Here is a 57,489-nt window from a genome sequence, read left to right as displayed (position 1 = left end):
TCAAAGCCCGCCAGCATGCTCGACTCGCGGAGCAGGCCGTTCTCTTCGTTCGCGGTGCCGTCAAGCTCGGCACTTTTTGCATCGCCTTTGCTGATGCTGGAGCGAGTAGCGTCGATGCTGTCAGTGCTGCCGATGTTGCTCACCAGTGCAGCATTACGGTCGGCGCTGCTCTTTACGCTGTTGATGCCCTGAGCGGCACCACCGATCGTGTTGACTACACCGCGACCCGCACCCGCCAGAGAACTCATGATAGTCATAACGTCATACCCCTTCGTCTGTACCAGCGTAATTGCTTGGTACAGCTAGGTGGCATGTGTCCGCGAATCGGTTCCAGATCTTCTGCAAAAAATCAGATGCTCAATTCCTTGATGCGACGGTAGAGCGTACGACGTGGAATATCGAGCTCCAGGCTGGCCGCGTCGATGCAATTGCGGTGGCGCTTGAGCGCTTGCTGAATCAAGGCCTTTTCGATCGCCCGCAATTGGAACTTGAGCCCGCACGCCATGTGCTCTTCGGTCTGCGAGTCAGCCCCCAGCAAGGGGAAGCCCAACACATGACGCTTTGCAGCGGCCTTGAGCTCGCGGATATTGCCGGGCCAGCGATGCCCCGTCAGTACCTGCTGCAGCAACGGGCATACATCGGGAATCGCGACGTTCAGTTCTTTGGCCGACGCCGCCACAAACCGAGTGAACAGCGGCAGGATACGCTCGGGCTGATCGCGCAGCGGCGGCAGTTTGAGGGTCAGCACGTTCAGGCGAAAGTACAGGTCGCGCCGAAACTTCCCCTCTTCGACGGCATCGTCCAGAGAGGCCTGAGCCGACGCAATCACACAGATATCCAGGTGGATCGTGGAGGTCGAGCCCAGACGCTCCAGTGCTCGGGTTTCAAGCACCCTCAGCAGCTTGGCCTGGAGGGCGAGCGGCATGCTATCGATCTCATCCAGATACAAGGTTCCACCCTGCGCCGCTTCGATGTAGCCCATTCGAGAACGGTCCGCGCCGGTGTAGGCTCCACTCACCACCCCGAACAGCTCGCTCTCGGCGAGCGATTCCGGAATGGCCGCGCAGTTCATCGGGACGAAGCGCCCCTGGCGCCCGGACATGTTGTGAATGCGCCGGGCAGTGGTGTCTTTACCGGTGCCGGTTTCGCCCGACAGCAAGACATCGATGCCGAGCTGCGAAATACTTTCGGCAACGATCCCCAGATTGGGTACGCGCTCCGCATCCAGGTCGTCGTCAAACTCATCATCGAGATTCATTTCATGACTCCAATGGCATCGGCGTTGCGCGAGCGCAGCGGCGATTCAGGACTCGGCTGCCAGGTCGATATGCGAAGCAACCCCCAGCTCTTTCATGCGGTGGTAGAGGGTCCGCCGGGGCAGTTCGAGTTCCTCGAGCACAGCGTCGAAATTGTGGCGATGCCGCTTCAAGGCATCCTGGATGAGCATTTTCTCGATGACGCGCATCTGCATGCGCAGTCCTGTTACCGGGTCACGCGCTTCGACCGGCTCGGCGCCCAGCAACGGCAATCCGAGGACAAATCGCTTGGCAGCGGACTTCAGTTCGCGCACGTTGCCGGGCCAGTCATGACTCAACAGGATCTGTACACGCCCATTGTCGAGCGTTGGAGCGGAGCGGCCGCACTCTGCGGCGACGTCCTGGGTGAACTGGTCGAACAATGGCAAAATCTGCTCGCGACGCTTGCGCAAGGCTGGCAACTGCAGTGTCAGCACATTGAGCCTGAAAAACAGGTCACGACGAAAAAGTCCTTGTTCCACCAGTTCATCCAGCGGGCGCTGGGCCGAGGCGATCACTCGCAGATCCAGGGGTATGAAGTCGGTCGAGCCCAGCCGCTCGACCCCCCTGCTTTCCAGCACGCGCAGGAGCTTGGCCTGAAGGCTCAACGGCATGCTGTCGATTTCGTCCAGATAGAGGGTGCCGCCGTTGGAGGCTTCGATGTAGCCCTCGCGAGCGCGGCACACGCCGGTGAACGCACCATTGACCACGCCGAATAGCTGACTCTCTGCCAACGACTCGGGGATGGCCGCACAGTTCATGCCGACAAAGGGCCCTGTCCTGCTCGACAGCTCGTGAATCCGGCTGGCCAGGGTGTCTTTGCCGGTGCCGGTTTCCCCGCAAAGAAGCAAGTCCATATCCAGTAGCGCACTGTGCATTGCAATTTGATGACCAGCCGATAATGCAGTTACGTTCCAACGCGTTCGAACGTCGTTATCAATGTCTGTGCTCATCGATCACTCTCATAGCGGGAGGAAGGCGGGATATTAATACCACGTCTTACAAGGCACACCTATAGTAATTTAGTTCCCCAACGACGGTAAAAAATTTCACAAACTCGAGAATCACTATCAAGTAGCGCCAGCACCTTAAGATTCGCTCGGTATAGCGAACGCGCTTTTACATGACCTTATTAATATATACTTATTCCAAAATTATCATAGACTTACGCTGGCCAAGCATCGCCGCAGGCCCCACAGCTGCTGGGGATCCGGGCGCATGCCCGATCAGGAGCCATAATGAAATCGAAAAATTTGTAACTTGCCAATCGTAGAAAAAACAGTTAGCCACCCCATGAACTTCGATGCCTCTGCACGGTGTGCCGCAACGCGTGAGTTCTTTGCAACAGTAGAAATCGATCAAACCAAAAGAATAAAGCACATGCACTTAATAGATTAACTTTCAATAACATTACAACTAACAAACTCAGGCATAAACCTGTCAATGTCCAACCTGTTCCACACGTTCGAATATAAAGTGCCGGACTGCAAAACAATGCCCGATAACTGGGCGGATACAACCAAGTTATCAGTCGGATTTCCGAACAGTGCCACATCGCTGATTTGGTTGGATCCAGAATCCCCCCATTTCTTGGGCCCATCTCGCGATAGCTTTTTGCCACACCTGCATTCGGTAATCCGAACGCGTCGCCTTTTCAGAATTTAGATTGTCAGGTTCTGAAAATGGCTAATCAGCTGAAAGGATTCACTGTAGGACAATCTGGCAATCAAGGATTAGGGCGCTGTGAACTTTTCCCTCCATAAGCAGCGCTGATACCTCATCATCACTGATGATTGTTTCAAAATATGTGTAAGTATTTCCTTACAATTCTTTACAAAGTTTGCATGATCCATTGAGAAACATATCTGGTACAGGTCGGCCAGCCGCCCTTTTTACGCCCCTATAACGGCAAAAAAAGGAGCAAAATTCTGCCTCCGAGGATTTCGGATACACACTGAAAACGCGAAAAAGCACTAAAAAAGATCAATTTTCAGGTGCTTTAAGGGCTCAGGAGAAAAAAATCGAGAGGTTATTGGCGTGGATCGCTCGCGTACACCACGACACGAGGACCGTTCGGCAGCTCACGCGGCTCATCGCGGTACGCAATCTCGTCGCGCTTGCGTGGCGACGAACGGTCATCGATGTACAGCCTCTTTTGTATCCGGCGGTCCAGTAACGAACGCTCGTTTTGCGATTCAAGCTGTGTCGCCTGCGACGACGCCAGACGCTCAGGCTGGATGGGGTCGGATACAGGCACCCGCTCGGCAGCCTTAACGGGTTGCGCGGCGCCGGGCAAGGGTTCCTGCCTGGCAACCTGCACCACTTTCGGTTGAGGTTCACGTCTGACCGGTTGCACCGATTCCGGTGCCGGCTCGCGCCCAAGCACCTGCATCAGGCCTACGGTCTGCTCGCGCGCTGCTGCTTGCAACGGTCCAGGCGTCGGAGCGCGCTCGGCCACCTGCGACGATGGCTGGCGCTCGATCACGCGCTTTCCGGAGCTGGGCGGGATGACAGCGGTTGTCGGCGACTCTCCGGTGATCCGCTCGATACCTGCAGTCAAAACCTGCGTGTGGGTCTTGGGAATCAGCAAGCGCCCCGGCCCATCCGGGGTCTTTTTTCGCAGGAATGCCGGGTTGAGGCGCAACAACTGCGCCTCATCTACCCCGGTGGTGGCGGCGAGCTGAGTCAGGTCTACCGTGTGGTTGAGCTCAACCACATCGAAATACGGCATGTTGGCGACCGGCGTCAGTTGCACGCCATAGGCGCCTGGATTACGCACCACCAGCGAGAGTGCCAGCAGGCGCGGAACGTAGTCCTGGGTTTCGCGGGGTAAATTCAAATGCCAGTAGTCGACAGGCAAGCCACGCCGACGGTTGGCGTCGATCGCTCGTGCAACCGTACCCTCGCCTGCGTTATAGGCCGCCAGTGCCAAAAGCCAGTCGTTATTGAACTGATCATGCAGGCGAGTCAGATAATCCATCGCCGCCTTGCTTGACGCTACGACATCGCGGCGGGCGTCGTAGGTAGCGCTCTGGTTCAAGTTGAACTGGCGACCGGTGGACGGGATGAACTGCCAGAGGCCCGCCGCCGCCGCCGGGGAGTTGGCCAAGGGATTGTAGGAGCTCTCGATCATGGGCAAGAGTGCCAATTCCAATGGCATGTTGCGCTCATCCAGGCGCTCGACAATGAAATGCAGATAAGGCGTGGCGCGCTTGCTGGCCCCGGTCAGGAAGCCCCTATTGTTCAGCAGCCAGTCACGCTGACGAGCAATACGTTCATTGACGCCCTGCCCGTCCACCAGCCGGCATCGCTGCGCTACCCGTTGCCAAACGTCCTCGCCGTTGTAGACGGGCAAATCGGAAACAGTCGTTGCAGCCAGAGGGTTTGCCTGCGCGTCGTCAGAGCGATGCCCCAGCCCGGCGACCAGTCGCGGTAAGCGGTCCAGGCGCGGCAGTGAGTCATCGACTGACTGACAGCCCACACACAGCGACCCCAAGGCCAGGACGGCGATCTGTATCGAACGAGCCAGCAAACGAGGAGACGAAACGTGGAGGGCAACGGCGGCCATGTGCGGAATGTCCTGAACGTGTCCCCCTACGTGGCACGCCCGCCTTTCCAGTTCCCTGCAACGCGTATTTCGCTTGCGTACGCACAAGCCTGAAACGTTTCAGCCAGCTGTTTTTCTGTGGAACCGGTGCCTTTCCCATGCCACACAGAAGCTGAAGGACTTTTCAAAGGGTTACAAAATCGCCGTCGTCGGGCGGCAAATGGAAAGGGAGATGCACCGTGCAGGCACCAACGGTCAACCGCAATACCGGTAACGTCATTTCGCCAGAAGCAACAGCAAGAGCCGACAACCCTTCAAATCTGCGGCAGCAAACTGAACAGCCGACCCAGCGCTCCTCACATTCTCTGGGGAGCATGGGAAAACGGCTGCTTAAAAGCGTCGGCAAGGTTTTCCAGACATCCAGGGCACCCCGGCAGTCGGCCGCCAGATCGCCCAGTACACAAACGCCCTCAAGCTCAGCGCCGCGCTCCAGTCGCGAGGCCGGCAGAAATACCGGTCGTGGCAATCGTTTGCCGGATAACCCGGCGCCGCGCAGCGACCAGCCTCCCAAGTCCATTCTGCGCACCAGTGCGAACAGGGCAAACGCGTCAGGGACGACGACGCATGAAATAGAAGAAGAATCGACGCGGACAGGCACTGCCCCCCGTAACAATCGCCGTGTCACATTCAATCTTCCGCAGGATCAGCTCACACACAGCGCTTCGCAGCAGCTCTCCGCAGAGCCCATGACTGACGAAGAGGCGGTCGCCAGCGCTATGCGCGAACGCCGTAACCCTGGCAGCCGCCTGCAAGGCTCCGATGGTACACGCCAGTCAATGCAACCTGTCGACACGAACACGGCAAGCAGTTCCGGCACCAAAGCCGACGATCCTGAAGAGCCGCTTGCGCCGCGCAACCCCGGGCTGGAACCTGGCACCAGCGGGCGCTCCGCGCTCAGGAGCGAGCAAGGGGTACGCAATGCGCAACCACAGGCCACTGTCAGGCTGAGTGCCGACGGCAAGCCGGATTTCTCTTCGTTCAAGACGCCCGGCATGGCCGCGCTGCTGGACGACATACTCGCCAAGCCCGGACAAACCTATCTGGCGCAGCAGAGTGAGCAAGGCGCGAAGGGCCACCAACTTCTGCAAGCCAACGGGCATCTGCTGCATCTGGCGCAGGACGACAGCTCGCTGGCCGTCATCCGCAGCAGCGAGCCCACACTGCCGGTAGCAGGCGGGAAGCCTCCGCCGGTGAACATGCAGCGTGAAGAAAACCACATTCATCTCGACACCCTTGACGGGCGGCGCAGCCAGGAGTTGCCAGGCAAGGCCCATATCGCCCACCTCACCGAGGTCCATCAGACCACCAGCGGCGACCGCCTGCGCGTGCACGAAGACCGGCTGTACCAGTTCGAACCGCTCGCCGCTCGCTGGAAACCAGTGGATGATATCGAGGACATCGCTTTCAACCGCCTGATAACCGGAGGCAACGGCTCGGTCTACGCCAAAAGTGACGATGTCGTCGTCGATCTCTCCAGCCCGTTCATGCCGCACGCCGAGTTCAACGACCTGAAGTCATTTTCGATTGCGCCTGACGATACCGCGGCACTGCTCAGCGGCTCGGACGTGCAGACCGTCCTGCTGACCGACATGAGTCCGGTGATTGGTGGGCTGACCCCGAAAAAAACCAAAGCCCTGGAACTCGACGGTGGTCAGGCACAGGCCGCCGAAGTCGCCCTGAGCAACGACAGGCTATTTATTGCAGACACGCAGGGCAGGCTTTACAGCACTGATCGCAGCGCCTTCGAAAGCAACGACCCGACGTTGCGCCTGATGCCGGAGCGGGCCGGCTACAGGCTGGACGATCAACCCATGGGCGGCCACAACAGCGTCAGCGGATTCATCAGTGGCGATGACGGTCGCGTGCACGCGCTGATCAGGAATCGTCAGGGCGAGGTTCACTCCCATGCGCTCGATGAGCAGGGTACGAAGCTGGAAAGCGGCTGGAACCTGACCAATGCATTGGTCCTGGACAACACACGCGGCCTGACGGTTATGCCAGCGCCCGCCGGGGCCGACCGCCTGCACCTCGACCGTGCCGGGCTGGTCGGCCTGAGCGCCGGTCGTATCCAGCGTTGGGATGCGACGCCACAGTGCTGGAAAGACGCTGGCATCAAGGAGGTGGATCGCTTGCAACGCGGTGCCGACAGCAACGCCTACGTATTGAAAGGTGGCAAGCTGCTCAGGCTGGATGTGGCCCCTAAACACCCCAATGTCGCCTTCGACCACAATACGGCGCTGGCCCAGATAGCACGCTCGACCAAGGTGGCGATGGGCAAGGAAATCGCAGGGCTGGAGAATCGGGTCGTGACCGCCTTTGCCATGGTCAGCGACAAGCGCTTTGTTGTGCTCGATGATCAGAACAGGCTGACGGCCCATAGCAAGGACCACAAACCCATTGATCTGGATACGTCCGCAATCGAGGGCGATATCAAGGAACTGGCCCTGGACGAAAAGCACAACCTTTACACACTGAGCAGCACCGGCAAGCTTTACTGCATGCCCAGAGAGGCATGGCAGGCAACCCGATTCGGAGGCCAGTTGGCCGCCAAATGGACGCCGCTCGCAGCACCTGACGGGCAACCGGTCAAAGCGCTGTACAGCAATGATGACAATCGCTTGAGCGTCCAGGTCGAGGACGCCGCCGGTCAAGGCCTGATGCAACTGAAAGAGGGGCAGTGGCAAGCGTTCGAACAGCGTCCCGTGGAAAAAAACGGCTTGAACGACGTCTACAATCGCATCACGCGAGCGCACAAGACCTGGCGGATTCCAGGCACCGGGTTGACGGCCAAGCTGGACATCAATGCATTCGGGCGCAGCGGCATGGAGAAAAGCAATCGTCCCGCCGCCAGCGAGGCTATTCGGGCCAATGTCTACAAGCACACGCTGGAACCGCCTCGCTGGATGAAGAACGTCGGCAACAACATCCAGCATCGCTATCATGGTCGCGAGGGCCTGAAGGAGCTCTACAAGAAAGAGCTGATCGCGTTCAAACAACTTGAACTGATTCATGAAGCCGGCGGCGCACCGCCGACCCCGGGCAACGATCTCAAGGCGCGGATTGCGCGCCTGCAGCTTGGCCCTGAAGGCGCTGAGCTGGCAAAAGAACTGGAAGTATTCCGCGACGAACTGGAGAAGCACGCCAGGACCGCGTTGGAGAACATCGGCAAGGATTACGGCAAGCTCAAAAACCTGAGGCAGAACGACGGCGTGCTCAACCAGCACAGCGAATTGGCAAAGTCGTCGAAACGCACTCAGCTAGGCAAGAAGCTGGCTGAACTGGGGTCGATGCTCAACTTCAAAAGCTCCGGCCATGATTTCGTCAATGAGCTGGATAACGCACTGACCCGGGTCGCCCCGTCCGCAGAAAACCCAACGGCCGCAACGCTCAAGCGGCTGAAAGACAACGGGGTAAAGCTTTCTCACACCAAAACCGATATCGGCCTGGGTCAACGCCGCGATGCCAATGAAGATCACGGGCTGAGCAAGGCCCGCCTGGCGCTGGATCTGGTCACCCTGAAAGACCTCGGCGCGCTGATTGGCAAGGTTGAGCTGCTGGCACGCAGCAGCGACCTGCCCAGGCTGCAAGCGGAATTGACCTCGTTGCGCGATGTGACCTATGGAGAGAACCCGGTCAAGCAGGTCACCGACATGGGCTTTACCGATAACGCAGCACTGGAAGGCGCGTATGACGCGGTCAAGGCGTTCTCGAACGCACTCAAAAAATCCGACCACGCTGTCAGCGTCAATATGCGCGCGGCAACCGGCAGCCAGGATCAGTCCGAGCTGGCCGACACGCTCAAGGCCATGCTCAAAAACCTGGAGCATGGCGACGATGAAATCGGCGTGCAACGCAGTTACGGGCTGAACCTGACCAGCCCGTTCGCCGTCCTTGCCGACAAGTCGACAGGCCCGTGGCCGACCGCCGGGGCTACCGGCAATCGCAACTACCTCTTCAGTGCTGAACGTTGCGAAGGTGGCGTGACCCTGTACCTGATGAGAGAAGCGGCCGGCAATATCAGCGGCGGCGTGGGGGGTGGCAAGGACTACTGGCCTGGCTTTTTCGACGAAAACCACCCTGCCCGCAGCGTCGATATCGGTAACAACCGCAAGATGACCCCGAACTTCCGTCTTGGCGGAGACGTGACCGCAACCGCTGCCGCCAGCCAGCGTGCAGGGGTGATCTTCAATGTAGCGGACGACGAAATCGACGGATTCGTCGACGACCTGTTCGAAGGCAAGCTCAACCCCTTGCAGCTGTTGAACAAGGTCAAGGACCACGAAACCTATGAAGCGCGCCGCTTCAATTTCGATATCACGACAGGCTTCAGCGCTGATATGCGCGTCGGCTTCGGTCTGTCGGAGGCCGACAGCGCGCCGCTTTCCGCCGTTGCGCGTCTGGGCGTGGCGGCGAATGTCACGGTCAACCTGCTGAGCTACACCGATTACTCCCTGACCCAGAAGAACGACAAGACAGAGCTGCGCGAAGGCGGCAAGAACCGTCCGCGCCTGTTCAACAGTCTGATCTTCGGCGGACAGGCGCGCGGGCAGATCGGTGGCACGCATACCAACGCCACAGCGACCCCGGCCTCCGCTGCCGGGCCGACGCCAGCGACTCAATCGGCGGCCAATAACCTGGGCGTCGCAGCGAACGTGACCATCGATGACAAAACCGTCAAACGGGTCAAGTTCCGCTTTAACGTAGCGACCCCGATGAGCACCGAGAGCCTGGACAAACTGTCGAAAAGTCTCGCTGCAGCCTTCAAGGATAAAGCCACGACAGCCAGGCTTGCAGCGCTGCAGGATCCGCTGAACGCGCTTTACGCCGATATGGACCCTGAGCAGGCCACTCAGGCAAGACTTGACGAGCTCAAAGCGCTGTTTGCCGACAGACCGTCGCAGAACGACACGCAATACAAGGCGCTTCGAGACCTGAAACGGGCGGCCGTGCAACACGAAGCGTCGATCAGCAATCACAGCGTGCTGGACAATGCCCGCTTCGAAACCAGCAAGACCAACCTGTCCGGCCTGAGCAAGGAAAGCATCCTCACCAGAATCATGGGTTCGATACGTGACGCCAGTGCGCCCGGCAACGCCGCCAGGGTCGCCGAGTACATGCGTCAGGACCCGACGCTCAGCGCCATGGTCAAGCAGCTTGAAAACAGCCAGGGCACCCTCGCCCGGGTACGCCTTGAACCAAAAGACTCGCTGATCGACGAGATCGACGAAGGCAGCCGCAGGGGTACGCTGACGCAGACCGAACTCTCCGGCCTTCTGGAAAATCGCAACAACATGAGGATCAAAAGGCTGGTGGTGTTCCATGCGCCACCGCAGACCGAGAACTTCACGTCACCCACGCCACTGATCAGCTACAACAGCGGTGCGTCGTTGAGCGTGAACAAGACCCTCGGGCGAATCAATTTCATCTATGGCGAAGACCAGGACAAACCCATCGGCTACACGTTCGACGGGGAGCTGTCGCGGCCCTCGGCATCGCTGAAAGAGGCGGCAGGCGAGTTGAAACTGTCGGGCTTCGAAGTCAAAAGCTGATAGCTGAAACAACGCAAAAGCGCCGCATGGAAGCGGCGCTTTTGCGTGTACACCCGTCTGCTCAGGCGTGCAGAAATGCGCGGGCTTCGCGTGCCTGAGCAATAAAGCCACGCGTCACGTCGCAAAAGGCTGGCTCATCGAGCGACACCAGCTCACGTTGCGCACACAGGCGTACATCGCCCTGATCGACGGCAAACCAGCAACCGTGCAAACGGGCGACATCGAAGTTCAGGCTCAACAAATGCTGCAAATCGGCAGTGCGTTCAGGGCAGCGCCCGACGCGGCAATGAAAGATGACCATTTCACTGTGCTCGGGCAGCTCGATGACGGCGGCTTCGTTATCCTGGCCGTCATACAGCGCGCATACCCCGTTCTGCCAGGTAAGCGAAGTGCCAAGCTGGGTACCCAGCGCAGTGATGAAACGGGAAAACTCATGTTGCGAGGTATTCATCGTCATAGTCCTTTAAGAAAAGCCTGAGCTGACCAGGCAGTGAGTGGCTGCCTGGCGCTGTCGGTTCCAAAAGAAAGGCTCAGCCCTGGTTGCTTTCGTCAGCGTCGGCGCCCCTCCTCCATCGCCGTCAGTTCGACAGCAGCGGCGTCATCAACTGCTGGCGATGATGTTTCCGCTGGTTTGAGTGCATCGCGCAATGAGGACACGCCGCTTGCTAGGCCGTCTTCCACGACACGCACCGTATCGACCACCACCTGGGTCGGTAATTGCAGCGCCCCCCTGGCCATGTGATAGGCGTTTTCCACGGCTCTGGGGACGCCACCCAGGGTAGCTGGCTGGAACGTATGCGGCAGTGAAGCTCTGTCCGGATGGCGGATGTTGCTCAGGGCGGTTTCAGTGCGGGCTACCATTGGCGTGGCGCCGCCCATGCCCGCCTCTTTCAAAGCCTTGGCCTCGGCCGTAACCGACTGGTTGGCATACAGGGTCGACAGGTAAGACACCGAACCGGTTGCCGCCAGCGCCATGTTGCGCAGGATATTACCTGCGCTGAGCGTGCCGGATGTACCTTCGGGCTGGACTGCCACCGGTGGTAGCGCGCCGTTCAGCGCTGCGCTCTGCACACCTGAAACAGCCTTGCTGTAGAACGCGGTGCGTACCGCCGGCTCGCGAAGGTCCAGGCCTTTGGCCAGGTCCTTGCCCAGTTCGGCATTGGCGCGGTCCGGGGTGAAGACCGGGATCTTGCGTCCGCGCGGATCGACATAGGTCGAGTTCAGCTGTGCAATGGTCTGGGTGGTGGCTGATATGGCCCCGGCGATCCCGGAGGTCACCGCTCTGGCCGACAGGGTCTGGCCATTGAGCAGATTGAAATCATTCAGCATCTGGCGTACCGCCTGCCCGCCACCAAAGGCGCCGTAGGGGATCATCTCACCCAGTGGGTGGGTGGACGAAACCTGAACCTTTTTCTGATTCAAAACCGCTCGCTCGCTTTCGACGAAGGCTTTGTCCTCAGCGGCTTCTTCAGGTGTTTTTCTGACCAGTGCGCCGTTGTCGTTCTTCAACTCGAAAGGGTCGGGAATCACCGAGTCAGTATCGATCCCTTTGAGTGGCACCATATTCAGCCGCTCGTTGAGGCCGGTTTTCTGAAACCCGGCCTGCACGATCGGCTTCAACAGGTTGGTAATGCCCTCATGAGCCACCCCGGCAGTCAGTCCTACGGCCAGAGCCCTCTTCATGCTGGCGTCGGCGCTCTTTCCGGGAACGGCATCTTTCATCGCGTCACCGGTGGCCGTACGGATATACCCCAGGTGGAGCATGGACACCATAAACTGCGGCACCGCTGCCGCGACGATCGGACCGACCCCCTTCCAGCCGCCGACCGAGTTTCGATCAACGTTCAACTTGTCGATCAGAGCATCCATTTGCGTGTGAGCGGCAACGGCATTCAGCCGCTTGGCTTCAGGCGATTTGCAGAAGTCGGCGTGCAGGTCGCTCAGCATCGCTCTGGCCGTTTCCAGCGCCTGTCTATCCATCAGCAGACTCGGTCTGCTGCCCTCATTGGCGCCCTCCAATTGACTGTCCAGTGCGGCGATGCGTTCGTCCAGCACCGCGAGACTGTGGTTCAACCCCGCTTCGATGGACTTACTCGCCCGACCGGCGTATTCGCCCAGCGCCGCCTGACTGACCGCCAGCGTGTTGCGGTCGCGCAGCCCTCCGGGGCCGAATCCATCAGCCGTCGCGTCGTGCATGAGCTGGAAGTGTTCCAGCTGGTCTGCGAGCGACTGGGCAAATCCCTTGATCAGTTGCTCGGTCTCGGCCTTGCCTGGCACATGCCCTGGCTCAGCGAATCGTCCGAGCGTTTGCTGCAAGTCGGAGCCATGAAACTGTTTCAACTCATAACGCTCAGGCGCCAACCGGGCGGCCATGACTTCGAAGGGCAGCTTTTCAGACTGCAACAAACTGCCGATCAGCAGGGCCGCGTTAGAGCTGATAGTCGGTGTGGAAGTGCCTTGTACGGTGGGCTGTTCGGCACGAAACTTCTGCAAAATCGGCAGATGTCGCGGCGCGACTGGCAGGCGAGCAGCGCCGGCCGCCGAGCTTTCCGGCGCCTGCGCGGCCGACTGGCTGGCGGTCAGCGGCGGGTTGCTGCCCGGGCTTACCGCGTGTGGATGAGCCTGGGCGACAGCGGCAGATGGCTGCGGCTGGTTCGCCTGGACGATCTCGGTACTGCCTGATCCGCCGACTCGTGTGCCGATCATTGGAACCTCCCGGCGCTCGCAGGATTATCACGCATGGTTGCCTTGGAAGCGGGCATATTGAGCGGGGCACCCGCAGTGCCCACCGGTCCCATGAAACCGTGTTCGCGCCACTCTCTGGCCAGGTCGGCAAAGGACTTCATCAACAACAGCACGCCCTCGGCTGTCGCTCGTTCAAGGCCTATCGATCCCATCAGCAGCACTCGGCCGGTCTGGGCATTCCAGGAGAAAGCCGGGCTGTGGGCACCCGAAAACATATGAAAGTTGATGTCCATCAACGCCAGCAATGCGCTGTCGCGATTGCGCGCGGGCAACGCGCCCATATCCCCGTAGATCAGAATCGCACGCCCCTCGTCGCGGTCCTGATAGTGAAGTGTGAAGTCGACGTCGCTGATTTTGAAATTGGCTGACTCGTAAAAACGTTCGGGTTCGGAGATCAGGCTGAGCGCGCAAATCTCATTTATAAGCGTTTGATACTCATAATTTTTATTCATTTCACGGCCTCTGAGTGCGATGTGGGTCCACACCATTTTTTTGCTGGCGTGCGCGCACTGAGTCGGAGGGCAAGGTGTTTTGGTTCCTTGGGGCGAGTCGGCCTCTCCAGACACGTACATCGGGATCATCGCCAGTCAACGCACACAAACGGGAACCCATCCCACCGTGTTGCCACTCACTTCGGGCAACGCCAAGGCAGAGTCCTCATCGACCTATAGAGCCCGACAAGGACGCGGCGATCAACGCCGGTAACTCCGGAAGACGACGCTGGTTCATATGTCCATCCCATCGAGGTAAAGCACCATGAGCATCGGTATCAACTCCTCCACCACCTACCAACCCGCTTCAACCCAGTTGGACTTCTCGGCGCTGAGCGGCAAGAGCCCACAGACCAATACGTTCAGCGAGGAGAGCACTGCACAGGCCGTCGACCCGAGTGCCCTGCTGTTCGACACTGCCAGCCAGAAAGACGTCAGTTTCGGAAAGCCCGACAATACGGTTCAAAGCCCCACCGACAGCAGTGCTGCAACTGACCCGCAGTCCAACGTCGTCAAGCTGCTCAGCGCGCTCGTCACATCGCTGCTGCAAATGCTCATGAACCTCAATAAAAAACAGGACACGGGTCAGGACTCCAACGAGTGGCAAGACCCGTTTCAGAACAATGGCGGACTCGGTACGCCATCGACCGAAGGCAGTGACGGTGGTACGCAGGAAGCTTCAGGCGGTGACGACGGCGGCGGCGGTACAACGGCAGCGTCGGGTGGTGGCGATGGTGGCGGTACATCCCCAACCACTGAAGGTGACGGCGGCGGTAGTTATGCGTCGACTGGCGCAGACGGCAGCGGCACGCCTTCGACCGAGGACGGAACCGGTGGCGGTGGCGGTGGCGGTGATAGCGTAACGCCTCAAGTCACCCCACAACTGGCCAATCCCGGCCGCAGCTCGGGCAACGGCACGGTTTCGGATACAACGGGCTCTCTTGAGCAATCCGGCGAGGTCAATGTCGAGAAAGACACCATCGAAGTCGGTCCTGGCCAGGTGTATGACGGCCACGGTGCAACCTTTACCGCCGACAAGTCGATGGGCACCGGCGACCAGGACGAACATCAGAAACCCCTGTTCGAACTGGCCGAAGGCGCTGTGCTGAAAAACGTGAACTTGGGTGAGAACGAAGCCGACGGCATCCACGTGAATGCCAAGAACTCGGAGCAGGTCACCATTGATAACGTGCACGCCCAGAACGTCGGTGAAGACATGATCACGGTCAAGGGCGAAGGAGGCGCAAAGGTCACCAACCTGAACATCACTAACAGCAGCGCCAACGGTGCCGATGACAAGGTCATTCAGCTCAACGCTGATACCCACCTGAAAGTCGACGGTTTCAAAGCCACCGATTTCGGTACCCTGGTCCGCACCAATGGCGGCAAGCAGTTTGATGACATGAGTGTCGAGCTCAATGGCGTGGACGCCACCCATGGCAAGTTCGCACTCGTCAAAAGCGACAGCGATAACCTGAAGCTGGCCACTGGCGACATCGCCATGAGCGACGTCAAGCACGCGTATGACAAGACCAAGGCGTCTACCCAGCACACCGAGCTCTGATACGACGCATAAATGAGGAACAAGCAAAGGGGCGCATTCCGTAGAGGGCGCCCCTTTCCTTTACCAGCTATGGTTGGAGACGCTTATGAGCGCCCTGGCTGGAACGGCACCGCGCTAGGTGAACCCGCTGCAATGCCACCCTCTTCGATGTCCGGCTCACGAGCATTGCGACGACGTAATGTGTCACGCAGGGATGCCCCCGTCGCAGCAATCGCCTCACTACTCGCGTCGATGCCCGCCCTGGCCAGCTTGACAGTCTGATCGGCTACATAGCTGGTCGAACTCGACGCCGCCGATTTAACCGTATCCTGCAAGAACGACTCGGCCTTTTTCACTGCGGGATCGGTTGCGACTGCGGCCGTGGTCCAAGCTGCGAACACACCTGCCGAGCCGGCCATATTGGTCAGTTGGCTGACCGCCGCCTTGGTGGCCGGGTCAGTGATATTTTTGGTCGCCATCTCCTGCAATTTGCCCACGCCGGCAAAGCCGCCCGCCAGGGCCAGCCCATTTTGCGCAAGACCGGTGGCCGACACCAGGCTTCTCACCGCTTTCAGGCCGTCGGTGGCGACGTCAAGCGGCAGACCCGCCATCCGCTTGCCAGCGTTCAGCGCCGCGCCGGCGTAGCTGGCTGACTTGATCGCATTGTAGGCCTCAAGCCAGTCGGTTTCTTCACTCAAGTCTGCCTTGGGTTCCTTGTCCTTGATGCCGAGCACGAATGCACCGCCGCGCAGGTGATCACGCGCCTGCACACTGAGCATTCGATTGCCGAACCCCGCGTTGGCCGCCAGGCCACCTGCCGCCGACACGCTGATGTCGACCGCACCCTGCACGGCGGGTCTGGATGCCAGTGCTGGCGCCAGCACGGTACGCACCGCATTACGCGCACTGTAAGTCTGAACGGCAATGCCCAGATCGACCGCCTGACGCATGACACCCGGCGAATGACGCTTCACGGAAGCAGCCATCGCATCATGCAGTTTCTCAGGCGAGGTGCTCAGGTAGTGCAGGTCGCCCGTGGCGCGATTCATGACCGTAGTGCCCACCTGATCCATGACACCGGACAGCGCTCCGGACACAAATGGCGTCAGGGGTTTGAGCGGCGTCGGCAGCCAGTCGCCCTTGTTGATGGCAGGCTGCATGTACTGCAACACCGACGCAGCGGCAAACGGCGTGGCACGTAGCGCGGTCGAAGCGGTGGTTGCCATCCTGTCGAACTTCTCCGCCTTGGCGAAGGTTTCGCCAATGCTGGCAGGCGTTTCGCCCTCGTCCAGCAAGCGTCTGGCGCGAGTATCGATGATGTTGTCGATCTGCTCGTTATGCGCATGAACAGCGTCCTGGTCGACAGCCGACTCACTCAACGGCAGTTTGTGCGCAGCGAACACATGATCTTTCAGGTAATCGGTAATGGCTTGCAGATTGGTCTGCTCGGCACTGCTGAGCTCGCGTACGGAACTGGAGGCAAACGATTCCGATGCGGAATAAAACCGCTCCAGCTCGATGCTGGGGTGCGGGCTGCCGGTTCGGTTGATGTTCATGGAAACTCCCTCTCTATTGCGTAAGTTGCGTAGCAACGCGACGAGACGGGTCTGGCCGGACGACTTGCTTGTGAACAGGCAAGGCAATGGGGCGTCGATCCGAGAGTGATAGGAATTGCAAACGTCCGGGTGCCCGTCAGCGAAGAGGACCGACAAGGCTGTGTGGTCGCAAGGGTGCCGGGGGTTCCAGCTGTTGAAATGGTCAAGACAGGCGTAACTGTTTCGCCACCATGGAGAATTAAGCGAGCTTTAAGCCTCGGCCAGTAAGTTTGCAGCGTGGTGTGTTGATTGACCGCGCCAAACCTCTTCCAACCCAGCAAAGGAGTGCCGCAATGTCTGGTCCTTTTGAAAAAAAATGGCGGTGCATCAGCAGGACGGTCACCTACGTTGGCTGGTCACTGTTCTGGCTTCTGCTCTGGGACGTGGCCGTGACCATGGACTTCATGTTGGTCCAGGGTGCTGGGATAGATCTCCCGCTGATGCCGCTTACGCTATTGTGCTCGGCGCTTATCGTGCTGATCAGCTTTCGCAATTCCAGCGCCTACAACCGCTGGTGGGAGGCACGCACGTTATGGGGCGCGATGGTCAACAGCTCGCGCAGCTATGGCCGTCAGGTACTGACCTTGATTGAAGGCAACGCCGATGAGCGCGGCAACCCGGTGAAAGAAGTGCTGTTCAATCGTCACATGGCTTACCTGCGGGCACTGCGCGCTCATTTGAAAGGCGATGTCAGCAAAGCGAAACTTGAAGGGCTGTTATCGGATTCCGAGATTCAGCGCGCAAAAGAGAGCAACAACTTTCCCAATGACATCCTCAATGGCTCGGCGGCCATGATCTCCGAAGAGTTTGCCGGAGGGCGAATCGACAGCATCCGCCTGGCGCGACTGGAGTCGACCATGGTCGAACTGTCCAACTGCCAGGGCGGGATGGAGCGCATCGCCAATACGCCGCTGCCCTACCCGTATGTCTATTTCCCCAGACTGTTCAGTACCCTGTTCTGCATCATCATGCCGCTGAGCATGGTGACCACTCTGGGCTGGTTCACCCCGGCGATATCCACGGTGGTCGGCTGCATGCTGCTGGCAATGGACCGCATCGGCACTGACCTGCAAGCCCCGTTCGGCGCCAGCCAGCACCGGATCCGCATGGAAGACCTGTGCAACACCATCGAAAAGAACCTGCGCTCGATGTTTGACGCACCGGCAAGGCAAAGTCTGGTGATTGACGCGCAAGACCAGCAGGGCAGCGCTTGGCAACCGCATCGGCTGGTCGTTTAGAAGCGCTTGATTGGCGTGCCTATGTTCAACGTTGGCACGCCACCCGGGACATTGAGCATCCCATTGCCAGACCACAGGCAGCACGGTTCAAAACACAAATCCCTGCCCCAGTTCGCCTTCCATCCATTCCAGAAATCGCCTGACTCTGGGGAAGCTGGAGTGCGCCTTGGGGAATACCAGATGGTGCGCGGCGACCGGTGCAGTCAGGGCTTGAGGGGCAACTTCGATCAACTCACCCGTGGCCAGGTATTTTTGCGCCAGCAACGTACTTTCCAAGGCAAATCCCAGCCCGTGGCTGGCCGCTTCGAGCGTCATGTATGAGCGGTCGAAACTCAGCGCGTAGGGTTTTTCCGGACGAGCCAGACCATGCCGGGCAAACCATTCAGGCCATTTCAGCAGTGTGGCCTCGGAGAGAATCAGTTCGCGGTCGAGCAAGCCAGCGGCGCTCTCGACCGGACGTCGCGCCAATAGCTGCGGAGACGCCAGCACAGCGAATTTCTCGTCACGCAAGGTGCGCACTTCATAACTCGGCCAGTTCGGCCTGCCATGCCGGATATCGACGTCGATCTTGTCCCTGCTGAAATGCAGCGACTCGTAAGAACACGACAGGTTGATCTGAATGTCCGGATGGCTTACGCGAAAGGCTTCCAGCCTGGGCATCAGCCACAGCAGCCCGAAACTGGGCGCAGAATGCAGACGCAGGCAATCGAGGCTGACATCGCTGGCGGCACGCTCGGTGGCGACGGCGAGACTGTGCAGCACTCCGAGCACTCCGGAGACATCTTTCAGATACTGCTCACCGACCGGCGTCAGGGTCACACCACGGGCGGCCCGAACGAACAACTGCCGGCCAATCAAGGCCTCCAGCCGGGCCAGTTGGTGACTGACCGCCGACGGCGTCAGATCCAGTACTTCGGCGGCTCTTGCCAGGTTGCCAAAGCGCGCCGTCTGCTCGAAAGCCTGAAGCGCTTTCAGCGGTGGCAGGCTCAGAGGTGCATCGTCATCAGGCCGCATGGATGCTCCGACGTGTCCGATTATTCGAGTTTCGTTCATTCAACCACTCGCCTGTCGAATTGACGAGAGGTGAATTTTTTTCAGCATCCAGTGATTTTTGCGGCATTGCTCAGGACCGGCACCGGGAACACTCTGAAGTCATCGATCACCCGAATCGAACCCAATAACAATAATCAGAGGTAACCCTCATGCTACTTCAAGGCAAAATTGCAGTGATCACCGGCGCGGCGTCGGAACGCGGTATCGGTCGCGCAACCGCGATCACCTTCGCCAACCACGGCGCACGCGTGGTGATTATCGATCTCGACGAGTCCGCAGCACGCGATGCCGCCGCCGCACTGGGCGAAGGTCATCTCGGCCTGGCGGCCAACGTCGCCGACGAACGTCAGGTTCACGAGGCCGTCAGCAAAATCATCGCGCACTATGGTCGCATCGACATTCTGGTGAATAACGCCGGTATCACACAACCCATCAAGACCCTGGACATCCGCCCTGCCGATTACGACAAGGTGCTCGACGTCAGCCTGCGCGGCACCTTGCTCATGTCGCAAGCGGTGATCCCGACCATGCGCGCCCAGTCCTCGGGCAGTATCGTGTGCATGTCTTCGGTTTCCGCCCAGCGCGGCGGCGGTATTTTCGGCGGGCCTCACTACAGCGCAGCGAAAGCCGGCGTGCTGGGCCTTGGCAAGGCAATGGCGCGGGAATTCGGCCCCGATCAGGTGCGTGTCAACTCCATCGCTCCCGGCCTGATTCATACCGATATCACCGGCGGTCTGATGCAGGATGAGCGACGCCACGCGATCATCGACGGCATTCCCTTGGGCCGCCTGGGCGCAGCGCAGGACGTGGCCAATGCCGCGCTGTTTCTGGCCAGCGACCTGTCGTCCTATCTCACCGGTATCACGCTGGATGTGAACGGCGGCATGCTGATTCACTGACCGCGAGTGGACGGGCTGGCAAACAGCCTGTGTTTGTTCTGGATCGACGATACGCCAGGCGGTTGCCTGGCGGTCTATAAAAACAAGAGATCAGACCATCATGATAACCACCATGACCCTCGACGCGGTGTCGACCACGCGCGCCAATGCCTACCGCAAGACCGCCTGGCGACTGATGCCGTTCCTGATGCTGTGCTACCTGTGCGCGTACCTGGATCGGGTCAATGTCGGCTTCGCCAAGCTGCAGATGATGAACGACCTGGCCTTCAGCGAAACCGTCTACGGGCTGGGTGCAGGCATGTTTTTCATCGGCTATTTCCTCTGTGAGGTGCCCAGCAACCTGATCCTTCACCGGGTCGGTGCCAGACGCTGGATCGCCCGCATCATGATCTCCTGGGGGATTATTTCCGCGCTCTTCGCCTTGGTCGAAACTGCCTGGCAGTTCTACGCCCTGCGCTTTCTGCTCGGGGTGGCGGAAGCCGGTCTGGCACCCGGCCTGCTGCTGTACCTGACGTACTGGTTCCCCTCTTATCGCCGCGCGCGCATGACCGTGCTGTGGTTCATCGCCATCCCGCTGTCCGGCATGATCGGCGGCCCGCTGTCGGGCTACATCATGACCCGCTTCGCAGGCGTTCATGGCTGGGCCGGCTGGCAATGGATGTTCGTCCTCGAAGCGATCCCGACGGTGATCGTCGGCTTGCTGGTACTCAGCTATCTGAAGGATGGCGTGCATCAGGCGACATGGTTGTCCGCTGAAGAAAAGGAACTGGTCAACAAGGAGCTGCAAGAGGACAACAGCCAGAAAGTGGTACACGCGTCGGTAGGCGCCTTCATTCGCGACAAGCGTCTGTGGCTGCTGGCGTGCATCTACTTCTGCGTGGTGATGGGCCAGTACGCAATCACCTTCTGGCTGCCGACGCTGATTCGCAATGCAGGCGTTTCCGACCCGCTGCATATCGGCCTGATGACCAGCCTTCCCTACCTGTGCGCAATCGTCGTGATGCTGTTGATGGGGCGCAGCGGCGACAAGCATCGAGAACGCCGCTGGCACCTGGTCGGGCCGATGATCGCAGGCGCGCTCGGGCTGAGCCTGGCAGCGCTGTTCGGCGGCAATCTGCTGCTCTCGGTGCTCAGCCTGTGCCTCGCCGCAGCAGGCATTCTCTCGGCATCGTCGCTGTTCTGGATGCTGCCCACCACCCTGCTGGGCGGGGTATCGGCGGCCGCCGGGATCGCCGGAATCAACAGCTTCGCCAATCTCGCGGGCTTCTGTTCGCCCTACCTGATCGGCTGGATCACCACCACGACCGGCTCAAGCGCCATTGGCATGTACCTGATTACCGGCGTGCTGTTCATCGGCGCCTATCTGGTGCTGCGCATCCCTGCCGCCTCGGTCAATCGTTGAGTCAACGGAGTAATCACCATGACAGCCACTACTTTACCTGCGCCTTCCACTTCGCTGGCGCAGCGTGCTCATAACATTCGTCGACACGCATTACGCATGGGCCAGGTTCAGGGCCAGGGTTATGTCGGACAGGCGCTGGGCGCTGCGGACCTGCTCGCCGTGTCCTATTTTCACGCGCTGAACTATCGCCCTGAAGACCCTGAATGGGAACAGCGTGACCGCTTTTATCTGTCGATCGGCCACTACGCCATTGCGCTGTACGCGGCATTGATAGAGGCGGAAATCGTCCCGCTCGATGAACTGGAAACCTACGGCTCGGATGACAGCCGTCTGCCTATGTCCGGTATGGCGACTTACACCCCCGGAATGGAAATAACCGGCGGTTCGCTGGGTCATGGTCTGGGCATTGCCGTAGGGGCCTGTCTGGGTTTGAAACGCAAGAACTCGCGTTCTTTCGTCTACAACCTGCTGTCGGACGGCGAGCTGAACGAAGGCTCCACCTGGGAAGCGGCCATGTCCGCCTCGCACTGGAAGCTGGACAACCTGATCGCGATCATCGATGTGAACAACCAACAGGCCGATGGTCACTCCAGTGAGGTACTGGCTTTCGAACCCATTGTCGAGCGCTGGCAGGCGTTTGGCTGGTTTACCCAACGGGTCGACGGCAACGATCTGGACGCGCTCGTCGCCGCCTTCGACAACGCGCGCCAGCACGACGGCGCGCAGCCCAGGGTCATCATCTGCGACACCAAAATGGGCAAGGGCGTGGCGTTTCTGGAAACCCGTGAAAAGACCCACTTCATCCGCGTGGATGAGCACGAATGGGACATCGCACTGAATAACCTCGATGAGGGGAAAACCATATGAGTTCTGCCAATCACACACCGGCTCCGTCCGTTGCCACGAAGAAAAAACTGACCACCTCGGCGATGATCGCGTCTATCGCGTCCGAGGGTCAGGCCACTCGCCCGGCTCCGTTCGGCCATGCATTGGCGGCGCTTGCGGAGCAACGTCAGGACATCGTCGGGCTGTCGGCTGACTTGTCGAAATACACCGACCTGCACATCTTCGCCAAAGCGCACCCTGAACGTTTCTACCAAATGGGCATGGCCGAACAGTTGCTGATGAGCGCGGCTGCGGGCATGGCTCGGGAAGGCTTCGTACCGTTTGCGACCACTTATGCGGTGTTCGCCTCGCGTCGCGCTTACGACTTCATCTGCATGGCGATTGCCGAAGATAACCTGAACGTCAAAATCGTCTGCGGTCTGCCGGGCCTGACCACCGGTTACGGGCCGAGCCATCAGGCCACCGACGACCTGGCGATCTTTCGCGCCATGCCCAATCTGATGATCGTCGACCCCTGTGATGCACTGGAAATCGAACAGGCGGTCCCTGCGATCGCAGCACATCAGGGCCCGGTGTACATGCGCCTGCTGCGCGGTAACGTGCCCTTGGTGCTGGACGAATACGGTTACACATTCGAGATCGGCAAAGCCAAGACACTGCGCACTGGCAACGACGTGTTGATCATTGCCACCGGTCTGATGACCATGCGTGCACTGGAAGCGGCCAAGCAGCTGCAGGCTGACGGTATCGACGTGGCAGTGTTGCACGTACCGACCATCAAACCGCTGGACGAACAGACCCTACTCGCTGAAGCCAGAAAGCCGGGCCGGCTGGTGGTGACGGCCGAAAACCATTCGGTCATTGGCGGGCTGGGCGAAGCAGTGGCGACGGTGCTGCTGCGCAATGGCGTGACGCCCACGTTCAGGCAGATCGCCCTGCCGGACGCTTTTCTCGACGCTGGCGCGCTGCCTACACTGCATGACCGTTATGGCATTTCCACGCCCGCCGTCTGTACGCAAATCAAGGCGTGGCTTTAAGCACTGACAGGCGCAGGGGCTTATCTCCCTGCGCCTCGGGAGCACGTATTGAACGCCGATGAATTACTGGACCCGGCCTATCGTTGGTTCATGGACGAGCCTTCGAGCAACTGGACGCTGCGCACCCTTGCCGACATCAGGGCTCGCGTCAACGCCTCATGGGCAACCGCTACCATAAAGCGCGGCGAGCAACACTGGACCTCCTCCGATTCGGACAACGGCGTCAGGTTATGTCTTTATCGTCCGGACCTTTCGCTCTCTCACTCTGGACTCCCCGTCATCCTGTATATCCACGGGGGCGGCTTTGTACTGGGCAGCCCGGAGATGGCCGATGACTACCTCGCAACGCTGGCCGTCGAGCTCCAGGCAATAGTCATTGCCGTCGACTACCGGCTTGCACCCGAGCATCCATTCCCGATCCCGCTGGAGGACTGTTACGCAGCGCTGGAGTGGGTATTGAGCAACGGGATGACGCAGGGCATGGACACCCGCAACCTGGTGATCATGGGCCACAGCGCCGGCGGCGGGCTTGCTGCCGCGCTCGCCCTGCTGGCAAGAAACAGAGGTCTGCGGACCATCGCCGGCCTGGTGCTGATCTACCCGATGCTGGATCACCGTACAGGCACACCCGACGCTGCGTCAGCCAACCCGACTACCGGCACTTTCAGTTGGTCGCGTCAGGCCAATCATTTTTGCTGGGAATGCCTGCGCGGTGCCTACGCACTGGACGATGATCGCCAAGCCCTGTTCTCGCCCGCACTGGCCACCGACCTGAGCGATCTGCCGCACACTTTCATCTGCGTTGGCGCACTCGATCTCTTTCTGGAAGAGGACCTGGCATTCGCGCTGACCCTGTCGCGCTCTGGGGTGCCGGTGGAATTGCATGTCTACCCAGGCGTGCCGCATATGTTTGATCAGTTGCCAGGCGAGCAGACCGCGCAGGCTACGCAAGATATTGCCCGGGCCGTGCGCAGGATGATCGCAGCAGGGTTATGCGATTAGAATGACGCGCATGTTGCGGTGACGATCGCGAGTGCCATTTCAATGATGCGCTGAATGTGCTTGGCTGAGAGCCTCCCGCAGGGTCACGGACTCGCCTCTGCTCAGGAATGCACACCTTACGACTGGAAAAGGGACACGCCTTGATGCTCGCCACGAAACTTCACCTGCTGTGCGGCAAGATCGCATCCGGTAAATCGACACTGGCAAAATCAATCGCGACCGAGCATTCAGCGATCCTGCTCAGTGAAGATCAATGGCTCTCTCGGCTCTACCCTGACGAGATCAAATCAGTGGCGGACTACGTGCGTCTGGCCCATCGGATTCGCGACATCATCGGCCCTTTGGTCATCGACATGCTGAAGTCCGGCATGTGCGTGGTTCTGGATTTCCCAGCCAATACGCTTGCAGACCGCCAATGGCTTCGCAGCCTGGCTGAAGACGCTCAGGTTAAGCATCGACTGCACTATCTCGATGTGGAAGATGATATTTGCCTTGCCAGACTGCATGCTCGTAACGAAACAGCAGAGCATGACTTTGCGGCTACAGATGCGGAGTTCAGGCTGATCACGCGCTACTTCCAGACTCCACACACTGACGAGGGGCTGGATATTCTGGTTCACCGCCTGTAATTCATCAGAGGGCGCGTGGCGACGTCCTTCCAAGAGTCTGATTTCTGATGCTCCCGCAACGGGCACCCTGCGTAGCCGGTCGGCAAAGATCAGGACAAACGGATGCCTTAACGCCACTCCACAACGAAGCCTGCCATATGAACCTTCGGCCGATATGGCGCTCACTTTATAGGTTGCCTTGTCTCATTGCCGAAAGGAATTCGCATGCTTTCGACCTCACCATCGAACCCTCTTGCCAGCCCTGTCGAGCGTGAGCTCAGTCTGCGCGCGGTGATTACCGGGGTTGTGCTCGGTATCCTGCTGACGCCTTCCAATGTGTACGCCGGGTTGAAGATCGGCTGGTCGTTCAACATGTCGATCATTGCGCTGTTGATCGGTTATGCGATCTGGCAAGGGCTGTCGAAGCGCGCCTCCGGGCAGCTGCCGTGGACGCTGCATGAGAGCAACATCAATCAGACGGTCGCCTCGGCCGCTGCGTCGATCATTTCCGGCGGGCTGGTCGCGCCCATTCCGGCTTATACCTTGCTGACAGGCCAGCAATTGGACGCCATCCCGATGATCGCCTGGGTCTTTTCGGTGAGCTTTCTGGGGATCTGGATTGCCTGGTATTTGCGGCCGTCACTGCTCAATGACACATCGCTGAAGTTTCCCGAAGGCATGGCCACTCTGGAAACCCTCCTGCACATCTACAATCACGGCCGTGAAGCTGCGACGCGCCTCAAGGTGCTGCTCAGTACCGCGTTGCTATCGGCGCTGGCCAAGTGGATCGACACGTTCGTATGGGCGTTCCCGCGCTGGTCGCCGAGCGCTCAGTTGGAGCGCCTGACCTTTACCGCGGACCCTTCGCTGCTGCTGGTGGGGTTCGGGGCGATTATCGGTATTCGCGTCGGCTTGACCCTGCTGATCGGTGCCGTGCTGGCCTGGGGTGGCCTGGCGCCGTGGCTGCTGGAACAGGGGCTGGTGACGTTGCCGTCCGACAGCAGCGGCCCGCAGTTCGCCGCGCTGGTGGAATGGTTGCTGTGGCCGGGCGTGAGCCTGATGGTCTGTTCGACGCTGGCTTCGCTGGCTATCCGCCTGTGGACACTGCACGCGTCTACCAAAGCCAGCGGTGGGACGCCCTGGTCAATGCCCAAACCCGGGCCGGCCGCCGGTTTTGCGCTGGCGATCCTGTTGGTGGTCAGCCTGCAGGCGCTGTTGTTCGGTATCAATCTGTGGATGGCATTGCTGACCATTCCTCTGGCGATCTGCCTGGCGGCCGTGGCGGCTCGTGTGGTCGGTGCCACGGGTATCCCGCCCATCGGCGCAATCGGGCAGTTATCGCAACTGAGCTTCGGTATCGTCGCGCCCGGTCAGGTGCCGATCAACCTGATGAGCGCCAACACCGCAGGCGGTTCAGCCGGGCAATGCACCGATTTGATGAACGACTTCAAGGTAGGCCGGGCGATTGGCGCCACGCCGCGCAAACAATTGATCGCCCAGACACTGGGGATTTTCGTCGGCAGTATCGTCGGGGTTCTGGCTTATATGGCGCTGATCCCGGACCCGCAATCGATGCTGCTCACCGAGGAGTGGCCAGCCCCGGCGGTGGCGACCTGGAAGGCTGTGGCGCAGACCCTGACGCACGGTCTGGATTCGCTGTCGGCAAGCATCCGCTGGGCGATTTTCATCGGCGGTCTGGCCGGCTTGCTGCTGGGCATCCTCGACAGCACACTACCTGCGTATCGCGCCCGGTACTTGCCCAGCGCCGCAGCCCTGGGCCTGGCCTTCGTGCTGCCCGCCTCGGTGTCGTTGATGATGGCGCTCGGTGCGGTGCTCACCTGGCTGGTGAACTGTCGCTGGCCGTCACTTACCGAACGCTTCGCCATCACCGCGGCGGCAGGCCTGATTGCCGGCGAGAGCATTACCGGCGTCGGTGCGTCGTTGTGGCAAATGGTTCAGAACGGCGGGTAGTCGCATGCATGGTGCGACAGGCAAACTGCTATGATTCGCGCCTGTGCAAGCGAGTTGAAGAATATGAATCGTCGCAAGAAAATCCAGCAGTTGCTGAAAGCTCATGCCAAAAAAGCCAGCGCCAAACTGGCCCCGCAGAGCAAGGCCAAATACATCAGCAAGGCCGACCGCGTGAAGCTGGCGGCCGAAGCGGATCAGGACTCGACCAGCCCGTCCGAAGGCTGACCCGCCACGTAAGCGCCATCGTGCGACGCAGAGCGTCGAGACCTGCATTCCCACGCTGGAGCGTGCGGAACGATCATCGCAACTATCGTACGACGCTCTGCGTCGTATGCCTTTCTGGACGCTCCGCGTCCTCTTGCGACGCAGAGCGTAGAGAACTGCATTCCCACGCTGGAGCGTGCGGAACGATCAGCCCGAGTATCGTGCGGTGCAAGCACTTCAGGCACGGCGGTTACTTGGCAAAGGAATATTCCCCGCCCTGCTCCAAAGCCTTGCGGTACGCAGGTCTGCCCTGCAGCCTTTCAACCCACGCGGTCACGTTCGGGTAAGGCTGCAGCATTCCCTGAGCCTTGGCAAACTCGCCGATAAAGCTCATCTGAATGTCCGCACCACTCAGCTCATCGCCAAGCAGATACGGCGTCAGACCCAGGGCTTCGTTCAGATAACCCAGGTAGTTGGCCAGCTCCGACTGGATACGCGGATGCAACGGCGCACCCGCGTCACCCAGACGCCCGACGTACAGGTTGAGCATCAACGGCAGAATCGCCGAGCCTTCAGCGAAGTGCAGCCATTGCACGTACTCGTCGTAGGTAGCGCTGGCCGGGTCCGGCTGCAGACGACCGTCGCCATGACGGCGAATCAGGTAGTCGACAATGGCACCGGACTCGATGACGACATGCGGGCCATCTTCGATGACAGGTGATTTGCCCAGCGGATGCACGGCCTTGAGCTCGGGTGGCGCAAGGTTGGTTTTCGGGTCGCGCTGATAACGTTTGATTTCGTAGGGCAGGTCGAGCTCTTCGAGCAGCCACAGAATACGCTGCGAACGTGAGTTGTTCAGGTGATGGACAGTGATCATGTGAGGCTCCGCCGGGTGAGAGTGTCTAAAAAAGACTGCGCTACTACCCCGGAGTGCCCTGAAATGATTTTACTTCGATGAACGTAACGAATTCATTCAGGTGCTTCTGTCACTCGAGGCGCCCGCCGCTTCGCCACGAAGCTCGCGCTCCACTGCCGCTTTATCAATGACCGACCAGACGCCGATGATCTTGCCGTCAGCAAAGGTATAGAACACGTTTTCGCTGAATTTAATGCGTTGGCCACGCGCCTCCAGCCCGAGAAAACGCCCTTGCGGCGAGCAGTTGAAGAGCAGACGGGCGGCAATCTGTGGCGCTTCGACCACCAGCAGGTCGATATTGAAACGCAGGTCGGGAATGATCCTGACGTCGTTTTCCAGCATCGCCCGGTAACCGGCCAGACTGATCCGCTCGCCGTTGTAGTGCACACCGTCGTCGACGAAATTGTCCAGGTCCTGCCAGCGACGCTCGTTGAGACAGGCGATGTAGGCACGGTACTGCTCGGCCAGGTTCATGTTGCGCCCTCTTTTTCAAAAGATACCGACGCAGCCTCATTGAAAAGACCGCACACCTCTGCTGTCTTACTGTAGCGCTTATGAGCGGCGCAGAGAGTGAGTAATGACAGCAGCGCATGTGCCAGATAAAAACTGCTTGGAAATCAATGAAAAGCATTTTTTACCAGTCAAAAAAACTGAATTTCATTGACAGCGAAAGGGGGAAACAGGGGCGTTTATGACAAGGAAAAGTTAATCGTTTCAGCAGCCTCAAGCTTAAGGCTTTCGCCAGGAAAACAATCCTGAGCAGGTTTGTAGGGAACTAGCACGGCCGACACCGCCCTAAGCGTGACATCCATGTACTGGCGCAACGCTGGTTTCAAGCCAAGGACTTCAGATTCATGTCTTCAAGTAGCACCTCAGCAGCGGCGGGTCAGCAAGGCCGGCAACGCGCTTCATCGAATCGACTCATCTTTATCTCTGTGCTTGTGGCGACCATGGGCGCACTGGCGTTCGGGTATGACACTGGCATCATCGCCGGTGCCCTGCCGTTCATGACACTGCCCGCCGATCAGGGCGGGCTGGGCCTGGATGCTTACAGCGAAGGGATGGTCACCGCGTCACTGATTGTCGGCGCCGCGTTCGGCTCGCTTGCCAGTGGCTATATCTCCGACCGCTTCGGACGCCGCCTCACCTTACGCCTGCTGTCAGTGCTGTTCATTGCGGGCGCACTGGGCACTGCTATTGCGCCGTCCATTCCGTTCATGATCGCAGCGCGCTTCCTGCTGGGTATCGCAGTGGGCGGCGGCTCTGCAACAGTGCCGGTGTTCATCGCCGAGATCGCAGGTCCGTCACGGCGTGCGCGGCTGGTCAGCCGTAACGAACTGATGATCGTCAGCGGCCAGCTGCTCGCGTATGTGCTGAGTGCGGTCATGGCGGCCTTGCTGCATACGCCGGGGATCTGGCGTTACATGCTGGCCGTCGCCATGGTGCCAGGGGTGTTGCTGCTGGTTGGTACGTTCTTCGTACCTGCGTCGCCGCGCTGGCTGGCCTCCAAAGGCCGTTTCGACGAAGCGCAGGACGTGCTGGAGCAACTGCGCCCCAGCAAACAGGACGCGCAGCGTGAAGTCGACGAGATGAAGGCGCAGGACGAAGAAGCTCGCCATCGCCCGAAAGCAAGAGAGTTGCTGCGTCAGCGCTGGGTCATCAAGTTGTTGCTGATCGGTGTAGGGCTGGGCTTCACCGCGCAGTTCACGGGGGTGAACGCGTTTATGTACTACACGCCGATCATTCTCAAGAACACCGGGATGGGCACTAACGCTGCGTTGACCGCGACGATCGGCAACGGCGTGGTATCAGTCATCGCGACCTTGCTGGGCATCTGGGCCATCGGCCGCTACGGGCGCCGGCATTTGCTGATGACCGGTCTGGTCATCGTCATTCTGATGCAGGCAGCGCTCGGTTGTGTGTTGCAGTTCATGCCGCAGAACATGACCCAGAGCTACACCGCCCTCGCCTGCATTCTGGTGTTTCTGCTGTTCATGCAGATGTGCATCTCGCCGGTTTACTGGCTGCTGATGTCAGAACTGTTCCCCATGCAGGTACGCGGCTTGCTGACCGGCACGGCGGTATCGATGCAGTGGCTGTTCAACGCATCGGTAGCGTTCACATTCCCGATTGCGGTCGATACCATCGGCAACCCGACGTTCTTCATCTTCGCCGCCATCAACATTGGCTCGTTGATTTTCGTGTTCCTGTGCCTGCCGGAAACCAAGGGCAAGTCACTGGAGCAAATCGAAAAACATTTGAAGAAAGAGCTGTAACAGCGACCGGATGAGGCCGTCAAAGGCCTCATCTACTCTCCAGGCAGATCAGCGCACCAGCATCGAAGCTGCCGCGGCGACCATGATGGCCGCCGCACCGCGAAACAGTTTCCTCTGCGCGCGCTCACTCGACAACAAATGTCGAATGCGCAAGGCGGCAAATATGAACACGGCCCCGACCCCCAGCAGCACCAGTACCGTCAGCGGCACCAGAACCAGCCCCCACGTCTGCAGAGAGACTGTTTCAAGATTGATGACCAACGGTAAAAGCGCCAGATAAAAGGCGATGGTCTTGGGGTTGCCCAAGGTGATGGTCAATCCGGAAGCGGCCGCAGACAGCAACTCTTTCTTCTTTGCCGGCTTGCCGATTTCTATGGCTTGATGATCTGCGAACCAGAACTGCCAGGCCAGGTAGCACAGATAAATCGCGGCCCCCCAACGCACGACCTGAAACAATGCATTGAAGTGTTCGGCAATCATGGCAAGACCAAATACGGCAAATGAAAGATAGGTCAAGTCACCCAGAATCAGCCCGGACAGCAGGCAGAAGCCTGACACCGCCCCGCCGCTGACACTCCGTGCGACCAGCGCTGCCATACCGGGGCCAGGAATGGCGGCGGCAATACCCAACGCTGCCGAATACGTAAGAACCTGAGTCAGATCAAGCATGTTGCACTCCTTGTGAGTGGCGCTGATTGCAGAGCTTGCTTGAGATCCAGCAGGCAAACCCCTGTGTCGAAAAATATTACGTGTTTCAACGCGGAAAGAATTGTCTGTTCTTACTGGCTGGACGGCTAAAACCGGTATAAATTTCCTGCAACATGAAGAGTAATGGTATTTATGACCCATCCGACATTAAGCCCGATAGATGTAAGGATCCTCACGGCCCTGCAACAGGACGGCCGGATCACCAATCAGACCCTGGCCGATCAGATCGGCATGTCTGCCTCGCCATGCTGGCGACGGGTCAAACAACTTGAAGAGCATCGCTATGTGCTGGGTTACAGAGCGGTGCTGGACCGTCGCAAGATCGGGCTGGGTGTCATGGTGTTCATTCGAGTCAGCATCGATTCTCACAGTGAAGCCGAGGCAAGAAAATTCGAGCAGGAAGTCATGCAACTGGAGAACGTCGTGGCGTGCTACAGCATCGGCGGAGATGCCGACTTTCTGCTCCAGGTGGTGGCTCGCGACCTGGATTCGTTTGCCGACTTCGCCATGACGGTGGTCAGAAGGCTGCCCGGGATTAAAGAGATGCAGAGCATGTTCGTCTTGAAGGAGATAAAGCCTTTCGTCTCATTCCCGGTCAAACCTGCGGCCTGACCGCATCAGGCTGAGGCTCTGGATGGCAAGTCCGGGTCAGCAAACATGCACCGCCTGCAAACATCAGACAATCGATCGTTTTCAATAAAGGAATAGCCATGTCCACGACCGAGCAAGCCACTGTCACCTTCAACAGTGCCGTCCCAATCCTGCGGATGTTCGATGAACGCAAGGCGCGTGAGTTTTACATCGACTTTCTCGGTTTCAGCATCGAATTCGAGCACCGCTTCGAAGCGGATCTGCCGTTGTATCTGGGCATCAGCCGTAACGGGTTGAACCTGCACCTCTCCGAGCATCACGGTGATGCCTGTCCAGGTGCGGCGGTGTTCATCCCGACGCAGAACATCGAGCAATTGCGCGATGAACTGATCGGCAAGCAGTATGGCTACGCTCGCCCGGACATCGTTCAGCAAGGCTGGGGAAAGACGCTGGAAGTCTGCGACCCGTTCGGTAACCGGCTCAGGTTCTGCGAGAGTTGAGGAACCTGCATTGATGTCAGCCGCGCGGCGCTACATTCGCCCTGCGGCTGACATGACCTATCTTTGTGCACGCAGACACATTCAAGCGCAAACATGACGCATGACTGCAGCGCAACGCCCCGCCAATAGCCAGTAACCCCACCGTAAATCGCCCTCCGGCTGACCTTGGCCCGTAACGTGCAAACGCCTCAGTTCATCTTGTATACATGAATGAACACCACCATGACCGCACTCGATATCCCTGAACTTCAGTCGGCGCTCCGCTCGGGCGAAACCACGCTGACGACACTGGTGCAGAACCTGACCGCGCACATTGATGCGGATGACCGGGCAGAGGTCTGGATTCATCGCGTCCCGCTGGCACAGCTTGTCGAGCGGGCACAGGCGCTGGAGAGTATCGCCGAACAACTGGGCGATGCGCTGTATGACCGGTTGCCGCTGTTCGGCGTGCCCTTTGCGGTCAAGGACAATTTCGACGTAGCGCAGATGCCCACCACGGCTGCCTGCCCGGCGTACGCCTACGTGCCCGAGGACAGTGCTCACGTTGTGCAACTGCTGCTCGACAGCGGCGCGATACTGATCGGCAAGACCAATCTCGATCAATTCGCCACTGGCCTGGTGGGCGTCCGTTCACCCTACGGCGCAGTGCGCAATGCGCATGATCCGGCCTACGTCAGCGGCGGTTCGAGTTCAGGCTCGGCAGTGGCGGTAGCGCGTGGCTACGTCAGTTTTGCACTGGGCACGGACACCGCAGGTTCAGGCCGCGTGCCAGCCGGCTTCAACGGCATCGTCGGCCTCAAGCCCAGCCTTGGTCTGTTCAGCAGCCGCGGGGTCGTACCTGCCTGCCGCACGCTGGACTGCCCATCCATCTTTGCCAACGATGTGATGCAAGCCTGGCAGGTGGCGCAGGTCATTGCAGCTTACGACCCGCTGGATGCGTCCAGTGCGACCGTGCAGGCATTGCCGGTACAGCGCAGGGTTCGGCGTGTCGCCGTCGCGCGGCACTGCGAGTTTTTCGGTGACGAGCAGGCAAAGGCGGCTTACCTCAAAACTTTGGAAGCCCTGCAAAACGACCCGCTGGTGACGGTCAGCGCTATCGAGTTCGACGTGTTCGCCGAGGCGGCTGCCCTGCTGTACCAGGGCCCGTGGGTGGCGGAACGCCGCGCTGCCATCGGCGAATTCTTCGCCAGCAACGCGGCCGACATTCATCCCGTGGTGCGCGGCATTGTGCAGAGCGCGGATTCATTCGACGCCGTGGACACGTTCAACGCCCGCTATCGTCTGGCAGAACTGACCCGCGCTGCGCAGCAGTTGCTGACCGACATCGACGTGCTGGTGGTGCCGACCGCGCCGTGCATGCCGACCATCGAAGCGGTGCTCGGCAATCCAGTCGAGCTCAACTCACAGCTTGGCTATTACACCAACTTCGTCAACCTGATGAACATGTGCGCCATCGCCATCCCGGCAGATCGCCGCGCGGACGGACTGCCTGCGGGCATCACGCTGATTGGCCCGGCCGGTGCCGATCAGCGCCTGGCGGAGATCGCCGCTGCCTGGCAGCCGCTGTTCGGCCAGGCTGACCAGCGTGACGCCGTGGCGATGGCTCCCCTGCCCTATAACAGCCCGACCGTGCAGGTTGCAGTGGTCGGTGCACACCTCGTTGGCCAGCCACTCAACTGGCAATTGCTCGAAGGTGGCGCGCGCCTGCTGCGCACCACAACCACCAGCGCGGATTACCGCCTGTATGCGCTGGCAGCAACGACACCGCCGAAACCGGGACTGGTGCGCGTCGCTGAACAGGGCGCGAGCATCGAGATAGAAGTCTGGGAAATGCCGCTGAGCCAGTTCGGCGCCTTCGTCGCGGCCATTCCCGCACCACTGGGCATCGGCTCGCTGCAATTGGCCGACGGCCAGTGGGTCAAGGGTTTTATCTGTGAGCCTGGCGGCCTTGAAGGCGCGTTGGACATCACCGATTACAAAGGCTGGCGCGCCTACCGCGCCGCGCACACATCTTCCATCGCTCAATGACCCGAGGTAGCACACATGTCGAATGTTGATCGTCGCAGTTTCATCAAGTTGGCGGGCATTATCGGCCTGAGCGCCGCGCTGCCTTTCGGTCGCGCCTATTCAGCCGATGCGCCGTTGGTAGTGGGTTTTATCTACGTCGGCGCTCGCGACGACTTTGGTTACAACCAGGCCCACGCTCAGGCAGCGGCCATCATCAAGACGCTGCCCAACGTCAAAGTGATCGAGGAAGAAAACGTTCCGGAAACCGTGGCCGTACAGAAGACCATGGAAGCCATGATCCGTCAGGACGGCGCCACGTTGATTTTCCCGACCTCGTTCGGCTATTTCGAACCGCACGTGGTCAAGGTCGCCAAAAAGTACCCGGACGTCCGTTTCGCGCACTGCGGCGGTCTCTGGCAGAAAGGTCGCGACCCGATGAACGCGGGTAGCTTTTTCGGGTACATCGACGAAGCGCAATACCTCAACGGCGTGATCGCCGGGCACATGAGCAAGAGCAAAAAGCTCGGTTTCGTCGCCGCCAAGCCTGTGCCTCAGGTGCTGCGCAACCTGAACGCGTTCGCCATGGGTGCTCGCTCGGTCGACCCGAGCATCGTCACCACGGTGATCTTCACCGGTGACTGGTCGCTGCCGGTCAAGGAAGCAGAAGCTGCCAACGGCCTGATCGACCAGGGTTGTGACGTGCTGACCTGCCATGTCGACGGGCCCAAGGTGATTGTCGAGACAGCTGAAAAACGCGGTGTGATGACCTGTGGCTACCACGCCAGCCAGGCTGCGCTGGCGCCCAAGGGCTACCTGACCGGTGCCGAATGGAACTGGGAGACGCCTTATCGTGCTCACGTCGCGGCAGCCCAGAGCGGCGCGCCGATGATCAACTTCCTGCGCGGCGGGCTGAAGGAAGGCTTCGTCAAAACGTCCGCCTACGGGCCTGCGGTAACAGACGACGCCAAACAGAAAGCGGATGCCATCAAGGCGCAGATGATGGCCGGTCAGTTCGTGATTTTCAAAGGCCCGCTCAAGGACAACAAGGGCAACGTGGTGATTGCCGATGGTGTTGCACAAGGCCAGACCGACATTGCGCTGGAGAGCATGAATTACCTGGTCGAAGGCGTGCTTGGCCAGATCTGAGGAACGTTCATGAGTTCATCGATAAGTCTGCGCCGCCTGGCCAGCGCGCTGTTGCCAGGGTTGCCTACAGTGCTGGCGGTGTTTTCCTCGTGCGTGCTGTTCGGGCTGTTTCTGGCGGTTCAGGGCAAGCCTGCCTGGCAGGCGCTGCACTTGGTCGGCGAAGGCGCGTTCGGCTCGTGGTTCGCCCTGGAAAACACCTTGCAACGCGCCGCGCCGCTAATGCTGACCGCGCTGTGCGTCGCCCTGCCCGCGCGAGCCGGGCTGATCATCATCGGCGGTGAAGGTGCGCTGGTACTGGGCGGCCTGGCTGCCGCAGTGACACCCTTGTGGCTCAGCCATCTGCCAGCCGGTTTGATGCTTGCCTGCATGGCCGTCGCGGCAATGACCGTGGGCGCACTGTGGATCGGTCTGAGTGGCTGGATGCGCCAGCGTCGCGGGGTCAATGAAACGATCAGCAGCCTGCTGCTTTCGTACATCGCCCTGGCACTGTTCCGGCAGTTGGTGGAAGGCCCGCTGCGCGACCCGGCAAGCCTGAACAAGCCTTCGACGCCGCCGCTGGACGATGCCTACATGATCGGCACGATCAGCGACAGTTTCGAGGTGCACTGGGGACTGGTGGCGGGCGTCGTCGCCTGCGTGCTGGCGTATGTGCTGGTGCGCCACAGCGTCAAGGGGTTTGCCCTCGCCGTGGTCGGCGGCAACGTGCGTACCGCGCTGATGATCGGCTTGCCCGTGGACCGGCTGATCATGCTCAGTTGCCTGCTGGGCGGTGCGGCGGCGGGTCTGGCCGGCATGTTCGAGGTCACCGCAGTGCAAGGCAGCGCCAACGCCGCGCTGATCGCAGGCTATGGCACCAGCGGCATCCTCGTGGCTTTCGCCGCTCGCCATCATCCGCTGGCAATTATCGTCTGCGCCATCCTGCTTGGCGGGCTGGAGGCCAGTGGCGGACTGCTGCAACGACGACTCGGTCTGCCAGACGCCACCACGCTGATTCTTGAAGGTCTGCTGTTCACCAATCTGCTGCTCTGGGAAGCCCTGGGTGGGCGTATCGCCGCCTGGAAGATCAGGCTGACGGCGTCGCCCGCGTCACTCGACAAGGGAGCACTGCAACATGGCTGATATCGACCTGACTACCTTTCTCCTCGCCCTGCTGGCCGGCGCTATCCGCGTCGGCACACCTTTTCTGTTCGTCAGCCTGGGCGAATGCCTGACCGAGAAGAGCGGCCGGATCAACCTGGGGCTGGAGGGCATTCTGGTGGCTGGCGCCATGTCCGGATATGCCATCGCGTGCCTGAGCGGATCGGCATGGCTGGGGGTGGGCGCGGCTGCAGGGGTCGGCATTCTGCTGGGCCTGCTGCATGGGCTGGCGTGCTCGTTGCCAAGGGTCAACGACATCGCGTTCGGCATCGCGCTGATTCTGCTCGGCACCGGCCTGGCGTTCTTTCTCGGCAAAGCCTTTATCCAGCCACAGGCGCCCATGCTGCCTTCACTGGCGCTGGGAGCCTGGAGCAGCGAAGAACGCGTGCGCTCGGCGCTGAACATCAATGTGCTGTTCTTCGTCGGTGCAGCCCTGGCGTTCGTTCTGCACTGGGGGCTGCGCACCACGCGCTGGGGGCTGATGCTGCGTCTGGTCGGCGACCACGCTGAAACCGCTCAGGCGCTGGGCTATCGACCGCTCAAGGTACGCATTGTGGCCACTGCGGTGGGTGGTGGGCTGGCCGGTATCGGCGGTGCCTATCTGTCGCTCTACTACCCCGGCAGCTGGAACGAAGGGCTGTCCAGCGGTCAGGGACTGATGGCCGTGGCGCTGGTGATCTTTGCCCGCTGGCGCCCGTTGGCGTGTCTGTGGGCGTCGTTGCTGTTCGGCGCTGCCGGTGCCATCGGCCCGGCCCTGCAAGCGGTCGGTATCAGCACCGGCTACTACCTGTTTGCCGCAGCACCTTATGCGCTGACGCTGGTGGTGATGTACGCCACCTGCCGCCGTGGTCGCACTCTGAATGGCGCGCCGGGCGAACTCAGCCTGACGCGATGAACTGATCTTTTCGAGGAGACATTGCATGGCCAGTGGTCTTGGTGGTTTGAACAAGTCGCCCAAGGGCGTGGTGATCGGCCTGGCGCAACTGGCGCTGCCCGATCCGCATACGCGCGAGGCGCTGTGGGCACAGACGCAGAAAGTGGTCGGCATGGTTGCCAAGGCGCGGCGCAGCAACCCGGGCATGGACCTGATCGTATTTCCCGAATACTCGCTGCACGGCCTGTCGATGAGCACGGCGCCGGAGATCATGTGCAGCCTCGACGGCCCGGAAGTCCTTGCACTGCGCGAGGCGTGCAAGACGCACCGGATATGGGGCTGCTTCTCGATCATGGAAGCCAACCCGCACGGCAACCCGTTCAACAGCGGCCTGATCGTCGATGACCTCGGGGACATCCGCCTGTACTACCGCAAGCTGCACCCGTGGGTGCCGGTCGAACCATGGGAGCCGGGCGATCTGGGTATTCCGGTATGCGACGGACCGCGCGGCAGCAAGCTGGCGCTGATCATCTGCCATGACGGCATGTTCCCGGAAATGGCCCGCGAGTGCGCCTACAAGGGCGCCGACATCATGCTGCGCACCGCGGGTTACACCGCACCGATCCGCCACTCGTGGAAGATCACCAATCAGAGCAACGCCTTCACCAACCTGATGCAGACCGCAAGCGTCTGCATGTGCGGCTCCGACGGCACGTTCGACTCCATGGGCGAAGCGATGTTTGTCGACTTCGACGGTACGATCATGGCTGAAGGGGGTGGCCGGGCCGACGAAATCGTCTGCTGCGAACTGCGCCCCGACCTGGTCCGCGAAGCCCGTGTGCACTGGGGCGTGGAGAACAACATCTATCAATTCGGGCATCGCGGCTATGTGGCGGTCAAGGGCGGCGCACGCGACTGCCCCTACACCTACATGCACGACCTGAGCGCAGGCCAGTACCGTCTGCCGTGGGAAAACGATGTCGTGCATACCGATGGCAGCTCGTGCGGGTTCGCGGCCCCCGAGCGCGACTTCAAACCTACCCCCAGCAGTTGGGAGGAGTAATGCCATGAGTGAACGTCATATTGCATCGGCGCCCTACCCCTGGCCCTGGAACGGCCAATTGCATGCGCACAACACAGCCTTGATCGTGATCGACATGCAGACCGATTTCTGCGGCGTCGGCGGCTACGTGGACAGCATGGGTTACGACCTGGCACTGACCCGTGCGCCCATCGAGCCGATCAAGGCGTTGCTCGCCGCGATGCGCCCGCTGGGCTTCACCATCATCCATACCCGCGAAGGCCATCGCCCGGACCTCAGCGACTTGCCCGCCAACAAACGCTGGCGCTCGCAGCGCATCGGTGCGGGAATCGGCGACCCAGGTCCGTGCGGCAAGATTCTGGTACGTGGCGAGCCGGGCTGGGAAATCATCGACGAGCTGGCACCGCTGCCCGGTGAAATCGTGCTCGACAAGCCCGGCAAAGGCTCCTTTTGCGCCACCGATCTGGAACTGATTCTGCGCACTCGTGGCATCGACAATCTGATCCTGACCGGCATCACCACCGACGTCTGCGTGCACACCACCATGCGCGAAGCCAATGACCGTGGCTTCGAGTGCCTGCTGCTGGAAGACTGCTGCGGGGCGACCGACCCTGGCAATCATGCGGCGGCCCTGAGCATGGTCAAAATGCAGGGTGGCGTGTTCGGCGCAGTCGGCCATTCCTCAATGCTTCGCGACCTGTTGGGAGCATGAACATGCGCGCCCCGAGCCTTGAGACGATTGGTGCCAGCAAGCATTTCGGAGCGTTTCACGCACTCGACGAGGTGTCCTTCAAGGTCCGCGCCGGCACCGTCCACGCCCTGCTCGGCGAAAACGGCGCCGGCAAGAGTACGCTGGTCAAAGGCATCATCGGCTACAGCCCGCTGCAGTCGGGCAGCATTCTGATCGACAACCGCGAACACGAGATTCGCACCCCGCGCGACTCTCATCAGTTGCAGATCGGCATGGTGTATCAGCACTTCACCGTCGCGCCGGGCCTGAGCGTGGCGGAAAACCTGGTGCTGTCGCGTGGCGATCTGCCGTGGCGTATCGACTGGGCCAGCGAGCACCAGCGTCTGGAAGCGTTCATGGCAAAAATGCCTTTTCGGCTGGACATCCATCGTCCGGTCAGCAGCCTGGCGGCCGGCGAAAAGCAGAAACTGGAAATCCTCAAACAGCTGTATCTGGAGCGTCGACTGGTCATTCTCGACGAACCCACCTCGGTGCTCACGCCGCAGGAAGCCGACGAAGTGCTGGGGCTGATGCAGGCGATGGCGCATCGTGGCGAACTGACCGTCTTGATGATCACGCACAAATTTCGCGAAGTCAGCACCTACGCCGATGACGTCACCGTTTTGCGCAAAGGCCGCTGGGTGGGCAGTGCAGCAGTGGCTGACACCACCACACAACAGATGGCAGCGTGGATGATGGGCAACGCACAGGTGCGCGGAGCGAGCACCGAGCGCCCGGTGATGGCAGCTCGTCCGCCGCAGTTGCAGGTGACAGGCCTGGATGTGCCTGGCGACAAAGGCACGCTGGCGGTGAAAAACCTGTCTCTGGCCGTTCACCCGGGTGAGATCGTCGGAGTTGCAGGCATCTCCGGCAACGGTCAACGCGAACTGACCGAAGCGCTGCTCGGCCAGCGAGCCTTCAGCGCCGGGCAGATAGCGGTCGACGGTCAGCCTTACCACGCGCGGCGTGAACAGATGCAGCGCCTGCGCGTGTTCAGCCTGCCCGAAGAGCCCCTGCGCAACGCCTGCATCGGCACGTTCAGCGTGGCTGACAACCTGGCCCTGCGCAATTTCGACCAGCCGCCGCTCTGCCGTCAGGGCTGGCGCCTGGATCGTCGCGCCGCAGGTGTGCAAGCACGCAGCCTGATTGAGCAGTTTCAGGTATCGCCCAACGATCCGAACCGGCCCATCGGCACTTTGTCAGGGGGCAACGTGCAGCGCGCTGTACTGGCCCGAGAGCTGACCCACGACGTCGCGGTACTGATCGTCGCCAACCCGGTATTCGGTCTGGACTTCGCCAGTGTCGCGCTCATTCACCAGCGCCTGATCGACGCTCGCAACAGCAGCACAGCGGTCCTTCTGCTCAGTGAGGACCTCGACGAACTGCTTAGCCTGGCAGACCGCATCGTGGTTATCCACGACGGCGAGCTGGTGTTTGAAACCAGTGCAGCGGACGCTGACCGTACCGAGCTGGGCCGACACATGGCCGGTGCCGAGCATCTCGCGGGGCAACCGGCATGATCAAGGTCAATGCGCGCCCTGACAGCTTCGCCTTCGACACGTCCCGGACCGCTGTGGTGATCATCGACATGCAGCGCGATTTTCTCGAACCCGGCGGCTTTGGTGCCGCACTGGGCAACGACGTCGCACCGTTGCAAGCCATCGTACCGTCCGTGCAACGCCTGCTGACGCTGGCCCGCGATAAAGGCATTGCGGTGATCCATACCCGCGAATCACACCGCCCGGACCTTGCCGATTGCCCGCAAGCCAAACGTGACCATGGCTCGCCGGGCCTGCGCATCGGCGATCCTGGTCCGATGGGACGCATCCTGATTCGCGGCGAACCCGGCAATCAGATTATCGACACCCTGGCGCCGCTCGCTGGCGAGTGGGTCATCGACAAACCCGGCAAAGGTATGTTCTTCGCCACGGATCTGCAGCCGCGGCTGACCGACGCCGGGATCACCCATTTGATCTTTGCAGGCGTCACCACCGAAGTCTGCGTGCAGACCAGCATGCGTGAAGCCAATGACCGGGGTTATCGCTGCCTGCTGATCGAGGACGCGACCGAAAGCTACTTCCCCGCATTCAAACGGGCCACGCTGGAGATGATCACCGCACAAGGCGGGATTGTTGGTCGCGTCGCCTCACTGACGGACCTGGAGCAGGCGCTGCAGACAAGGAGTACACATTGATGGACATCAACCTCCCTCACGTGGTCGCTGAAGTGACCCACGCCTTTCACGACTACGAACGCGCCCTGCTGGCCAATGAACTGACCACGCTGGATGCATATTTCTGGGATTCCGAACAGACCGTCCGCTACGGCGTCGCGGAGAACCTGCATGGCGCCGACACGATTGCGCGCTATCGGCGCCAGTGCCAGCCGGTCGGACCGGGCCGCATGCTGCTGCGTACCGTGGTGAGCACCTTCGGTGAAGACTTCGCCACGGTCAGTACCGAGTTTCACGATGGCGTCACCCAGCGCCTAGGTCGGCAGATGCAGACCTGGGCGCGACTGGAGGGCGGCTGGAAAGTCGTTGCTGCACATGTCAGCATTGACCTGAGCAGCCTGGAGCCACGCCCTTGAATTCCCCGAACACCACCAACGCACTGGCAGAAGACGTCTATCGGCGGCTCAAGCAGGAGATTTTCGACTTCTATCTGCTGCCTTATGACCGGTTCACCGAAACCCAACTGGCCGACCGTTATCAGGTCTCGCGAACACCGGTGCGTGACGCACTCTACCGCCTCCAGCGCGAAGGCTACCTGGACGTCGAGTTCCGACGTGGCTGGTCAGTCAAGCCTCTGGATTTCAACCAGATCGACCAACTCTACGATCTGCGCATCGTGCTGGAGTGCGCGGCGGTCGAGCGCATTTGTGCATCCGCCGAGGTGCATCCGGAACTCACTATTCTGCGCCAGCACTGGTTGGTCGATCGCGACCGCTGGCAGATAGACATGCAAGTGGTCGCCGACCTCGATGAGCAGTTTCACACCCAACTGGTGGCGGCGTCAGGCAACCTGGAAATGGCCCGCATCCATCAGGAAGTGACCGAGCGCATCCGTATTGTGCGCCGCCTGGACTTCTTCAAAAGCGCCCGTATCGAACATACCTACCTCGAACACGCCGCAATCCTCAATGCCCTTCAGGCGCGCAAACGCGACGAAGCATTATTGCTGCTGCGCTCCCATGTAGAGATCAGCAAACTGGAAGTACGCAAACTGACGATTTCCATGCTCAGTGATGCACGACGGCGGTATGAGGCATGAGCGTCTGTTCGCTTTGCGATCGGTAGCCAGGAGCTCATACTCAAATAAAAAGCACTTCTAGGGTTCCGGATAGATAAGCCGTTCAAGCTCTTCAATAGAGACTTTGCACCACTCCGGGACTTCGTCAACTTTGTATTCGACAATAGAAGCGTCTGTGATTTCTGCTTCGAGCTCTGCAGTATCTCCGGAGTTATCAAACAAGTATGCTCGGCTCGTCGCCTGGATGGCCTCCGGCAGTAACGCCAGGCATCTGTGATAACGAGTACGCACTTTCTCCGGGGTGACATTATGCCCGCCCTCGCCAACACGAATCGCGATCCGGTTGATATTGATACTCGGGTTTTCGGTAGCGACAAAATATAAATAGGTCCGGTATCCCATTGCCTTGGCTTTTTTGATGAACTCCACTTTGGAACGATCTGACATGACCGTCTCAAACGTGAAGCTGGCGGACTGATCAAGCAATTGATGCCTGATGAAGTCAGCAACCACCGAAGCGTGGTAGGACGTGAAGGTGATGCCTTCAATCAATAGCGATTGGGCGGTGATGACGAAATGCTCAGCCTGGCAAGCCAACTGTTCTCTTTCAATGAGGGGGTGGGACGAAAAAAACGTCCGGAAAGCCTGCTGGTCAGCGTCAATCGAAAAGGGAGAAAGATCCAGAAACCCGTTGTCACCCACCTCACGCTCAAGGTCGTCGGCATTGACATAGATGTAAATCAGGTCAGGATGAAGTATGCGTTTGATGGTGCTTTTGCCTGAACCGTTGGGGCCGGCAAAGACACGTAGCCTAGGTACGGGCACTGGTAGCGGACCCTGGGCCGATCCTGAAAGAGCCCGTCGTTACCTTGCGTCTCGGCTTCGAGGCACAAACGACTTTCTCCGTGCCGTCCGCACATTCGGCGACGATAAATCCTCCTTTGGACAACAACACTGTCTGCCCGGAGGATTTTGCCTTCTCATAAGCCATTCTGGTTGCAATGGACGCTTTAGCCGGGATCTGGGCTTCCAGCTCCTGAATAGCTTCTTCAGACAGTATATTTTCTGGAGATCTGGGCATGAATCCTCCTCGTCAGCATGTTCAGCGCGAACCTCAATGGCCAGATCATAGCCCGAAAGCGCTTTTTTCGACACCGACGGATACTCATCAGTGTTACCAATCATGGCGCGGGCGAACTGACATATACAAAGCCGTAAGTCAGAACAAAGTGAATTGGGGCGCATCAACCAGCCCACCCGGACATCGACTCTCCCATGCAACCTTTTGAAACCCGCCCTGTCGTAAACATTAGTGCGTAATAGCACTTAGGCATCAGCAAGAACTCACTGTATTAAACATGAGCCGTAACAGCAGGTGCGATCCGCAGCTGACTGAGGGGTACGTTATGCAGTAGGTCACTCGTCGCTTCGACCAAACGTCTTTTAGCAACATCAAGTCTGTACGTGGTGCTGGCTGAAAAAAAATCAGCTGAACCCGTCAGACGATCTCTCAGCGCAGCTGGAAGAGGTCCACGGAACGCGTCCACGGCTTATGCGCTGCCGAACAGGATCCGGACTATACATGCATGCCATTCAGGAATAGCGATCGATGAACCCTCAGGGCTATGAGCACGACCACGTCATACCAAAGAATATTGAAGATGTTGCCAAGGTATTGCAGGCCGCTGCTCATTCCGCCTCGTGCAACGCCGCTTTGCTGATGGTATCCAGCGCTACAGGCTGGGAGCAGTTGGTCAGCGTTGGTCAAAGCCAGACCAAGGCGGACGAAGCATGGTTAAGGATGATCTCATCGTATGGAGACGTGGTGCTGGTCGGTCAGGACAGCCCGGCGAAGGCAATCGAAGCGAATGGCTCAGGGCCTACCCTGATCTACGTCGCGATTCGTGGCTTCAGGCATGAGTTGCTGGGCGCGATGTTGTTGAGCAACAGCGATGACGCAACAGTGCTGAGCGCAGCGCAACGTTATGCGCTGCAGGCCCAGGCTGTTCATATTCGTACTTACCTGCAACCGGGACGTGATCCCGAAGCCAATAATCCGCTGGTCACCTCGTTCGAACGCCTGCGCTTGCTTGAATCGGTTGTCATCAACGCCAATGACGCGATTCTTATCACCGAAGCGGAACCCATCGATCTGCCCGGCCCGCGTATCGTCTATTGCAACCCTGCGTTTCTGGCAATAACCGGTTTCACGGAAGACGAAGTCATAGGTCGCACGCCGCGGATTCTGCAGTGTGAGGACACCAGTCGGGCAACGCTGGACGTTATTCGCGAGGCTCTCAGTCACTGGCGACCGGTTGAAGTCGAACTGCTCAACACCCGCAAGGATGGCAGCCAGTTCTGGGTCGAGCTGAGCATTGTGCCGGTGGCCAACGAAAAGGGCTGGTTCACTCATTGGGTATCCGTGCAGCGCGATATCACCGAGCGCAAGGAGTCCCAGCAACTGGCTCAGCGAGCTCGGCTGGAGTGGGAGGAAAAGCTTGCGTTACAGAGCCGGCTGGAGGAACGCGAGCGTATTTCCGAAGAGCTGACCTATATCGCTTTTCACGATGAGCTGACCTCACTGTTCAACCGCGCTTACTTGATGAACGAATTGACCACGGCATTTGTAACCCGTGACTCTCATTACGAACGGGCAACGGTACTCTTTCTGGACCTGGACGGCTTCAAGGTGGTCAACGACAGCATGGGGCACCTGGCCGGTGACAAGTTGCTCAAGGCGGTCGCGAACCGATTGCAGACCTGCGTTCGCTCGAATGACGTTTTGGCGCGAATCGGCGGCGACGAATTTGCAATTCTGCTGATGGGCAAGGAGCAGCCGGAGACTGCCGTAAAAATGGCTGAACGTATCGTCAGTCAATTGCACACGGCAATACAGATCGAAGGCCAGGACATTTTCATCTCGTGCAGCATCGGCATTGTCACCGCAGGTGAAAGCCATACCAAGCCCGAAGAGTTGCTGCGTGACGCCGATGTCGCCATGTATTCCGCAAAAAAACAGGGCAGAGGACGCTGGAACATCTTCAACGCCTCGATGCGCGAGGCGGCCATCGACACGCTGGTGATTCAGAATGCATTGCGCCAGGCACTGGAAAACAAGGATTTCCTGGTTTTTTATCAGCCGATCTACAGCGGCGACTGTGAGCATCTGGTGGGAGCCGAAGCCCTGGTCAGATGGAACCACGCCACCATGGGCATCATTTCCCCAGAGGCGTTTATCCCGATTGCCGAAGACCTCGGGATCATTCATGAGTTGGGGGCCTGGGTGATGCATCAGGCCTGTAGCGAAGTGCAGGCCTGGCGCAAGCAGTTCCCTCACCTGGACCTGAGGCTTAATGTCAATGTGTCCGGAAAAGAGTTGAGCCATCCCGGGTTCGTCGATCAGGTGACACGGATCATCGCCTCCACCGGCCTGCCTGCGGGCCAGCTGCAGATCGAGGTCACCGAATCGGTGTTTCTCTATCAGCCTGACGCGATCGCGGAGATTCTCCGGCAGATCAGGCAGCTCGGCGTGAGAGTAGCGCTGGATGACTTCGGTACGGGTTACAGCTCGCTCGGCTACATCGACCGTTACCCGATCGATGCCGTAAAGATCGATCGCTCCTTCGTGTCCCGAATGATGACGTTTGAGCGCAGCGAAGCCATTGTCAGCAGCATCCTGTCGCTGGGCCGAGCACTGGACCTGGATATCACGGCGGAAGGTGTGGAGACAGCGGAACAATACAACCTGCTGCGCAAAATGGGCTGCCCTTACTTTCAGGGTTATCTGTTGAACAGGCCGATGCGCTCAGAGGCACTGTTGCATATCATTAAGTCCGCAGCCGAATGCACTGCCTGATTTACGCCGACGTTGATGGGCCGGAATGATTCCCGGCCCTCCCGCAGGGCTTCACGTCAGCCAGTGCCACAGCAGCAATGTCCCGATCAGCCCGACCACCGAAACGATGGTCTGCAACACCGACCAGACCCAAATGGTTTGCTTGAGTTGCAGGCCGAAGTATTCGCGGACCATCCAGAAGCCTGCATCGTTGACGTGGCAGAAGAACACCGAACCGGCACCGATCACCAGCGCCACCAGTGAGGCCTGCACCGGCGCAAGCCCGGCCATCATCGGCGCGAGTATGCCTGCGGTCGTGGTGGTCGCCACGGTCGCGGAACCAGTGGCCTGACGCAGTGCCACGGCAATCAGCCAGGCGAGCAGCAAATAAGGCATGTGCGCACCTTCCGCTACTTTGCTGATGGTCTGGCTGACTCCCGCATCCAGCAACGTCTGCTTGAGGCCGCCACCCGCGCCGATGGTCAGCAACAGTACCGCGATGGGCGCGAGGCTTTTGCGCAATGTACCGCCGACGTGTTCACGGGAAAGCCCGTTGGCCCAGCCCAGACAAACCGTAGCCGCCAGCACCGCGATACCCAGCGCTACCAGCGGCTCACCGAGAAACTTCAAGGTCAGCGCGATGTTGCTTTCAGGCTCCAGGGCGATCTTGGCAAAGGTGCTGCCGAGCATGAGGATCACCGGCAAAAGGATGATCAGCAGCGAGATGCCGAACCCTGGCTGGCGACTGGTTTCAGGCTTGGCACTGAACAATTCACCAAGCTCGGCTGGCTCTGCAACGTGCATGCGTCCGGACAGCCAGTTGCCGTACAAGGGACCAGCGAGAATCACCGCCGGCACGGCAATGCACAACCCCAACAGCATGGTCAGCCCCAGATCGGCATGCAACGCGCTGACCGCAATCAACGGGCCGGGATGCGGGGGCATCAAAGCGTGCAAGGTGGTCATACCCGCCAGTGCCGGAATCGCGATTTTCAGCAGCGGCTGACCGGACTGACGCGCCATGACGAAGATGATCGGCACCATCAACACCAGACCGACTTCAAAGAACAGCGGCAAGCCGATGACCATCGCCACCAGCGCCATTATCCAGGGCAACATGCGGCCCTTGCCCAGCCTGAGCAAGGTGGAAGCAATACGATCCGCCGCCCCCGACTCGGCCATCAACGCACCAAGCATTGCCCCCAGCGCGATGATGATTCCGGCCTCGCCAAGGATGCTGCCCGCGCCTTTGCTAAAGGCTTTTGCAACAGCCTCGGCTGGCAAACCCGCGCCGATACCGGCGATGAACGTGCCGACGAGGATGGAGAGAAAAGGTGGCAACCGGGTAGCGCTGATCAGCACGATGATCGTGGCAATGGCAATCAGGCAGCAGATAATCAGACGGGTGTCGTGAAACACCCAGGCAGCAGACGACAAATCCAACTCAGACCTCCTGGCATTCGTTTTTTCAGGACGCATTTCAGCGCGCACCCCGAGAGAGTCAGAAACAATTAGTTTCAATTGACCGAACGATACCGGAATGCGACATCGCGTCGCAGTTAATATTTGCCAAACCGCTCAGATACTTGGGCGCTGCACGGGGAGTCATGCGCGCGTTTTTTCTTGGAGGTATAGTGCCCGTGCAACCAGTGCTCGGTGCCTGCGGTCCAACTCACTGCACCCATTGTCCAACCGGCATTGCGTCACACATTATCTGATCAGAGCCGCGATCAATTAACGGATCACTCGACAGGAAATCAGATGACCTCATCCAGTCAGCGTCTTGCCTTGCTTGAAGCAGTTGTCGAACAGTCATTCAATGCCGTATTGATCACCGACGCCAATCTGGCCAATGGCGGCCCCTTCATTGTGTACGTCAATCCGGCATTCTGCTCCATGACCGGCTACACGGCCGAGGCATTGATCGGTGCCTCGCCACGGATCCTGCAAGGCCCGGACACCGATCCTCAAGTGATCGAGCGGATGCGCGAATGCCTGAGTGAAAGCCTTTTTTTCGAAGGGTCGACAGTCAATTACCGCGCGGACGGAAGTCCTTACATCGTCGAATGGAAAATTTCTCCCGTGCGCGACGATGCAGGTTCGGTGTGCAACTTTGTCTCTGTGCAGCAGAACATCAGCCCGCGCATCCGGGCCGAGCGTGAGCAACACCTGCTGGCGCAGGCACTGAACGCTGCGCTTGATCCGATTATCATCACCGACTGCAATTCCACCATCGTGTTTGCCAATGAGGCTTTTCAGCAGATCACTGGCTACAGCAGCAGCGAAATCCTCGGCGAAAACCCGCGGATACTGAGCTCTGGAAAACACGATGAGGCGTTCTATGCGCAATTCAAGGAAGCGCTGAAGAGTGGCGCCCCGCTTCGCACGACCTTCATCAACAAGCGCAAGGATGGCTCGCTGTTCTATGCGGAACACAGCATTTCTCCGCTGTGTAACCTGGAGGGCGCAATCACCCACTACGTCAGCATCAGCCAGGATGTGACCACACGCCTGGGCCGTGAGCAAAAGTTGCTGGAGATTGCTCACAGCGATCCACTGACCGGGCTGGATAACCGACGCTCAGCCGAGCATACGCTTGAGCGACAGATACCTGCGGTGAGTATGTCGGGCAAGCCGTTCAGTCTGATCATCTGCGATATCGATCATTTCAAGGCGGTCAATGACAAGTACGGCCATCCTGCCGGTGACAGCGTAATCACCAGCGTTGCGGCCATCCTCAAACAGCGTATCCGCCTGTTGGACGTCGCCGCTCGATGGGGAGGAGAAGAGTTTCTGATCCTGGTGCCCGACAGCTCGTTGAAACAGGCGGCAGAACTCGCGGAGCGCATTCGCAAGAGCGTTGAAAGCCTGGTGATTCCGGAAACAGGGTCGGTGACCATTTCTCTGGGCGTTGCAGAACTGAGCGCCGGGGAAACGGCCGCCAGCCTCATTCAGCGCGCAGACCAGGCGCTCTATCAGGCCAAGCGTCTGGGCCGCAACCGTGTGGAATGCGCTTAGGCAAGGACCCGGCTTTCTTCGTCATCCGCGTCGTTCGCCCACGCATCGGAGTGAACACCGCTCATCGAAACCGGGCCTGTCATTGCAACAAGCCCGGACATCGTGTCAGAGCTTCGGCAACTGCCCGATACGCCCCATCATCTCGGTGACGATCTGCAGATCCAGCAAGAACTGTCCGGTGGTCTTGAACTCGTTATCCGTATGGCCGGTGTATTTGACTTCGGGTCTTGCCAGACCGAACTGCACACCGTTGGGTAATGAATGGACCGACGTAGCGCCAGCCGACGTGCCAAAGGTGTGCTCCATGCCGAGATTTTCACTGGCAACAGCCAGCAGCGCCTTGACCCACTCACCCTCGGGATTGCGATACATCGGCTCGGCGATGGAATAGTCAAACACTGGCTTGATAGAAGTTTTTGTACTCCAGGCCGCAAGCTTTTCAGCGATTTCGGATTTAAGGACCTGCGGGGACTTGCCCTTCGGCACACGCAGATTGACCGCCAGTTTGAACGCCTTTTCATCCATTGCTACGTAAGTCAGGGATGCGGTCAGAGGCCCCATGAAGTCGTCGGAGAACCCGACGCCCAACTTGCTGCCCAGATAATCGAGCCCCCAGTTGTCAGCGGCATAGCGGGCAGCGTCGGTGATCTGGTTCTGTTTGAGCGCAACCTTGCCCCGCAGACTGTTGATGAAGTCCAGCATCCTCGCGACCGGGTTGACGCCGGACTGGGGTGCCGACGAGTGTGCGGATACACCGGTGACCGTCAGCTTGACGTCCTTGCCGTCGACGCGGGCATCGACCTCGAAGTCGCCGCCATTACTTTTCACGTACTCGGCACCGGCCTGTTGCAGGCTGGCAGCCAGCTCGGCAGGCTTGTCGGTCACCAGAGTGGCCACCGACTTCGATGGAATCTGATTGGTGGCCATGCCCCCGGTCATTGAAACGATCTCGGCGCCCTCGCCCTCGGCCTGGCGTCGAGCAAAGCTAGCCATGACCGTGCCGTAGCCTTTTTCTGCGATCACGACGGGATAACCGCCATCCAGCGCCAGGTTGTAGGCGGGCGTCGGGTTACGCTCAAAATAGTACGGGATGGCGTCGCCGGCCGTTTCTTCCGTGGTATCGATCAGCAACTTGAAGTTTCTGGCCAGCGGCAGCTTTTCTTCCTTGATGACTTTCATGGCATAAAGCGCCACCACGATACCGTTCTTATCGTCCTCGGTGCCGCGTCCATACATGCGATCACCGATCAACGTCACCTTGAACGGGTCCAGACGAGTGCCGTCAGGCAAGACCCAGTTGTCCAGCGTGACCGGCACAACATCGGCATGCACATGAATGCCCACCACTTCGTCACCAGCCCCGTCGAGCGACACTTCATACACACGGTTATCGACGTTACGGAACTTCAGATTGAAGCCCTCGGCCAGGCGCTTGATCGTGTCGGCGATCTTTATGAACGCCGGGTTTTCATGCTGGGCAACGCCGTCGACACGAACAGTGGGAATCGCCACCAGCTCGCGCAGGGTTTCAGTAGCCGCGCTGCCATACTTCATGCGGGTATACAGACCAAGCAGACGATGAATATCGTTCTGTTGCGATGCGGAAAGTTGCTTGTTGTCGAGAAAGGCGCTGATGGCCGGGCCAAAATCGGCAGTTTTCACCACATCAGCGCTGGCGAGATTGTTCAGAAACTGCCTGAAATCCTTTACCGATGTCTCACTGAATGTCTGGAGAATGACAGCGCTCTGTTGTGCAGTGACAGTGGCATTTGCCAGACTGGCGAACGACGAGAGACTGGCCAGTATCAAGGTGGAGGCAGCCAGTTTTTTGAGTGACAGGTTCATTATTGAAGGCATTCCTTGGCAGGCAACGTGCGGATTTTCTGATCGTTTGATCAGGAAGCGTTTCAACTTACACCAAGAGCAGTGATGCGAGAATCCCCTTCTAAAACGAAGCGATGCACTGGAGTGCTCATATGATCAAGCTGCTGATGCGCCTGAAAGCGCGCTTCGACCGAAAGTCCAAGGGGCAGCAACCTGATCGGTTACCGCCTGCGCAGCCTGCCGATCAGCAAGAATCCATGTCACGCGTGCGGGAAAATCTGGCTTGGCTGCCAGTCTATAAAGAGCCGGAACCACTGCGTTTTACGCCAAGACAGGTCAGGACATTTCTGCCACATCCCTCAAGCGAGACACGTTTGCCTGATGAACCTTCGCCGGGGCCAGACGATATTGACCAGCTGCTCTCCTACCTGCCACTGCTGTACCCAGACGGTGTGGCGATCAAGACTTATATCGTCAAGGAAAACACCTATTGGCCAGACTACTTTCCGGTAGTTGAAGCGTTTTATCACGCAGTGGCCAAAGACTGCTGGTGTGATATTGATTACCTTAATCATGGCGCGGCGGACATGCTCAATGACGACAGCTATATGGCCCAGGCAAACCTCGCTGATATACAAACCTTGCTGACCTACTGCATCAGAGGCGAGCGTTTTTGCGATGGCCACAATGGTGCGATGATCGAAAAAGGCTACGTGCTGAAGATCTTACGCAGGCTGGCAGTGTTGCGCGAGGATTGAAGTTCGTGACAATCAGTCAGAGTGTCGGGCCATAACAGTGCACACCTGACGTCTTTCACATGCGCTCCTGTGCACCGAACGATTTCAATAGCGTATGTCGGCTCCAGGGGCCACAGTAGCGTGGAAGACATGCGATCGGCACGTAACCGCAACGCGCGTACCATCTGGCAACATCGTCATCCAGCGTTTCGATCAGAGCGTCAGTACAGCCTCGCTCGATGGCCAACGCTTCAAGCCTATTCAGGGTCTGCGCCCCGAGCCCTTTTCCGCGCCACCCGGCATCGATCCACAGGGAACTCACAAACAGCCGCTGGAACTCGGTTCGGCCTGTGGCGCCGCCAATCAATAGATCGTTCTCCATGATCATGCAGGCAATAGGATCAGCCATTCCCCCTTTCGCCTCGGACAATGCGCGGCCGTGTTGCAAGACGCCGTCAGCAACAGCCCGAGTTTGATCATCAATAATCTGTGCGCCTGTAAGCCACTTCCTCATGTAATCACTTCCTTGATAACGGACTGCAGATACATGAGCAAGATAAAGGCCAGGCACACGATCAACCGCATTGAATTCTTCCCGCGCCGGACACTCCGAACAATACCGAGCGAATGCTGCAGATCATTCGCTCCCCACTTGAGGAAGTCTGAATGACCACCGCATTCAAAGTTGGCGACGCCGTACACTGGAACTCCGAGGCGGGCCAGATACATGGCAAAGTCACTAAAGTACATGTGAAGGACGTTGAGTTCATGGGCAAACATCGGCCTGCTTCAAAGGACGATCCGCAGTACGAAGTGAAGAGCGACAAGACAGGCCATTCGGCGATGCATCATGGGGATGCGCTCAAGCACGCGTGATTGCTCCGCGCCGCGTTGTGGAGAGAACGGTGTAGCGCACGTCTCACTTACGCGAGAAAACTTAACCGATTGGCGCGCCTGCACCCGAAACGGATGCAGGCACGGTTCGTCAGATCACGCCACAGGCAGCACGATCACCGCCACCTCCCAGAGGTGCAGGGTGGTCGGAATGGTTGTCGCCGCCGGCGTGAACCATCAGCGCGTGGCCTTTGACTTGCGAGAGTTTCTTCAGGCGTGGGGCAAGCACCGGGTAAGTTGCAGTGCCGTCAGCAGCCACGTACAGCGCAGGCAGATCGCCTAGATGGCCATCGGCGTAAGGACCCAGATGCTTGCCGGTCTTGGCCGGGTCGAAGTGACCGCCAGCCGCGAGGGCTGCGACCTTCTTGCCGTCCTTGGTACCCGCCTCGCAACTGCCGTTTTCATGCACATGAAAACCGTGGATGCCCGCAGGCAGCTCTTTCAGATTCGGAGTGAACAGCAAGCCGTATTGCGTTTCGCTCACCGTAACGCTGCCGACAGGTTTGGGGGCGCCATCAGCGCTGACCAGATTGATCGGAACGTCCAGCGATGCAGCCTGAACACCGAAGGAGAAAACGCCAAGCAGACCTAGCAAAAGATGAGGTTTCATAATTTCAATGCGTCCCTGATCTGATAATCGAATTGAACGTGGCGCCAGGCAGCACTGATGCTGCACAGCACGAACGTCTTTCATGCCACAGAGGTGTGACCACAGACCGGCGAACTTGATGCGAGGAAATGAGCGGGGAGTACTTGGGAAAGTAATGCAAAACATCACAACTGGCCTGCCGACACCAGGGTCGGCAGGCCAGCGCTGTTCAACTGTGCTCAGTTAACAGCACAGTGTTGCGGATCAGATATCCAGGCAGATCTTGCCGAAATGCTGATTGGTTTCCTGGTAACGGAACGCTTCGACGATGTCGGTCATCGGGAAGGAACGGTCCATGACTGGGCGCATGCCATTGGCATCGATGGCCCGGATCATGTCCTGTTGCTGGGTGCGACTGCCGACCAGCACGCCCTGCATGCGCAGCTGTTTGACCAGCGCCGGGACGAACTCCAGTTGACCGGCAACACCGCTCAGAATACCGATGACCGAGATATGGCCAGCGACCCGGGCCGCGTTCATGGAGTGCTGCAGTGTCGAGGGCCCGCCCACGTCGATGATGTGATCCACGCCACGGCCGCCGGTCAGCTTGCGCGCCGTCTCGCCCCAATTGCTGTCCTTGCGGTAGTTGATCAGGTGATCAGCGCCCATGGCTTGCAGACGCTCCAGCTTTTCATCACTCGACGACGTGGCGATAACGGTCGCACCGACCATCTTGGCGAACTGCAACGCGAAAATCGATACACCACCAGTGCCCTGCACCAGAACGGTATCGCCGGCTTTCAGCGCGTCATCGACCATCAGCGCACGCCATGCGGTCAGACCGGCGGTGGTCAGCGTGGACGCTTCAGCATGGCTGTAGCCCTTTGGCGCAAGGGTGAACGAGGTGGCACGGGCAGTCACCTGCTCGCGGGCATAACCGTCGACGCCATCACCCGGCACCGTGACAAAACCTTCGACCAGCGGCTCGCCGCTGATCCATTCCGGGAAGAACGTGCTGACCACTGAGTCGCCAACCGCGAACTCGCTGACGCCCTCGCCCACTGCAGTGACTACACCTGCGCCATCGGCCATGGGAATGCGTTTTTCCGTCGGTGCCCACATGCCGGTAACGACCGCGAAGTCGTGATAGTTGAGCGAGTTGGCATGCAGACGCACAGTGATCTCACCGGCTTTCGGTGCCAGTACTTCGCTTTCGCCCACGCTGACCTGATCGTAGCCGCCGCCAGCCTGCACGTAGATGGTTTTATTGCTCATGGTCAATCTCCTATCAATTCAACATTACGCAAAATGACGAAATGTATAAATAACGCTCAAAGCCTAGAGTTCTTTCTTGAGCCTGTCGGCAAACCGGTCTATGGCCTGCTCGTCACGGCGAAAATAAGTCCACTTGCCGATCCTCGTTGCCTGAACCAGCCCGGCACGTTGCAGGATGGCCAGATGCGCAGACGCGGTAGAAGCCGACAGGTTGGCCTTGGCCTGAATGTGCGACACACACACGCCTATCGTCGGATCACCGTGGTCCTGGGGAGGGAAATGGGCTTGCGGGTTTTTCAGCCACTCCATGATCAACATGCGAGTGTCATTGCCGACCGCTTTGATTTGCTCAAGAATCATGGGGCACAACATTACGCTTTTTTACGAAATGTTCAACCCCTGATTTCCCTCCCCCGGCCAACGGCATGTTTTGATTACAGCTTCACAGCGGCCTGACAAATGAAGCAATCTGTCGGCTCCAATAAAACCGACTGCACCGCTGAGAGCATCCAGACTCATGATGAATCTTAAATACAGCGCACTGACCGCCCTGCTGCTGGGCATCACAGGCATGGCTCAGGCTCAGGACTACACCTCGCATCTGGACAAGGTGATGCAAGCTGGCCAGTTGGCTGTCTGCACCACTGGCGACTACAAGCCCTACACCCTGCTGCGCGAAGACGGTGAGTACGAAGGCATCGATATCACCATGGCCCGTTCACTGGCCAAGAGCCTGGGGGTGAAGGTGCAGTGGGTGCCCACGACCTGGAAAAATCTGATGCCGGACATGGTGGCCGGTAAATGCGACATCGGTATGGGCGGCATCTCGGTGAGTCTGGAACGCCAGAAAAAAGCGTTTTTCAGCAACACACTGGACGTCGATGGCAAAATCCCGCTGGTACGCTGCGCCGATCAGGCGCTGTATCAGACGGTCGAGCAGATCAACCAGCCCTCTGTGCGTTTGATCGAACCCGCCGGTGGCACCAATGAAGCCTTCGCTCGCGCTCATCTGCCAAAGGCGTCCTTGGCATTTCACGACAACAAGACCATCTTCCAGGAGCTGATGGACAAGAAAGCTGACGTGATGATCACCGATGCTTCCGAAGCGCTCTACCAGCAGAAACGCATGCCCGGCCTGTGCGCGGTCAATCCGACCCGCTACATGCAATACGGCGAAAAGGCTTACCTGTTGCCACGCGATGATGTGACCTGGAAAAACTACGTGGACCAATGGCTGCACCTGAGCAAGGCCACCGGCGAGTATCAGCAGGCGCTGGGAGAATGGCTGGCAGTGCCCGCCGAGTGAGTGTGAAGTGGTTTTGCCGGGCACTGCCTTCGACGTCCTGCTGTGCAATGGTTGCAAGGCGTGTCCGGGTGAAATAGCGTGTTACGGCAACTCTCACTGGAAGGCAGCCAAACGAGCATGAAGCCCAGCAAACCCATCACCCGTGCGTACTGTGTGGAACTGCAGCAGGAGCTGTCGATCGCCGCGGCGCGACGCGAATACTTCTCTCAGGAACCGCCACGCGCACGCTTCGAGTTTCTCTGCTCAACCGAGGCGTGCAGGGCAATGGGCGCGAAGGTCACCGGGGTTCGCTATGACGTGAAACCACAGGACAACCCGACCTTCGTCGCCGCGCACTTTCGCGCCAACCCGCATTACGACCATCACCCGGGCTGCGAATGGGTGGATGAGCGCGCAGAAGCAGAGGAAGAACCGAACGAGCCGGTCGAAGAAACCGATGTACAGACACGCCTGCGCAAGGCCAAACGCAAGCTGGACGATTACATCGATATCTTCGACCCGGTCATCAAGGTGCCGACCAAGGAAACGTCCGGCCCGGAAAAGCCCGATGCTGGCGCTCAGCGCCCTGCTGCAACGCTTCCAGTCACAGAACCTGCCAAGGCACCGATTGCTCGCTACAGCGAAACGCGCACCAACAATCTGGAGCGGCTGGTGGACAGCTATCGGCAGGCCAAGGCCGAGCTGTCACTGGAAGACTTCAAGCTGTTGAAGCTGAAGATTCCGGGCCAGGGCGAAGTGTCGCTGCGCTCATATTTTCGCCATATCAAATACGCGCAATCAGGCGATAACGGCCGGGTGCTGTTCGGCGGCGGCCTGATCGAGCAGCGGTACGGGCTGGGCTTCAAGCTCAGGTTCTTCGACCGTCTTGACGGCAAACTGGTGACGCTCTATGTGTCGCCCGCGCAGATGCAGGCCTATCGCTCCAGCCGTTACATCAGTGAGCTGCTGAGCCACGCGGATGACGTGAAGTTTTTCACGGTGTATGCGCTGGGAACGGTCACTCAGAGCCCTTCGGGCAAAAGCTATGGCCTGGAGGTCGACGACTTGCGACATTTGGCGATTGTGCTGGGGCCGGCTAAAGAACCGGTTGAGCAAGGAAAAACACCTGAAGCCTGAACGTGTGGTCGGTAGTCGTTCCAGCGTTCGACGCTGGAACGATCCGGGTCAGCTCATCAGACCTTGACGATCCAGCCGGCTGGCGCCTCGATGTCACCGGACTGAACGCCGGTCAGCTCCTTGTACAGACGCTGAGTGACAGGGCCGACTTCGGTCTGGCTGTAGAACACGTGCAGGTTGTCCTTGTAGGAAATCCCGCCGATCGGAGTAATGACCGCAGCCGTACCGCATGCGCCTGCTTCCTTGAACTCGCCGATCTGGTCGATGAACACATCGCCCTCTTCGACCGTCAGGCCCAAACGGGATTTCGCCAGTTCGATCAACGAAAGTCGGGTGATACCCGGCAATACTGATGGCGACTTGGGCGTCAGGAACACATCGTCCTTGGTGATGGCGAAGAAGTTGGCTGAACCTACTTCCTCGATCTTGGAGTGGGTCTGTGGATCGAGATAGATGCAATCTGCAAAGCTGTGCTTCTTGGCTTCGGAACCGGGCATCAGGCTGGCAGCGTAGTTACCGCCGACCTTGGCCGCACCTGTGCCGTTGGGCGCAGCACGGTCGTAGCCGGAGATGACGAAATTGTTCGGCTTCAGGCCGCCCTTGAAATAGGCGCCCACCGGAATGCAGAAGAT

General features: G+C 59.3%; 51 protein-coding genes (2 of these 51 cut by a window edge). 30 read left to right on the top strand and 21 right to left on the bottom strand.

Features of this window, described 5'->3' with window-relative positions:
- The 5 genes from ACW55A_RS01820 to ACW55A_RS01800 form a co-directional block, all read right to left on the bottom strand.
- Positions 1-257, bottom strand: partial view of a type III secretion system major pilin HrpA gene (locus tag ACW55A_RS01820; RefSeq protein ID WP_455807839.1) — the 5' portion only. Its footprint begins 70 nt before the window's first position; the window shows 257 of its 327 coding nt (coding positions 1-257); its start codon is at positions 255-257; its stop codon lies off the left edge, out of view.
- A gap of 92 nt (positions 258-349) precedes the next feature.
- Positions 350-1,258 carry a transcriptional regulator HrpS gene (hrpS, locus tag ACW55A_RS01815; protein ID WP_003365153.1) on the bottom strand — a complete coding sequence of 303 codons (909 nt, stop codon included), beginning with the start codon at positions 1,256-1,258 and terminating at the stop codon, positions 350-352.
- Positions 1,259-1,303: 45 nt separating this feature from the next.
- A complete protein-coding gene (gene hrpR / locus ACW55A_RS01810; protein WP_455807840.1) occupies positions 1,304-2,248 on the bottom strand; it encodes a transcriptional regulator HrpR in 945 nt (314 codons plus the stop codon).
- 1,076 nt (positions 2,249-3,324) lie between these two features.
- Complete coding sequence (locus tag ACW55A_RS01805; RefSeq protein WP_498810419.1) at positions 3,325-4,863, bottom strand: lytic transglycosylase domain-containing protein; 1,539 nt, start codon at positions 4,861-4,863, stop codon at positions 3,325-3,327.
- A 163-nt stretch (positions 4,864-5,026) separates the two neighbouring features.
- Entirely contained in the window at positions 5,027-5,419 is a 393-nt protein-coding gene (locus tag ACW55A_RS01800; RefSeq protein ID WP_498810417.1) for a hypothetical protein, read from the bottom strand.
- 169 nt (positions 5,420-5,588) lie between these two features.
- On the opposite strand from ACW55A_RS01800, the gene ACW55A_RS01795 reads away from it, so the two are divergent.
- On the top strand, positions 5,589-10,451 hold the full coding sequence (locus ACW55A_RS01795) for an AvrE-family type 3 secretion system effector (RefSeq protein ID WP_498810415.1): 4,863 nt from the start codon (positions 5,589-5,591) through the stop codon (positions 10,449-10,451).
- 61 nt (positions 10,452-10,512) lie between these two features.
- On the opposite strand, the gene ACW55A_RS01790 is transcribed toward ACW55A_RS01795, so the two are convergent.
- The 3 genes from ACW55A_RS01790 to ACW55A_RS01780 form a co-directional block, all read right to left on the bottom strand.
- The gene (locus tag ACW55A_RS01790) at positions 10,513-10,902 is read right to left on the bottom strand and encodes a type III secretion system chaperone (protein ID WP_003433480.1); all 390 of its coding nucleotides are present in this window, start codon (positions 10,900-10,902) and stop codon (positions 10,513-10,515) included.
- 98 nt (positions 10,903-11,000) lie between these two features.
- Positions 11,001-13,157, bottom strand: coding sequence for a restriction endonuclease (locus ACW55A_RS01785; RefSeq protein WP_498810413.1), 2,157 nt, complete (start codon positions 13,155-13,157; stop codon positions 11,001-11,003).
- Positions 13,154-13,777 carry a CesT family type III secretion system chaperone gene (locus ACW55A_RS01780; protein WP_498810411.1) on the bottom strand — a complete coding sequence of 208 codons (624 nt, stop codon included), beginning with the start codon at positions 13,775-13,777 and terminating at the stop codon, positions 13,154-13,156. Before ACW55A_RS01780 ends, ACW55A_RS01785 begins: the two co-directional genes overlap by 4 nt.
- Before the next feature lie 175 nt (positions 13,778-13,952).
- Here ACW55A_RS01780 and ACW55A_RS01775 point away from each other — a divergent pair, with 175 nt between their 5' ends.
- Positions 13,953-15,251, top strand: coding sequence for a pectate lyase (locus ACW55A_RS01775; RefSeq protein WP_498810409.1), 1,299 nt, complete (start codon positions 13,953-13,955; stop codon positions 15,249-15,251).
- A gap of 83 nt (positions 15,252-15,334) precedes the next feature.
- On the opposite strand, the gene ACW55A_RS01770 is transcribed toward ACW55A_RS01775, so the two are convergent.
- Positions 15,335-16,786, bottom strand: coding sequence for a type III effector (locus ACW55A_RS01770; RefSeq protein ID WP_455807845.1), 1,452 nt, complete (start codon positions 16,784-16,786; stop codon positions 15,335-15,337).
- A gap of 332 nt (positions 16,787-17,118) precedes the next feature.
- Here ACW55A_RS01770 and ACW55A_RS01765 point away from each other — a divergent pair, with 332 nt between their 5' ends.
- On the top strand, positions 17,119-18,063 hold the full coding sequence (locus ACW55A_RS01765) for a bestrophin family protein (RefSeq protein ID WP_065349208.1): 945 nt from the start codon (positions 17,119-17,121) through the stop codon (positions 18,061-18,063).
- Positions 18,064-18,150: 87 nt separating this feature from the next.
- Here ACW55A_RS01765 and ACW55A_RS01760 read toward each other — a convergent pair whose 3' ends face one another.
- On the bottom strand, positions 18,151-19,077 hold the full coding sequence (locus ACW55A_RS01760; protein WP_498810406.1) for a LysR substrate-binding domain-containing protein: 927 nt from the start codon (positions 19,075-19,077) through the stop codon (positions 18,151-18,153).
- 188 nt (positions 19,078-19,265) lie between these two features.
- On the opposite strand from ACW55A_RS01760, the gene ACW55A_RS01755 reads away from it, so the two are divergent.
- From ACW55A_RS01755 to ACW55A_RS01720, 8 genes are all read left to right on the top strand, one after another.
- Positions 19,266-20,015: an SDR family NAD(P)-dependent oxidoreductase gene (locus ACW55A_RS01755; protein WP_122265434.1), complete on the top strand. Its 750-nt coding sequence runs from the start codon at positions 19,266-19,268 to the stop codon at positions 20,013-20,015.
- 100 nt (positions 20,016-20,115) lie between these two features.
- On the top strand, positions 20,116-21,417 hold the full coding sequence (locus ACW55A_RS01750) for an MFS transporter (protein ID WP_024662124.1): 1,302 nt from the start codon (positions 20,116-20,118) through the stop codon (positions 21,415-21,417).
- Between the two features lie 18 nt (positions 21,418-21,435).
- Positions 21,436-22,284, top strand: coding sequence for a transketolase (locus ACW55A_RS01745; RefSeq protein ID WP_058397430.1), 849 nt, complete (start codon positions 21,436-21,438; stop codon positions 22,282-22,284).
- Positions 22,281-23,300, top strand: coding sequence for a transketolase family protein (locus ACW55A_RS01740; protein ID WP_058397431.1), 1,020 nt, complete (start codon positions 22,281-22,283; stop codon positions 23,298-23,300). The genes ACW55A_RS01745 and ACW55A_RS01740 overlap by 4 nt, the downstream gene beginning before the upstream one ends.
- Before the next feature lie 48 nt (positions 23,301-23,348).
- Positions 23,349-24,302: an alpha/beta hydrolase gene (locus tag ACW55A_RS01735; protein WP_455807846.1), complete on the top strand. Its 954-nt coding sequence runs from the start codon at positions 23,349-23,351 to the stop codon at positions 24,300-24,302.
- A 143-nt stretch (positions 24,303-24,445) separates the two neighbouring features.
- Positions 24,446-24,931, top strand: a complete 486-nt coding sequence (locus tag ACW55A_RS01730; RefSeq protein ID WP_117140297.1) for a P-loop nucleotide/nucleoside kinase family protein — start codon at positions 24,446-24,448, stop codon at positions 24,929-24,931.
- A 204-nt stretch (positions 24,932-25,135) separates the two neighbouring features.
- On the top strand, positions 25,136-26,881 hold the full coding sequence (locus ACW55A_RS01725; protein ID WP_003433497.1) for an OPT family oligopeptide transporter: 1,746 nt from the start codon (positions 25,136-25,138) through the stop codon (positions 26,879-26,881).
- A 63-nt stretch (positions 26,882-26,944) separates the two neighbouring features.
- Positions 26,945-27,106, top strand: a complete 162-nt coding sequence (locus tag ACW55A_RS01720; RefSeq protein ID WP_080053457.1) for a DUF2986 domain-containing protein — start codon at positions 26,945-26,947, stop codon at positions 27,104-27,106.
- Positions 27,107-27,335: 229 nt separating this feature from the next.
- Here ACW55A_RS01720 and ACW55A_RS01715 read toward each other — a convergent pair whose 3' ends face one another.
- Positions 27,336-27,962 (bottom strand): glutathione S-transferase family protein, encoded by a 627-nt coding sequence (locus ACW55A_RS01715; RefSeq protein WP_003339874.1) that lies wholly within the window; start codon positions 27,960-27,962, stop codon positions 27,336-27,338.
- 96 nt (positions 27,963-28,058) lie between these two features.
- The gene (locus ACW55A_RS01710; RefSeq protein ID WP_151342633.1) at positions 28,059-28,475 is read right to left on the bottom strand and encodes an ester cyclase; all 417 of its coding nucleotides are present in this window, start codon (positions 28,473-28,475) and stop codon (positions 28,059-28,061) included.
- Positions 28,476-28,855: 380 nt separating this feature from the next.
- Here ACW55A_RS01710 and ACW55A_RS01705 point away from each other — a divergent pair, with 380 nt between their 5' ends.
- Entirely contained in the window at positions 28,856-30,277 is a 1,422-nt protein-coding gene (locus tag ACW55A_RS01705) for a sugar porter family MFS transporter (RefSeq protein WP_032609497.1), read from the top strand.
- Positions 30,278-30,325: 48 nt separating this feature from the next.
- Here ACW55A_RS01705 and ACW55A_RS01700 read toward each other — a convergent pair whose 3' ends face one another.
- Positions 30,326-30,946, bottom strand: a complete 621-nt coding sequence (locus tag ACW55A_RS01700; RefSeq protein WP_058397435.1) for a LysE family translocator — start codon at positions 30,944-30,946, stop codon at positions 30,326-30,328.
- Positions 30,947-31,117: 171 nt separating this feature from the next.
- On the opposite strand from ACW55A_RS01700, the gene ACW55A_RS01695 reads away from it, so the two are divergent.
- The 12 genes from ACW55A_RS01695 to ACW55A_RS01640 all read left to right on the top strand — a co-directional run bounded on the left by ACW55A_RS01695 (position 31,118) and on the right by ACW55A_RS01640 (position 42,284).
- Entirely contained in the window at positions 31,118-31,597 is a 480-nt protein-coding gene (locus ACW55A_RS01695) for an Lrp/AsnC family transcriptional regulator (protein ID WP_248695373.1), read from the top strand.
- A gap of 98 nt (positions 31,598-31,695) precedes the next feature.
- On the top strand, positions 31,696-32,076 hold the full coding sequence (locus ACW55A_RS01690) for a glyoxalase superfamily protein (protein WP_455807848.1): 381 nt from the start codon (positions 31,696-31,698) through the stop codon (positions 32,074-32,076).
- Between the two features lie 222 nt (positions 32,077-32,298).
- On the top strand, positions 32,299-34,104 hold the full coding sequence (atzF, locus tag ACW55A_RS01685; RefSeq protein ID WP_455807849.1) for an allophanate hydrolase: 1,806 nt from the start codon (positions 32,299-32,301) through the stop codon (positions 34,102-34,104).
- Positions 34,105-34,119: 15 nt separating this feature from the next.
- Complete coding sequence (locus ACW55A_RS01680; RefSeq protein WP_248695376.1) at positions 34,120-35,229, top strand: BMP family ABC transporter substrate-binding protein; 1,110 nt, start codon at positions 34,120-34,122, stop codon at positions 35,227-35,229.
- A 9-nt stretch (positions 35,230-35,238) separates the two neighbouring features.
- On the top strand, positions 35,239-36,348 hold the full coding sequence (locus ACW55A_RS01675) for an ABC transporter permease (RefSeq protein ID WP_455807850.1): 1,110 nt from the start codon (positions 35,239-35,241) through the stop codon (positions 36,346-36,348).
- Complete coding sequence (locus ACW55A_RS01670; RefSeq protein ID WP_046719875.1) at positions 36,341-37,261, top strand: ABC transporter permease; 921 nt, start codon at positions 36,341-36,343, stop codon at positions 37,259-37,261. The genes ACW55A_RS01675 and ACW55A_RS01670 overlap by 8 nt, the downstream gene beginning before the upstream one ends.
- A gap of 25 nt (positions 37,262-37,286) precedes the next feature.
- The gene (locus ACW55A_RS01665; protein ID WP_003365213.1) at positions 37,287-38,303 is read left to right on the top strand and encodes a formamidase; all 1,017 of its coding nucleotides are present in this window, start codon (positions 37,287-37,289) and stop codon (positions 38,301-38,303) included.
- Between the two features lie 4 nt (positions 38,304-38,307).
- Positions 38,308-38,994, top strand: coding sequence for a biuret amidohydrolase (gene biuH, locus ACW55A_RS01660; protein ID WP_003365215.1), 687 nt, complete (start codon positions 38,308-38,310; stop codon positions 38,992-38,994).
- Between the two features lie 2 nt (positions 38,995-38,996).
- Positions 38,997-40,532 (top strand): ABC transporter ATP-binding protein, encoded by a 1,536-nt coding sequence (locus ACW55A_RS01655; protein WP_498810399.1) that lies wholly within the window; start codon positions 38,997-38,999, stop codon positions 40,530-40,532.
- Positions 40,529-41,206 (top strand): cysteine hydrolase family protein, encoded by a 678-nt coding sequence (locus ACW55A_RS01650; RefSeq protein ID WP_455807852.1) that lies wholly within the window; start codon positions 40,529-40,531, stop codon positions 41,204-41,206. The genes ACW55A_RS01655 and ACW55A_RS01650 overlap by 4 nt, the downstream gene beginning before the upstream one ends.
- Entirely contained in the window at positions 41,206-41,601 is a 396-nt protein-coding gene (gene hpxZ / locus ACW55A_RS01645; protein WP_054080701.1) for an oxalurate catabolism protein HpxZ, read from the top strand. The genes ACW55A_RS01650 and hpxZ overlap by 1 nt, the downstream gene beginning before the upstream one ends.
- Positions 41,598-42,284 (top strand): GntR family transcriptional regulator, encoded by a 687-nt coding sequence (locus tag ACW55A_RS01640; protein ID WP_003365220.1) that lies wholly within the window; start codon positions 41,598-41,600, stop codon positions 42,282-42,284. The genes hpxZ and ACW55A_RS01640 overlap by 4 nt, the downstream gene beginning before the upstream one ends.
- Positions 42,285-42,341: 57 nt before the next feature.
- Here ACW55A_RS01640 and ACW55A_RS01635 read toward each other — a convergent pair whose 3' ends face one another.
- A complete protein-coding gene (locus ACW55A_RS01635; protein ID WP_096105138.1) occupies positions 42,342-43,088 on the bottom strand; it encodes an ATPase in 747 nt (248 codons plus the stop codon).
- A 784-nt stretch (positions 43,089-43,872) separates the two neighbouring features.
- On the opposite strand from ACW55A_RS01635, the gene ACW55A_RS01630 reads away from it, so the two are divergent.
- On the top strand, positions 43,873-46,119 hold the full coding sequence (locus ACW55A_RS01630; protein WP_455807853.1) for a putative bifunctional diguanylate cyclase/phosphodiesterase: 2,247 nt from the start codon (positions 43,873-43,875) through the stop codon (positions 46,117-46,119).
- A gap of 51 nt (positions 46,120-46,170) precedes the next feature.
- On the opposite strand, the gene ACW55A_RS01625 is transcribed toward ACW55A_RS01630, so the two are convergent.
- A complete protein-coding gene (locus tag ACW55A_RS01625; protein ID WP_060708740.1) occupies positions 46,171-47,541 on the bottom strand; it encodes a GntT/GntP/DsdX family permease in 1,371 nt (456 codons plus the stop codon).
- A gap of 318 nt (positions 47,542-47,859) precedes the next feature.
- Between ACW55A_RS01625 and ACW55A_RS01620 the strand changes: the two genes are divergently transcribed.
- On the top strand, positions 47,860-49,116 hold the full coding sequence (locus ACW55A_RS01620; RefSeq protein WP_248680409.1) for a sensor domain-containing diguanylate cyclase: 1,257 nt from the start codon (positions 47,860-47,862) through the stop codon (positions 49,114-49,116).
- A gap of 105 nt (positions 49,117-49,221) precedes the next feature.
- On the opposite strand, the gene ACW55A_RS01615 is transcribed toward ACW55A_RS01620, so the two are convergent.
- On the bottom strand, positions 49,222-50,961 hold the full coding sequence (locus tag ACW55A_RS01615; protein ID WP_058397446.1) for a dipeptidase: 1,740 nt from the start codon (positions 50,959-50,961) through the stop codon (positions 49,222-49,224).
- Positions 50,962-51,092: 131 nt separating this feature from the next.
- On the opposite strand from ACW55A_RS01615, the gene ACW55A_RS01610 reads away from it, so the two are divergent.
- Positions 51,093-51,698 carry a DUF6508 domain-containing protein gene (locus ACW55A_RS01610; RefSeq protein ID WP_054080697.1) on the top strand — a complete coding sequence of 202 codons (606 nt, stop codon included), beginning with the start codon at positions 51,093-51,095 and terminating at the stop codon, positions 51,696-51,698.
- Positions 51,699-51,753: 55 nt separating this feature from the next.
- On the opposite strand, the gene ACW55A_RS01605 is transcribed toward ACW55A_RS01610, so the two are convergent.
- Complete coding sequence (locus ACW55A_RS01605; protein WP_498810393.1) at positions 51,754-52,191, bottom strand: GNAT family N-acetyltransferase; 438 nt, start codon at positions 52,189-52,191, stop codon at positions 51,754-51,756.
- A gap of 152 nt (positions 52,192-52,343) precedes the next feature.
- On the opposite strand from ACW55A_RS01605, the gene ACW55A_RS01600 reads away from it, so the two are divergent.
- Positions 52,344-52,553, top strand: coding sequence for a hypervirulence associated TUDOR domain-containing protein (locus ACW55A_RS01600; protein WP_455807856.1), 210 nt, complete (start codon positions 52,344-52,346; stop codon positions 52,551-52,553).
- Between the two features lie 109 nt (positions 52,554-52,662).
- Here the strand turns inward: ACW55A_RS01600 and sodC are convergent, their stop codons facing one another.
- The 3 genes from sodC to ACW55A_RS01585 form a co-directional block, all read right to left on the bottom strand.
- Positions 52,663-53,181 (bottom strand): superoxide dismutase [Cu-Zn] SodC, encoded by a 519-nt coding sequence (gene sodC, locus ACW55A_RS01595; RefSeq protein WP_455807857.1) that lies wholly within the window; start codon positions 53,179-53,181, stop codon positions 52,663-52,665.
- Positions 53,182-53,424: 243 nt separating this feature from the next.
- The gene (locus ACW55A_RS01590) at positions 53,425-54,435 is read right to left on the bottom strand and encodes a zinc-dependent alcohol dehydrogenase family protein (RefSeq protein ID WP_003314089.1); all 1,011 of its coding nucleotides are present in this window, start codon (positions 54,433-54,435) and stop codon (positions 53,425-53,427) included.
- A gap of 63 nt (positions 54,436-54,498) precedes the next feature.
- The gene (locus ACW55A_RS01585; protein WP_498810390.1) at positions 54,499-54,795 is read right to left on the bottom strand and encodes an ArsR/SmtB family transcription factor; all 297 of its coding nucleotides are present in this window, start codon (positions 54,793-54,795) and stop codon (positions 54,499-54,501) included.
- A 157-nt stretch (positions 54,796-54,952) separates the two neighbouring features.
- On the opposite strand from ACW55A_RS01585, the gene ACW55A_RS01580 reads away from it, so the two are divergent.
- Positions 54,953-55,741, top strand: coding sequence for a transporter substrate-binding domain-containing protein (locus ACW55A_RS01580; protein WP_455807858.1), 789 nt, complete (start codon positions 54,953-54,955; stop codon positions 55,739-55,741).
- A 117-nt stretch (positions 55,742-55,858) separates the two neighbouring features.
- On the top strand, positions 55,859-56,857 hold the full coding sequence (locus ACW55A_RS01575) for a hypothetical protein (RefSeq protein WP_498810388.1): 999 nt from the start codon (positions 55,859-55,861) through the stop codon (positions 56,855-56,857).
- A 56-nt stretch (positions 56,858-56,913) separates the two neighbouring features.
- Here the strand turns inward: ACW55A_RS01575 and ACW55A_RS01570 are convergent, their stop codons facing one another.
- Positions 56,914-57,489: the 3' portion of a branched-chain amino acid aminotransferase gene (locus tag ACW55A_RS01570; RefSeq protein ID WP_003433547.1), read on the bottom strand. The gene runs 444 nt beyond the window's last position; only the last 576 of its 1,020 coding nucleotides appear in the window; the start codon falls outside the window, past its right edge; it ends in the stop codon at positions 56,914-56,916.

It is taken from the genome of Plantibacter cousiniae (nom. nud.) (assembly GCF_977070315.1).
The sequence above is the reverse complement of the archived record's forward strand: the minus strand, read 5'-3'. Positions and strand labels throughout refer to the sequence as shown.

What these genes read in the sequence shown, in the direction of transcription:
- ACW55A_RS01715 (WP_003339874.1), bottom strand. Translation starts at nt 27,962, where the DNA reads ATGATCACTGTCCATCACCTGAACAACTCACGTTCGCAGCGTATTCTG.
- ACW55A_RS01740 (WP_058397431.1), top strand. Translation starts at nt 22,281, where the DNA reads ATGAGTTCTGCCAATCACACACCGGCTCCGTCCGTTGCCACGAAGAAA.
- ACW55A_RS01730 (WP_117140297.1), top strand. Translation starts at nt 24,446, where the DNA reads ATGCTCGCCACGAAACTTCACCTGCTGTGCGGCAAGATCGCATCCGGT.
- ACW55A_RS01790 (WP_003433480.1), bottom strand. Translation starts at nt 10,902, where the DNA reads ATGAATACCTCGCAACATGAGTTTTCCCGTTTCATCACTGCGCTGGGT.
- ACW55A_RS01580 (WP_455807858.1), top strand. Translation starts at nt 54,953, where the DNA reads ATGATGAATCTTAAATACAGCGCACTGACCGCCCTGCTGCTGGGCATC.
- hrpR (WP_455807840.1), bottom strand. Translation starts at nt 2,248, where the DNA reads ATGAGCACAGACATTGATAACGACGTTCGAACGCGTTGGAACGTAACT.
- ACW55A_RS01775 (WP_498810409.1), top strand. Translation starts at nt 13,953, where the DNA reads ATGAGCATCGGTATCAACTCCTCCACCACCTACCAACCCGCTTCAACC.
- ACW55A_RS01785 (WP_498810413.1), bottom strand. Translation starts at nt 13,157, where the DNA reads ATGATCGGCACACGAGTCGGCGGATCAGGCAGTACCGAGATCGTCCAG.
- biuH (WP_003365215.1), top strand. Translation starts at nt 38,308, where the DNA reads ATGAGTGAACGTCATATTGCATCGGCGCCCTACCCCTGGCCCTGGAAC.
- ACW55A_RS01700 (WP_058397435.1), bottom strand. Translation starts at nt 30,946, where the DNA reads ATGCTTGATCTGACTCAGGTTCTTACGTATTCGGCAGCGTTGGGTATT.
- hpxZ (WP_054080701.1), top strand. Translation starts at nt 41,206, where the DNA reads ATGGACATCAACCTCCCTCACGTGGTCGCTGAAGTGACCCACGCCTTT.
- sodC (WP_455807857.1), bottom strand. Translation starts at nt 53,181, where the DNA reads ATGAAACCTCATCTTTTGCTAGGTCTGCTTGGCGTTTTCTCCTTCGGT.
- ACW55A_RS01695 (WP_248695373.1), top strand. Translation starts at nt 31,118, where the DNA reads ATGACCCATCCGACATTAAGCCCGATAGATGTAAGGATCCTCACGGCC.
- ACW55A_RS01620 (WP_248680409.1), top strand. Translation starts at nt 47,860, where the DNA reads ATGACCTCATCCAGTCAGCGTCTTGCCTTGCTTGAAGCAGTTGTCGAA.
- ACW55A_RS01760 (WP_498810406.1), bottom strand. Translation starts at nt 19,077, where the DNA reads ATGCGGCCTGATGACGATGCACCTCTGAGCCTGCCACCGCTGAAAGCG.
- hrpS (WP_003365153.1), bottom strand. Translation starts at nt 1,258, where the DNA reads ATGAATCTCGATGATGAGTTTGACGACGACCTGGATGCGGAGCGCGTA.
- ACW55A_RS01605 (WP_498810393.1), bottom strand. Translation starts at nt 52,191, where the DNA reads ATGAGGAAGTGGCTTACAGGCGCACAGATTATTGATGATCAAACTCGG.
- ACW55A_RS01725 (WP_003433497.1), top strand. Translation starts at nt 25,136, where the DNA reads ATGCTTTCGACCTCACCATCGAACCCTCTTGCCAGCCCTGTCGAGCGT.
- ACW55A_RS01575 (WP_498810388.1), top strand. Translation starts at nt 55,859, where the DNA reads ATGAAGCCCAGCAAACCCATCACCCGTGCGTACTGTGTGGAACTGCAG.
- ACW55A_RS01805 (WP_498810419.1), bottom strand. Translation starts at nt 4,863, where the DNA reads ATGGCCGCCGTTGCCCTCCACGTTTCGTCTCCTCGTTTGCTGGCTCGT.
- ACW55A_RS01590 (WP_003314089.1), bottom strand. Translation starts at nt 54,435, where the DNA reads ATGAGCAATAAAACCATCTACGTGCAGGCTGGCGGCGGCTACGATCAG.
- ACW55A_RS01780 (WP_498810411.1), bottom strand. Translation starts at nt 13,777, where the DNA reads ATGATCCCGATGTACGTGTCTGGAGAGGCCGACTCGCCCCAAGGAACC.
- ACW55A_RS01705 (WP_032609497.1), top strand. Translation starts at nt 28,856, where the DNA reads ATGTCTTCAAGTAGCACCTCAGCAGCGGCGGGTCAGCAAGGCCGGCAA.
- ACW55A_RS01615 (WP_058397446.1), bottom strand. Translation starts at nt 50,961, where the DNA reads ATGAACCTGTCACTCAAAAAACTGGCTGCCTCCACCTTGATACTGGCC.
- ACW55A_RS01665 (WP_003365213.1), top strand. Translation starts at nt 37,287, where the DNA reads ATGGCCAGTGGTCTTGGTGGTTTGAACAAGTCGCCCAAGGGCGTGGTG.
- ACW55A_RS01745 (WP_058397430.1), top strand. Translation starts at nt 21,436, where the DNA reads ATGACAGCCACTACTTTACCTGCGCCTTCCACTTCGCTGGCGCAGCGT.
- ACW55A_RS01675 (WP_455807850.1), top strand. Translation starts at nt 35,239, where the DNA reads ATGAGTTCATCGATAAGTCTGCGCCGCCTGGCCAGCGCGCTGTTGCCA.
- ACW55A_RS01650 (WP_455807852.1), top strand. Translation starts at nt 40,529, where the DNA reads ATGATCAAGGTCAATGCGCGCCCTGACAGCTTCGCCTTCGACACGTCC.
- ACW55A_RS01765 (WP_065349208.1), top strand. Translation starts at nt 17,119, where the DNA reads ATGTCTGGTCCTTTTGAAAAAAAATGGCGGTGCATCAGCAGGACGGTC.
- ACW55A_RS01690 (WP_455807848.1), top strand. Translation starts at nt 31,696, where the DNA reads ATGTCCACGACCGAGCAAGCCACTGTCACCTTCAACAGTGCCGTCCCA.
- ACW55A_RS01720 (WP_080053457.1), top strand. Translation starts at nt 26,945, where the DNA reads ATGAATCGTCGCAAGAAAATCCAGCAGTTGCTGAAAGCTCATGCCAAA.
- ACW55A_RS01655 (WP_498810399.1), top strand. Translation starts at nt 38,997, where the DNA reads ATGCGCGCCCCGAGCCTTGAGACGATTGGTGCCAGCAAGCATTTCGGA.
- ACW55A_RS01755 (WP_122265434.1), top strand. Translation starts at nt 19,266, where the DNA reads ATGCTACTTCAAGGCAAAATTGCAGTGATCACCGGCGCGGCGTCGGAA.
- ACW55A_RS01680 (WP_248695376.1), top strand. Translation starts at nt 34,120, where the DNA reads ATGTCGAATGTTGATCGTCGCAGTTTCATCAAGTTGGCGGGCATTATC.
- ACW55A_RS01770 (WP_455807845.1), bottom strand. Translation starts at nt 16,786, where the DNA reads ATGAACATCAACCGAACCGGCAGCCCGCACCCCAGCATCGAGCTGGAG.
- ACW55A_RS01630 (WP_455807853.1), top strand. Translation starts at nt 43,873, where the DNA reads ATGAACCCTCAGGGCTATGAGCACGACCACGTCATACCAAAGAATATT.
- atzF (WP_455807849.1), top strand. Translation starts at nt 32,299, where the DNA reads ATGACCGCACTCGATATCCCTGAACTTCAGTCGGCGCTCCGCTCGGGC.
- ACW55A_RS01610 (WP_054080697.1), top strand. Translation starts at nt 51,093, where the DNA reads ATGATCAAGCTGCTGATGCGCCTGAAAGCGCGCTTCGACCGAAAGTCC.
- ACW55A_RS01585 (WP_498810390.1), bottom strand. Translation starts at nt 54,795, where the DNA reads ATGATTCTTGAGCAAATCAAAGCGGTCGGCAATGACACTCGCATGTTG.
- ACW55A_RS01750 (WP_024662124.1), top strand. Translation starts at nt 20,116, where the DNA reads ATGATAACCACCATGACCCTCGACGCGGTGTCGACCACGCGCGCCAAT.
- ACW55A_RS01800 (WP_498810417.1), bottom strand. Translation starts at nt 5,419, where the DNA reads ATGGACTTGGGAGGCTGGTCGCTGCGCGGCGCCGGGTTATCCGGCAAA.
- ACW55A_RS01600 (WP_455807856.1), top strand. Translation starts at nt 52,344, where the DNA reads ATGACCACCGCATTCAAAGTTGGCGACGCCGTACACTGGAACTCCGAG.
- ACW55A_RS01710 (WP_151342633.1), bottom strand. Translation starts at nt 28,475, where the DNA reads ATGAACCTGGCCGAGCAGTACCGTGCCTACATCGCCTGTCTCAACGAG.
- ACW55A_RS01670 (WP_046719875.1), top strand. Translation starts at nt 36,341, where the DNA reads ATGGCTGATATCGACCTGACTACCTTTCTCCTCGCCCTGCTGGCCGGC.
- ACW55A_RS01795 (WP_498810415.1), top strand. Translation starts at nt 5,589, where the DNA reads ATGACTGACGAAGAGGCGGTCGCCAGCGCTATGCGCGAACGCCGTAAC.